Source organism: Micromonospora sp. PRAS1 (assembly GCF_059553435.1).
Genome location: NZ_JCANNB010000016.1, coordinates 57672 through 114120, shown reverse-complemented (window position 1 = coordinate 114120; position 56449 = coordinate 57672). Strand labels below are relative to the sequence as shown.

Annotated in this window: 55 protein-coding genes, 1 pseudogene and 1 riboswitch (2 of these 57 only partly in view); of the genes and pseudogenes, 10 read left to right on the top strand and 46 right to left on the bottom strand. The window is 71.7% G+C overall.

Going from position 1 to position 56449, the window contains the following annotated elements:
* Positions 1 to 797, bottom strand: the 5' portion of a protein-coding gene (locus AC507J_RS17490; RefSeq protein WP_496290210.1) for a hypothetical protein. 28 nt of this gene lie to the left of the window's left edge; only the first 797 of its 825 coding nucleotides appear in the window; its start codon is at positions 795 to 797; its stop codon lies off the left edge, out of view.
* A gap of 169 nt (positions 798 to 966) precedes the next feature.
* On the opposite strand from AC507J_RS17490, the gene AC507J_RS17485 reads away from it, so the two are divergent.
* On the top strand, positions 967 to 1851 hold the full coding sequence (locus tag AC507J_RS17485; RefSeq protein WP_496290209.1) for a Crp/Fnr family transcriptional regulator: 885 nt from the start codon (positions 967 to 969) through the stop codon (positions 1849 to 1851).
* A 52-nt stretch (positions 1852 to 1903) separates the two neighbouring features.
* Here AC507J_RS17485 and pheT read toward each other — a convergent pair whose 3' ends face one another.
* From pheT to AC507J_RS17435, 10 genes are all read right to left on the bottom strand, one after another.
* Entirely contained in the window at positions 1904 to 4483 is a 2580-nt protein-coding gene (gene pheT / locus AC507J_RS17480) for a phenylalanine--tRNA ligase subunit beta (protein WP_496290208.1), read from the bottom strand.
* Between the two features lie 39 nt (positions 4484 to 4522).
* Positions 4523 to 5590 carry a phenylalanine--tRNA ligase subunit alpha gene (gene pheS / locus AC507J_RS17475; protein WP_496290207.1) on the bottom strand — a complete coding sequence of 356 codons (1068 nt, stop codon included), beginning with the start codon at positions 5588 to 5590 and terminating at the stop codon, positions 4523 to 4525.
* 214 nt (positions 5591 to 5804) lie between these two features.
* Entirely contained in the window at positions 5805 to 6602 is a 798-nt protein-coding gene (locus tag AC507J_RS17470; RefSeq protein WP_496290206.1) for a TrmH family RNA methyltransferase, read from the bottom strand.
* 68 nt (positions 6603 to 6670) lie between these two features.
* Positions 6671 to 7063 (bottom strand): 50S ribosomal protein L20, encoded by a 393-nt coding sequence (rplT, locus tag AC507J_RS17465; RefSeq protein ID WP_111244048.1) that lies wholly within the window; start codon positions 7061 to 7063, stop codon positions 6671 to 6673.
* A 32-nt stretch (positions 7064 to 7095) separates the two neighbouring features.
* Positions 7096 to 7290: a 50S ribosomal protein L35 gene (gene rpmI, locus AC507J_RS17460; protein ID WP_496290205.1), complete on the bottom strand. Its 195-nt coding sequence runs from the start codon at positions 7288 to 7290 to the stop codon at positions 7096 to 7098.
* 20 nt (positions 7291 to 7310) lie between these two features.
* Positions 7311 to 7961, bottom strand: coding sequence for a translation initiation factor IF-3 (gene infC / locus AC507J_RS17455; RefSeq protein WP_496290204.1), 651 nt, complete (start codon positions 7959 to 7961; stop codon positions 7311 to 7313).
* A gap of 320 nt (positions 7962 to 8281) precedes the next feature.
* On the bottom strand, positions 8282 to 8797 hold the full coding sequence (locus AC507J_RS17450; protein WP_496290203.1) for a PH domain-containing protein: 516 nt from the start codon (positions 8795 to 8797) through the stop codon (positions 8282 to 8284).
* Positions 8794 to 9774 (bottom strand): DMT family transporter, encoded by a 981-nt coding sequence (locus tag AC507J_RS17445; RefSeq protein ID WP_496290202.1) that lies wholly within the window; start codon positions 9772 to 9774, stop codon positions 8794 to 8796. The genes AC507J_RS17450 and AC507J_RS17445 overlap by 4 nt, the downstream gene beginning before the upstream one ends.
* Positions 9771 to 10616, bottom strand: coding sequence for an ATP phosphoribosyltransferase (gene hisG / locus AC507J_RS17440; protein ID WP_496290201.1), 846 nt, complete (start codon positions 10614 to 10616; stop codon positions 9771 to 9773). Before hisG ends, AC507J_RS17445 begins: the two co-directional genes overlap by 4 nt.
* Positions 10617 to 10661: 45 nt before the next feature.
* The gene (locus AC507J_RS17435) at positions 10662 to 10925 is read right to left on the bottom strand and encodes a phosphoribosyl-ATP diphosphatase (protein ID WP_013732805.1); all 264 of its coding nucleotides are present in this window, start codon (positions 10923 to 10925) and stop codon (positions 10662 to 10664) included.
* A gap of 139 nt (positions 10926 to 11064) precedes the next feature.
* Between AC507J_RS17435 and AC507J_RS17430 the strand changes: the two genes are divergently transcribed.
* The 3 genes from AC507J_RS17430 to AC507J_RS17420 are packed head-to-tail and all read left to right on the top strand — an operon-like array spanning position 11065 to position 13519.
* Positions 11065 to 11925, top strand: a complete 861-nt coding sequence (locus AC507J_RS17430; protein WP_496290200.1) for an ABC transporter substrate-binding protein — start codon at positions 11065 to 11067, stop codon at positions 11923 to 11925.
* A complete protein-coding gene (locus AC507J_RS17425) occupies positions 11922 to 12770 on the top strand; it encodes an amino acid ABC transporter permease (protein WP_496290199.1) in 849 nt (282 codons plus the stop codon). The genes AC507J_RS17430 and AC507J_RS17425 overlap by 4 nt, the downstream gene beginning before the upstream one ends.
* A 2-nt stretch (positions 12771 to 12772) precedes the next feature.
* Complete coding sequence (locus tag AC507J_RS17420; protein ID WP_496290198.1) at positions 12773 to 13519, top strand: amino acid ABC transporter ATP-binding protein; 747 nt, start codon at positions 12773 to 12775, stop codon at positions 13517 to 13519.
* A gap of 125 nt (positions 13520 to 13644) precedes the next feature.
* Here AC507J_RS17420 and ribH read toward each other — a convergent pair whose 3' ends face one another.
* The 7 genes from ribH to rpe form a co-directional block, all read right to left on the bottom strand.
* Positions 13645 to 14145, bottom strand: a complete 501-nt coding sequence (ribH, locus tag AC507J_RS17415) for a 6,7-dimethyl-8-ribityllumazine synthase (RefSeq protein ID WP_496290197.1) — start codon at positions 14143 to 14145, stop codon at positions 13645 to 13647.
* Positions 14146 to 14148: 3 nt separating this feature from the next.
* Complete coding sequence (locus AC507J_RS17410; protein ID WP_496290196.1) at positions 14149 to 15417, bottom strand: bifunctional 3,4-dihydroxy-2-butanone-4-phosphate synthase/GTP cyclohydrolase II; 1269 nt, start codon at positions 15415 to 15417, stop codon at positions 14149 to 14151.
* Entirely contained in the window at positions 15414 to 16106 is a 693-nt protein-coding gene (gene pnuC, locus AC507J_RS17405) for a nicotinamide riboside transporter PnuC (RefSeq protein WP_496290195.1), read from the bottom strand. Before pnuC ends, AC507J_RS17410 begins: the two co-directional genes overlap by 4 nt.
* Positions 16103 to 16798: a riboflavin synthase gene (locus tag AC507J_RS17400; protein WP_496290194.1), complete on the bottom strand. Its 696-nt coding sequence runs from the start codon at positions 16796 to 16798 to the stop codon at positions 16103 to 16105. The genes pnuC and AC507J_RS17400 overlap by 4 nt, the downstream gene beginning before the upstream one ends.
* A 2-nt stretch (positions 16799 to 16800) precedes the next feature.
* Entirely contained in the window at positions 16801 to 17862 is a 1062-nt protein-coding gene (ribD, locus tag AC507J_RS17395) for a bifunctional diaminohydroxyphosphoribosylaminopyrimidine deaminase/5-amino-6-(5-phosphoribosylamino)uracil reductase RibD (protein WP_496290193.1), read from the bottom strand.
* Positions 17863 to 18002: 140 nt separating this feature from the next.
* A riboswitch (FMN riboswitch) is annotated at positions 18003 to 18177 on the bottom strand.
* Between the two features lie 58 nt (positions 18178 to 18235).
* Positions 18236 to 19216, bottom strand: a complete 981-nt coding sequence (locus tag AC507J_RS17390) for a response regulator (protein ID WP_496290192.1) — start codon at positions 19214 to 19216, stop codon at positions 18236 to 18238.
* A 1-nt stretch (position 19217) separates the two neighbouring features.
* Positions 19218 to 19898 carry a ribulose-phosphate 3-epimerase gene (gene rpe / locus AC507J_RS17385; protein ID WP_496290191.1) on the bottom strand — a complete coding sequence of 227 codons (681 nt, stop codon included), beginning with the start codon at positions 19896 to 19898 and terminating at the stop codon, positions 19218 to 19220.
* A 247-nt stretch (positions 19899 to 20145) separates the two neighbouring features.
* Between rpe and AC507J_RS17380 the strand changes: the two genes are divergently transcribed.
* Positions 20146 to 21033 carry a septum formation family protein gene (locus AC507J_RS17380; RefSeq protein WP_496290190.1) on the top strand — a complete coding sequence of 296 codons (888 nt, stop codon included), beginning with the start codon at positions 20146 to 20148 and terminating at the stop codon, positions 21031 to 21033.
* A 191-nt stretch (positions 21034 to 21224) separates the two neighbouring features.
* Here AC507J_RS17380 and AC507J_RS17375 read toward each other — a convergent pair whose 3' ends face one another.
* The 3 genes from AC507J_RS17375 to AC507J_RS17365 all read right to left on the bottom strand — a co-directional run bounded on the left by AC507J_RS17375 (position 21225) and on the right by AC507J_RS17365 (position 23847).
* The gene (locus AC507J_RS17375) at positions 21225 to 21800 is read right to left on the bottom strand and encodes a hypothetical protein (protein ID WP_496290189.1); all 576 of its coding nucleotides are present in this window, start codon (positions 21798 to 21800) and stop codon (positions 21225 to 21227) included.
* Between the two features lie 163 nt (positions 21801 to 21963).
* Positions 21964 to 22878 (bottom strand): DNA-processing protein DprA, encoded by a 915-nt coding sequence (locus AC507J_RS17370; protein ID WP_496290188.1) that lies wholly within the window; start codon positions 22876 to 22878, stop codon positions 21964 to 21966.
* A 240-nt stretch (positions 22879 to 23118) separates the two neighbouring features.
* A complete protein-coding gene (locus AC507J_RS17365; protein ID WP_496290187.1) occupies positions 23119 to 23847 on the bottom strand; it encodes an EcsC family protein in 729 nt (242 codons plus the stop codon).
* 270 nt (positions 23848 to 24117) lie between these two features.
* On the opposite strand from AC507J_RS17365, the gene AC507J_RS17360 reads away from it, so the two are divergent.
* Together AC507J_RS17360 and AC507J_RS17355 are read left to right on the top strand one after the other, a co-directional pair.
* Positions 24118 to 24495, top strand: a complete 378-nt coding sequence (locus AC507J_RS17360; RefSeq protein WP_496290186.1) for a hypothetical protein — start codon at positions 24118 to 24120, stop codon at positions 24493 to 24495.
* Positions 24495 to 28091, top strand: coding sequence for a caspase, EACC1-associated type (locus AC507J_RS17355; RefSeq protein WP_496290185.1), 3597 nt, complete (start codon positions 24495 to 24497; stop codon positions 28089 to 28091). Before AC507J_RS17360 ends, AC507J_RS17355 begins: the two co-directional genes overlap by 1 nt.
* Before the next feature lie 70 nt (positions 28092 to 28161).
* Here the strand turns inward: AC507J_RS17355 and AC507J_RS17350 are convergent, their stop codons facing one another.
* From AC507J_RS17350 to pyrR, 19 genes and pseudogenes are all read right to left on the bottom strand, one after another.
* On the bottom strand, positions 28162 to 29619 hold the full coding sequence (locus AC507J_RS17350; RefSeq protein WP_496290260.1) for an RsmB/NOP family class I SAM-dependent RNA methyltransferase: 1458 nt from the start codon (positions 29617 to 29619) through the stop codon (positions 28162 to 28164).
* Entirely contained in the window at positions 29574 to 30500 is a 927-nt protein-coding gene (gene fmt, locus AC507J_RS17345) for a methionyl-tRNA formyltransferase (protein ID WP_496290184.1), read from the bottom strand. Before fmt ends, AC507J_RS17350 begins: the two co-directional genes overlap by 46 nt.
* A gap of 5 nt (positions 30501 to 30505) precedes the next feature.
* Positions 30506 to 31066: a peptide deformylase gene (gene def, locus AC507J_RS17340; RefSeq protein WP_496290183.1), complete on the bottom strand. Its 561-nt coding sequence runs from the start codon at positions 31064 to 31066 to the stop codon at positions 30506 to 30508.
* A gap of 44 nt (positions 31067 to 31110) precedes the next feature.
* On the bottom strand, positions 31111 to 32379 hold the full coding sequence (locus AC507J_RS17335; protein ID WP_496290182.1) for a cytochrome P450: 1269 nt from the start codon (positions 32377 to 32379) through the stop codon (positions 31111 to 31113).
* Positions 32380 to 32425: 46 nt separating this feature from the next.
* Positions 32426 to 33409: an AAA family ATPase gene (locus tag AC507J_RS17330; RefSeq protein WP_496290181.1), complete on the bottom strand. Its 984-nt coding sequence runs from the start codon at positions 33407 to 33409 to the stop codon at positions 32426 to 32428.
* A 140-nt stretch (positions 33410 to 33549) separates the two neighbouring features.
* Positions 33550 to 35499 (bottom strand): primosomal protein N', encoded by a 1950-nt coding sequence (locus tag AC507J_RS17325; RefSeq protein WP_496290180.1) that lies wholly within the window; start codon positions 35497 to 35499, stop codon positions 33550 to 33552.
* A gap of 65 nt (positions 35500 to 35564) precedes the next feature.
* Positions 35565 to 36758, bottom strand: coding sequence for a methionine adenosyltransferase (gene metK, locus AC507J_RS17320; protein ID WP_496290179.1), 1194 nt, complete (start codon positions 36756 to 36758; stop codon positions 35565 to 35567).
* Between the two features lie 87 nt (positions 36759 to 36845).
* Positions 36846 to 38060: pseudogene (coaBC, locus tag AC507J_RS17315) on the bottom strand (bifunctional phosphopantothenoylcysteine decarboxylase/phosphopantothenate--cysteine ligase CoaBC); the annotation flags it as partial.
* A gap of 10 nt (positions 38061 to 38070) precedes the next feature.
* On the bottom strand, positions 38071 to 38334 hold the full coding sequence (gene rpoZ / locus AC507J_RS17310; RefSeq protein ID WP_007075826.1) for a DNA-directed RNA polymerase subunit omega: 264 nt from the start codon (positions 38332 to 38334) through the stop codon (positions 38071 to 38073).
* 52 nt (positions 38335 to 38386) lie between these two features.
* Entirely contained in the window at positions 38387 to 38920 is a 534-nt protein-coding gene (locus tag AC507J_RS17305) for a nucleoside/nucleotide kinase family protein (protein WP_496290178.1), read from the bottom strand.
* 25 nt (positions 38921 to 38945) lie between these two features.
* Positions 38946 to 39263, bottom strand: a complete 318-nt coding sequence (mihF, locus tag AC507J_RS17300; RefSeq protein ID WP_088962722.1) for an integration host factor, actinobacterial type — start codon at positions 39261 to 39263, stop codon at positions 38946 to 38948.
* A 171-nt stretch (positions 39264 to 39434) separates the two neighbouring features.
* Positions 39435 to 40271: an orotidine-5'-phosphate decarboxylase gene (gene pyrF / locus AC507J_RS17295; RefSeq protein WP_496290177.1), complete on the bottom strand. Its 837-nt coding sequence runs from the start codon at positions 40269 to 40271 to the stop codon at positions 39435 to 39437.
* A gap of 74 nt (positions 40272 to 40345) precedes the next feature.
* Complete coding sequence (locus AC507J_RS17290) at positions 40346 to 41620, bottom strand: adenosylmethionine--8-amino-7-oxononanoate transaminase (protein ID WP_496290176.1); 1275 nt, start codon at positions 41618 to 41620, stop codon at positions 40346 to 40348.
* Between the two features lie 116 nt (positions 41621 to 41736).
* On the bottom strand, positions 41737 to 42762 hold the full coding sequence (locus tag AC507J_RS17285; RefSeq protein ID WP_496290175.1) for a quinone-dependent dihydroorotate dehydrogenase: 1026 nt from the start codon (positions 42760 to 42762) through the stop codon (positions 41737 to 41739).
* A complete protein-coding gene (carB, locus tag AC507J_RS17280) occupies positions 42759 to 46151 on the bottom strand; it encodes a carbamoyl-phosphate synthase large subunit (protein ID WP_496290174.1) in 3393 nt (1130 codons plus the stop codon). Before carB ends, AC507J_RS17285 begins: the two co-directional genes overlap by 4 nt.
* On the bottom strand, positions 46144 to 47322 hold the full coding sequence (gene carA / locus AC507J_RS17275) for a glutamine-hydrolyzing carbamoyl-phosphate synthase small subunit (protein WP_496290173.1): 1179 nt from the start codon (positions 47320 to 47322) through the stop codon (positions 46144 to 46146). Before carA ends, carB begins: the two co-directional genes overlap by 8 nt.
* A 55-nt stretch (positions 47323 to 47377) precedes the next feature.
* On the bottom strand, positions 47378 to 48655 hold the full coding sequence (locus tag AC507J_RS17270) for a dihydroorotase (protein ID WP_496290172.1): 1278 nt from the start codon (positions 48653 to 48655) through the stop codon (positions 47378 to 47380).
* Positions 48652 to 49578 carry an aspartate carbamoyltransferase catalytic subunit gene (locus tag AC507J_RS17265; protein ID WP_496290171.1) on the bottom strand — a complete coding sequence of 309 codons (927 nt, stop codon included), beginning with the start codon at positions 49576 to 49578 and terminating at the stop codon, positions 48652 to 48654. The genes AC507J_RS17270 and AC507J_RS17265 overlap by 4 nt, the downstream gene beginning before the upstream one ends.
* Before the next feature lie 115 nt (positions 49579 to 49693).
* Entirely contained in the window at positions 49694 to 50278 is a 585-nt protein-coding gene (gene pyrR / locus AC507J_RS17260) for a bifunctional pyr operon transcriptional regulator/uracil phosphoribosyltransferase PyrR (RefSeq protein WP_496290170.1), read from the bottom strand.
* Positions 50279 to 50591: 313 nt separating this feature from the next.
* Between pyrR and bldD the strand changes: the two genes are divergently transcribed.
* Positions 50592 to 51080, top strand: coding sequence for a transcriptional regulator BldD (gene bldD, locus AC507J_RS17255; protein ID WP_007458348.1), 489 nt, complete (start codon positions 50592 to 50594; stop codon positions 51078 to 51080).
* A 90-nt stretch (positions 51081 to 51170) separates the two neighbouring features.
* Here the strand turns inward: bldD and nusB are convergent, their stop codons facing one another.
* The 4 genes from nusB to aroB form a co-directional block, all read right to left on the bottom strand.
* Positions 51171 to 51581, bottom strand: coding sequence for a transcription antitermination factor NusB (gene nusB / locus AC507J_RS17250; RefSeq protein ID WP_496290259.1), 411 nt, complete (start codon positions 51579 to 51581; stop codon positions 51171 to 51173).
* A 23-nt stretch (positions 51582 to 51604) separates the two neighbouring features.
* Positions 51605 to 52162, bottom strand: coding sequence for an elongation factor P (efp, locus tag AC507J_RS17245; protein ID WP_341720362.1), 558 nt, complete (start codon positions 52160 to 52162; stop codon positions 51605 to 51607).
* 217 nt (positions 52163 to 52379) lie between these two features.
* Complete coding sequence (aroQ, locus tag AC507J_RS17240) at positions 52380 to 52838, bottom strand: type II 3-dehydroquinate dehydratase (RefSeq protein WP_496290169.1); 459 nt, start codon at positions 52836 to 52838, stop codon at positions 52380 to 52382.
* A gap of 118 nt (positions 52839 to 52956) precedes the next feature.
* Positions 52957 to 54033 carry a 3-dehydroquinate synthase gene (gene aroB, locus AC507J_RS17235; protein ID WP_496290168.1) on the bottom strand — a complete coding sequence of 359 codons (1077 nt, stop codon included), beginning with the start codon at positions 54031 to 54033 and terminating at the stop codon, positions 52957 to 52959.
* A 136-nt stretch (positions 54034 to 54169) separates the two neighbouring features.
* Between aroB and AC507J_RS17230 the strand changes: the two genes are divergently transcribed.
* Positions 54170 to 54718, top strand: coding sequence for a DUF2243 domain-containing protein (locus AC507J_RS17230; RefSeq protein WP_496290167.1), 549 nt, complete (start codon positions 54170 to 54172; stop codon positions 54716 to 54718).
* Entirely contained in the window at positions 54715 to 55515 is an 801-nt protein-coding gene (locus tag AC507J_RS17225) for a cytochrome c oxidase assembly protein (protein WP_496290166.1), read from the top strand. The genes AC507J_RS17230 and AC507J_RS17225 overlap by 4 nt, the downstream gene beginning before the upstream one ends.
* A 45-nt stretch (positions 55516 to 55560) precedes the next feature.
* On the opposite strand, the gene AC507J_RS17220 is transcribed toward AC507J_RS17225, so the two are convergent.
* Together AC507J_RS17220 and aroC are read right to left on the bottom strand one after the other, a co-directional pair.
* Positions 55561 to 56076 (bottom strand): shikimate kinase, encoded by a 516-nt coding sequence (locus tag AC507J_RS17220; RefSeq protein WP_496290165.1) that lies wholly within the window; start codon positions 56074 to 56076, stop codon positions 55561 to 55563.
* Positions 56073 to 56449 carry the final stretch of a chorismate synthase gene (gene aroC / locus AC507J_RS17215; protein ID WP_496290164.1) on the bottom strand. The gene runs 802 nt beyond the window's last position, so 377 of the gene's 1179 nt are visible here — the last part of the coding sequence; the start codon falls outside the window, past its right edge; its stop codon occupies positions 56073 to 56075. Before aroC ends, AC507J_RS17220 begins: the two co-directional genes overlap by 4 nt.

Sequence of the window (56449 nt, the reverse complement as noted above, 5' to 3'; positions counted from 1 at the left end):
GCGTCCCGGCCGATGGAACCGATAGCCATCGCGCCCGGTCCCACGGCATTCTGGCCGTCCACGCGGATGTCACCGGTTCGAATGCCGTCACCGACCGGCGGTTGAGCGCCGCGCCCGGTGCGACGAGGCCCAGCAGCCTCCGTCGGCGGGTCCGTCGCCGGCTGCCGTGGCGAGTCGTGTGGCTCCGGTGCGGAGTCATCCCGCCAGAACGTGGCGTCCTCGTCCAGGACACAGAGCCACGCCGACTCGTGGAAATCCTTGGCCGCGTGAATCACCTCGATCCGCCGGAACCGATCCGGCCGGATCTCCTCCGGATACTCGGTCACCACGTCGCGGTAGATGTCGGCGGAGACCACAAGCGCAACCCCGGCGTCGGGGAAGGCAGCCAGCGCCCGGCGTACGGGTGCCGCGTCGCAGAGCCGGCTGACCACCACGACCGCCTGCCCGGGAAAGCCGTTGGCCCCGTCGAGGTGCACCATGCCCTGATGCACCGCCACCCGCAGCCTGATTCGAGCCTCCGGAAGACGACTGGCGTTGTACCGCCGCAGTCGCCGGTTGAGTTCCGGCAGGAAGCGGCCGATCACCCGGGCCTCGGGCACCTCCCGCGGCAGGACGGCCAGTTCTCCGTCGCCTGCCTGCTGCGTCGTCCAGCCGACACGGTCCATACCGACCTCGTCGGCCGCTTCGCGCAGCAGTCGGTGGAAGTCCTGCTGTGCCTCGTACTGCTGGATGTTGCCACGCCGGCTGTAGCGTTCCATGTCCACGCAGACCAGCAACCGTCGCTCCGGATGCTGCATGTCATCACCCTCCTCACCCCGGTCCTCGATGGCCGGGCACCAGCGAACATCCAACTGGTGGACAGGGGCCGAGACCCCGTAGAAGTACGGCATCCGGGCTGGCTGCCGACAACCCGTCATCCCGTACCGGGCGGGGATCGGGCGGGCCTGTTCGCGATGCACTGCTCCCATGTGGAATGTGCCGATCGACGTGCTGCTGGCGCTGGGCATGGACCCGCACGTGACGCTGAGCCTGGTGATCGCGTACCTGCTCGCGGGACCGCTGCTACGCCGAAAGTGGCGCATCGCAGCCGGGCGGCTACGCTGCGGACGCTGTCGTCGGCGAAGCGGAACGGGAGCCCGGATGCGGTACCACACACCCCAAGAACCGGAATGGCCCTACGGCACGTTCCTGCAACGGCTCCAGCCGACCGTACGGACTGCCCTGTTGGAACTCGGCGTTCGCCGTCACGTACCGGCGGGTCAGATCGTGATCCACGAGGGACAGCGACAGTCGCACCTGGTGCTGATCGAGCAGGGCCTGACGAAGGTGACAGCTGCCCTGCCCGATGGGCGCACCGCGCTGCTGTCCCTGCGCGTCGGCGGCGATCTGGTGGGCGAGATGTCGGCGCTCAACGACCGGCCACGCTCGGCCACGGTCACCGCCTGCGGACCTCTGCGCTACAGCGTCATCGCGCCTGACCGGTTCCGCATGTTCCTCATGGGCAATCCCGACGCCGCACTCGAACTCGCCGCGATGGTCACCGACCGGCTGCGCTGGTCGAATCGGCGCCGGATCGACTTCTCCTCGTACCCGGTCAAGATCAGAATTGCTCGGGTCATCGCGGAGCTGTCCCGCACGCACGGCCGCCGGGCGCCGCACGGGGTCGTCATCGACGTACGGCTCACTCAGCCCGAGTTGGCCTCCATCTGCGGTGCCTCGGAGACCTCGGTGCAGAAGATCCTTCGGGAGCTGCGAAGTGACGGACTTGTCGACACCGACTACCGCCGGATGACCGTCCGAGATCTGCCGCGCCTGCAGAGCCTCGGACAGCTCGAACCCGACGAGTGTTAAGAGGGGGCCCTTCCTATGCACGAGGCGTTAGGAAGGGCCCCCTCCTTACAGCTCAGGCGCCGCGGAGGGTGGCGCCGTAAAGCTCTGCGGCACGGGCCACGGCGGCGTCGCGGGCGGCGACGGCCTCCTCGACGGTGAGGGTGCGGTCCCGGGCGCGGAAGGTGAGCTTGTACGCCAGGGACCGGCGGCCGGCACCCAACTGCTCGGAGGCGTACACGTCGAACAGGCGCACCGATTCGAGCAGCTCGCCGGCGCCCTCGGTGAGGGCCTGCTGGACCGACTGGGCGGGAACGGTGTCGGCCACCACCAGCGCCACGTCGATCAGGGCCGGCGGGAAGCCGGAGACCGTGGGCGCCGGCACCACCGCAAGCTCCGGCAGGGCGTCCAGGTCCAGCTCCATCGCGCTGGTCCGGCGGGGCAGTTCCAGCGCCGCCAGCACCGCCGGGTGCAGCTCACCGGCGTGGCCGACCACCGCACCGTCGACAAGCAGTTCGGCGCAGCGACCGGGGTGCCAGGGGGCGTACTCGGCGGCGCGCACCTCGACCCGCTCGGCCGGCACTCCGGCGGCGGCGAGGACCTCCCGGCCCGCTTCGACGGCGTCCGCCCAGCCGGCCGGCCGGCCGGCGCCCCACCAACCGGCCGGCTCGACATCGCCGGTCAGCACGACGGCGACGTGCCGGGGCTGGTGCGGGACCACCGCGTCGGCGGCGGCGAACTCGGCGTCGGTGGGTCGCCGGTCGACCCCCATCGTCGGCGGACGGCCGGCGCCGGGACGCGGCTGGAAGACCGCGCCGATCTCGTAGAGGGCCAGGTCGCGCAGCCCTCGACCGAGGTTGCGCCGGACGATGCCGAGCAGCGGGCCGAGCAGCGTGGTGCGCAGCAGCGGCTCCTCCTCCGACAGCGGGTTGGCCAGCCGCACCGCCTGCCGGCGTGGGTCGTCGGCCGGCAGCCCGAACTGGTCGGCCAGCTTGGCAGAGACGAACGGGTGCGCCAGGACCTCGACGTAGCCCCGCTCGGCAAGCGACCGGGAGACCGCCCGGTTGCGCCGCTGCCGCCAGGTCAGGCCCCGGCCGGGCGGCGCGGTCGGCAGCAGCGACGGCACCTGGTCGTACCCGTCGAGGCGGGCCACCTCCTCGATCAGGTCGGCCGGCTCGGTCAGGTCGGGACGCCAGGTCGGCGGGGTGACGCTTAGCGTCTCGCCACCGCCAGCGGCCACCGCCACCTCGCCCGGGTCCTCGGTCAGCCGGTCGGTGCCCCGCGCCACGGTGCAGCCGACCCGCTCCAGCAGGGCGACCACCCGGGCCGGCGGGTAGTCGACGCCGACCCGCCGGCTGGGCAGGTCGGCCGGCAGCACGATCGGGGTACGCGGCGCGACGTGGGCGATGTCCAGCACCTCGTCGCCGGGCGTGCCGCCCGCGTACGCGGTGAGCAGCCCGACCGCCCGGTCCAGCGCGAGCAGCGGCAGGGCCGGGTCGACGCCCCGCTCCCAGCGCTTCGCCGCCTCGCTGAACAGCTTGTGTCGACGCGCGGTACGCCCGACCATCGCCGGATCCCAGTGCGCGGCCTCGAAGAGCACGTTGACGGTGCTCGGCAGCACCTCGCTGGTCTCGCCGCCCATCACGGCGGCGAGCGAGATCGGCACACCGTCGCCCTCGCCGGCCAGCGGGTTGGGCAGGCCGGCGTCGCAGATGACCATGTCCTCGGGGGCCAGCGCGCGGGTCACCCCGTCGAGCGTGGTCAGCTTCTCCCCCGGTACCGCCCGCCGCACCACCAGGGCACCGGTGATCCGGTCGGCGTCGAAGGCGTGCATCGGCTGGCCGAGTTCGAGCATCACGTAGTTGGTGATGTCGACCGGCAGCGAGATGCTGCGGATGCCGGCGATGCTGAGCCGCCGCTGCATCCAGTCCGGGGTCTGCGCCGTCGGGTCGACACCGCGCACCATCCGGGCCGCGAACCGGTCGCAGCCGACCGGGTCGCGCACCTCGACCGGGTAGGCCGGCTCAGCGGTGCCGGGCGTCGCGGGCAGCCGGCCCCGGTCGGAGTAGTCGACACCGAAGGCGTGCGCCAGTTCGCGGGCCAGCCCCCGCAGTGACATCTGGTAGCCCCGGTCCGGGGTGATCTCCACCTCGACGATGATGTCGTCGAGGCCGACCACCGGACGCGCGTCGTCGCCGGGCTTGGCGACCACGTGTTCGGGCAGCACCAGGATGCCGGAGTGGTCGTCGCCCAGCCCCAGCTCCTTGACCGAGCAGATCATGCCGTTGGAGTTGCGCCCGTACGTCTTGCGCGCGCCGATGGCGAAGCCGCCCGGCAGCACCCCGCCGGGCAGGATCACCACCACCCGGTCACCGGGGGCGAAGTTACGCGCCCCGCAGACGATCTCCTGCGGCTCGCCGGTGCCGTTGGCGGCACCGACGTCCACCCGGCAGAACCGGATCGGCTTCTTGAAGCCGGTCAGCTCCTCGATCTCCAGGACCTCGCCGACCACCAGCTGCCCGGTGACCGTGCCGGACAGGTCCACGATGGACTCGACCTCGATGCCGAGGTCGACCAGGGCCCGTTCCAACTCGTTGACGGGCAGGTTGGCCGGGATGTCCACGTACTCCCGCAGCCAACTGAGAGAAACTCGCATGACTTTGATCCACCGTCTCCGTGACTCGTACCCGTCGCCCTACAGCCCGGCCCCGAACGCGCGGGTGAACCTCGCGTCCCCCTCGGCCATGTCGCGCATGTCGCTGACCCCGTGCCGGAACATCACCGTCCGGTCGATGCCCATACCGAAGGCGAAGCCGGAGTAGACCTCCGGGTCGATGCCGCAGGCGCGCAGCACCCGCGGGTTCACCATGCCGCAGCCGCCCCACTCCACCCAGCGCGGGCCGTCGCGGTGCTCGGGGAACCAGACGTCGAACTCGGCCGACGGCTCGGTGAACGGGAAGTAGTGCGGCCGGAAGCGGGTCCGGGCGCCCTCGCCGAACATCGCCCGCGCGAAGTGGTCAAGCGTGCCGCGCAGATGCGCCATCGTGATGCCCTTGTCCACCACCAGCCCCTCGACCTGGTGGAAGACCGGCGCGTGGGTGGCGTCCAGTTCGTCGGTGCGGTAGACCCGCCCCGGCACCACCACGTAGATCGGCGGCTTGCGGGCCAGCATGGTGCGTGCCTGCACCGGTGAGGTGTGGGTACGCAGCACCAGCCCCGACTCCTCGGGTGCGATGTGGAAGGTGTCCATCAGCCCGCGCGCCGGGTGGTCCGGCGGGATGTTCAGCGCGTCGAAGTTGGTCCACTCCAGCTCGACCTCGGGCCCCTCGGCCACCTCGTAGCCCATCCCGATGAACAGGTCGCTGATCTGCTCCATCAACACGGTGATGGGGTGCCGGGCACCACGCGGTCGCCGGTCGTAGGGCAGCGTCACGTCGACGCGCTCCTCCACCAGCACCCGCTCGGCCTGCTCGCGCTCCAGCACCTCGGCGCGGGCGGCGTATGCCTGCTCGATGGCGCGACGGGCCTCGTTCACCCGCTTGCCGGCGTCGGCCTTGGCGGCCGGCGGCAGCGCGCCGATCTCCCGGCGGGCCAGCGCGACCGGGGCGCGGTCGCCGAGGTGCGCCGGGCGCGCCGAGGTCAGCGCGTCGGGGTCACCGGCGGCGGCGAACGCCTGCTCGGCCTCGGTCACGGCCTCGGCCAGGGCGGCCGGGTCGAGCAGGGCGACCTGCTTCGGGTCGTACGGATCGTTGCGGTAGCTCATGGCGTACGGGCACTCCCTCACGGCGGCGCCAGCCCTCACGGGCGGCGAAGCGAGTCTACGGACGCGCGGCTGTGCCGCAGCCCGCCGGTGGGAGTTGTGCGGAGAGCAGGTCAGTCCCGCCGCCCGCCGACACCGGCGGGCTGGCTAAACGAACGCCGTACTGCGTTCACCATGGGGGCCGTTTCTCCTCGTGCTCTGCGCCTCTGACCTCGGGTCAGCGCTGCGCTCTCGCTGAAGCGTACAGGCAGACCGCGGCAGCCGCAGCCAGGTTGAGGCTCTCGGCCCGCCCGTGCAGCGGCACCCGGACCCGGTGGTCCGCGACCTTGATCAGCTCGTCGGGGAGGCCGTGCGCCTCCGAACCGAACAACCAGGCGGTGGGCGCGGCGAGCCGCCCGTCGTCGGCCAGGTCGTCGAGGTCGTCCTCGCCGTACCCGGTGGCGGCGAGCACGGCCAAACCCGCCGCGCGGGCGGCGGCGACCACGGCCGCCGGCTCGCGCTCGCGGACCACGTCGACGTGGAACAGGCTGCCGGCCGAGGAGCGTACGCACTTGCCGTTGTACGGGTCGACCGCCTCCCCGGCGAAGACCACCGCCGTGGCGCCGGCCGCGTCCGCGGTACGCAGCACGGTGCCGGCGTTGCCCGGGTCACGGATCCCGGCCAGCACGGCGACCAGCCGTGGGGCGTCGGCCAGCGCGGTGGCCAGGGGCACGTCGAGGTGCCGGCAGACGGCGACCAGGCCCTGCGGGGCGACGGTCTCGGCGAGGGCCGCGAGCGCCTCGTCGGTCACCTCGGAGACGGGTACGTCGGCACCTGCGGCGGCTGCCGCCTGGTCGGCGTACCGGTCGAGGGCCTCGGGGGTGCCGAAGAGCTCGACCACGGTGTCCGGGCGGGTCAGCGCCTCGCGGACGGCCTGCGGCCCCTCGGCCAGGAACCGGCCGGTGCTGTCCCGCTCGCGCCGGCGTTGCAGCCGGCGGGCGGCGACCACCCGGGGCGTACGCGGTGTGAAGGGCATGGTGTCCTCACCACACGACGCGAGGCGCCCCCCGGTCACGAGGGACGCCTCGGCGCGTTGTGCGGGGATCAGGCGGCCTGGGCCGCCGCGCCGCCGGTGCCCTCGGCCTGGACCGCGGCCCGGGCCAGCTCGACGATCGCCGCGAACGCGGCGGCGTCGTTGACGGCCAGGTCGGCCAGGATCTTGCGGTCGACCTCGATGCCGGCCAGGCGCAGGCCCTGGATCAGGCGGTTGTAGGTCATCCCGTTGGCCCGGGCACCCGCGTTGATCCGCTGGATCCACAGCTGCCGGAAGTCGCCCTTGCGGTCACGGCGGTCCCGGTAGGCGTACTGCATCGAGTGCAGCACCTGCTCCTTGGCCTTGCGGTACAGCCGGGAGCGCTGGCCGCGGTAACCGCTCGCGGTCTCCAGCAGGGTACGGCGCTTCTTCTGGGCGTTCACAGCCCGCTTGACGCGTGCCATCTCAACTCCTTCTTGGACTCAGGTGGCGCGCGTCAGCGGCCGAGCAGCTTCTTGATGCGCTTGACGTCGGACTTGGCGACCTCGATCACGCCCGTCAGCCGACGGGTACGGGTGGAGGGCTTCTTCTCCAGGTTGTGGCGCATACCGGCCTGCTGCTTCATGATCTTGCCCTTGCCGGTGACCCGGACCCGCTTGCCCGTGCCCGTGTGGCTCTTCATCTTCGGCATGTGGAACGTCTTCTCCCCTGTTACTGGCCGCTGGTGTCAGCGGTCGTGCCGGACTCGCCGGCTGCTGCGCTCTCACTGGCCGCCGCGGGTTCGGCGGCCGCCGCGGTGGCGGGCTCCTCCGCGGTCCGCTCCCGGGGTCCACCTCGGGACGCCGTGGCGGCGACCGCGGAGGCTTTCACGGCCCGATGCGGAGCGAGAACCATGATCATGTTTCGGCCGTCCTGCTTCGGAGCGGACTCGACGTATCCCAGTTCCGTGATCTCCGACTCGAGCCGGCGCAGGAGCCGGTAACCCAGCTCCGGGCGGCTCTGCTCGCGACCGCGGAACATGATCGTCACCTTGACCTTGTCACCGGCCTTCAGGAACCGCACAACGTGACCCTTCTTGGTCTCGTAGTCGTGCGGATCGATCTTCGGCCGGAGCTTCATCTCCTTGATGACGGTCTGCTGCTGGTTACGCCGCGCTTCGCGCGCCTTGAGTGCGCTCTCGTACTTGAACTTGCCGAAGTCCATGAGCTTGCACACCGGCGGGCGCGCCATGGGCGCAACCTCGACCAGGTCCAGATCGACGTCCGCGGCCAGCTGAAGGGCGCGCTCCAGCGGGACGATGCCCACCTGCTCACCCTCGGGGCCGACCAGTCGGACCTCACGTGCCCGGATCTGCTCGTTCACGCGTGGTTCGACGCTGATGGGGCCTCCTCGAGTCGGTTCTTCATGCGTGGCCGACCCGCGCAGCTCCCGGTGGGAGCCAGCCCGGAAAGCAGAAGGCCCCGGCGCATGCCAGGGCCCGCTCGACCGGTCGGCACGATCACAGGATCGCGCATCCGGGACCGGGACGTGCCCGGAACCGGGGACCGGACCCGGCCACCGAAGGCGGCGACTCGGGTGGGAGCAGGCGCTCCACTTTCATGGCCACCCGCGCATGCGGACAGCCTGGTCGACTCGACAACACTACACCCTCGGCGACCTGGCCCCCAAACCGGGGGCGCGGGTCAGCGGCGCGCGGCGCGCTCGGCGAGCGTGGCCAGGTGCGTCTGGTGCAGCTGGCGCAGGGCCCGCACCCCGTCGACGGCGAGCTGCTTGTCGGCCGCCTGGAGGGCGACCATCGGCAGCAGGTCGTCGTCGTACAGCTCCAGGGCGGCCCACGGGGCGCCCCGGTCGAACCGGACCCCCCGGACGACCTCCCAGGGCAGCTCGTACGAGCCGATGATGTTGCGGACCCGGATGCCCCGCGCATCCGCCTCGACCCGGGGCCGGGTGAAGAGCAGCGCGCCGAGGGCGAAGAGGACGCCCAGCCCGATCATGGCGAACTGGTCGCCGCGCTGGAACGTGCCGTAGCCGTTGCCGGTGGGACCGGTGAGCGTGGTGGCGATCGCGCTGAACAGAACCACCACCACGACCGCCGAACTCCAGCAGACCAGCCGGATGCGTCGGGGTCGGAGCCGGACCACGTCGGCGCCCTCCGCCGGGCCGTCGGTGTGCCGCACTGCCTCCTGCCGCTCGCTCATGGCACAAGTCTCTCATCCCCGGCCGGCGCATCCTCCGACGCCACACGCAGGCCGGCACCCGACCGGGCCGCTCGTGGCCGGCGGCCGGCGACCAGCACCGCGAGCAGGGTCAGCACCGCGCCGACCAGCACCGGCAGCCGGACTCCCGGCCCCTGCGGCAGGAACACGTCCAGCAGCAGGGCCCCGGCGAGCTGCCCGCCGACCAGGGCGAGGCCGGTACGCAGCACACCCGCGGCGCGTACCCCCACCACCAGGCTGGCGACGATGCCGACGCCGAGCGCACCGCCGAGGTAGAGGTGCCAGTCGGTCGGCCAGCTCACCGGCGGGCCGGTGAAGGCGCCGGCCAGCGCCGCGACGAGCAGCACCACCGGCGTGGCGACGGCGAAGTTGACCGCGACCCCGGCGGCGGCCGAGCCGGCGGCGGAGATCCGGCCGTTGAGCGCGGCCTGCACCGCGACGCCGATCCCACCGGCCACCACCAGCAGGAGCACGCCCACGGCCAGGTCCCCGACGGGCTGGCCGAGCTGGGCCAGGGCCACCGCGGCGATGCCGAGCAGCGCCCCGGCCACCCGGGGCGGGCTCAGCGGCAGCCGGCCCACCGGGGCGAGACCCGCGCGGTCCGATGCCAACCCGCCCAGGCCGTTGCCGGCGACCTGGGCGATGGTGAAGACCGCGACCCCGACCACCGGCACCGCGTACGCGGCGAGCACCACGATGGCCGCCCCGCCCAACCCGCCCAGGTACGACCACCACGGCAGCCGGGCCCGGCGCAGGGCGGCCAGGCCGGTCCGCATCGACGGCAACACCAGCAGCCCCACCAGGACCAGCAGGGTGCCGCCGAGATTGTTGACGACCGCGCCCAGGGTGGCGTGGCCGACCCGCTGCCCGAGTTCGGCGTTGACCGCACCCTGCGCGGCCGAGGCGGCGCCGCCCAGGGTGACCAGGGCGAGTGCGACCGCCGTCGGCGGCGGTCTCACAACCGGCAGGCGTGGATGTTGGTGACCAGGATCGCCCGGGCGCCCAGCTCGTAGAGCTCGTCCATGATCCGGTGTACGTCGTCGCGGAGCACCATGGCCTGCACCGCCACCCAGCCCTCGCGGTGCAGCGGCGAGACCGTCGGCGACTCGATGCCGGGGGTCAGTGAGCTGGCCCGGTCCAGCAGACCGGCCGGCACGTCGTAGGCGAGCATCACGTACCGGCGGGCCACCAGCACCCCGTGCAGCCGGCGCAGCAGCTGCTCCGCCTGCGGGTGCGCCTCCGCGCCGGTGCGGCGGATCAGCACCGCCGAGGAGCGCAGCAGCGGCTCGCCGAAGACCACCAGACCGGCCTGGCGCAGAGTGGCGCCGGTCTCGACCACGTCGGCGACCACGTCGGCCACGCCCAGGCGGATGGCGTTCTCCACCGCGCCGTCGAGCCGGATCACGTCCGCCTTGACACCCAGCTCGGCCAGGTACCGCTCGACCAGCCCCGGGTACGCGGTGGCGATCCGGTGCCCGCCCAGCTCCCGTACGTCGTCGACGTCGTCGGGCCGGGCGGCGAAGCGGAAGGTGGCCCGACCGAAGTTGAGGTCGACCACCTCCTCGGCCGGCGCGCCGGAGTCGATCAGCAGGTCGCGGCCGGTGATGCCGATGTCCAGGTCACCGGAGCCGACGTAGGTGGCGATGTCCTTCGGCCGCAGGTAGAAGAATTCGAGGTCGTTGGGCTCGTCCCGGCAGACCAGGTCCTTCGGGTCGGTGCGCTGGCGGTAGCCCGCCTCGCGCAGCATCTGGGCGGCCGACTCGGCGAGGGTGCCCTTGTTGGGTACGGCGACACGCAGCATGACGGAGTGCTCCTTCGATCGGTGTGAGGTCGACGGTGGGGGCACTCAGAGATGTCGGTAGACGTCCTTCAGCTCGAGACCGCTGGCGAGCATCAGCACCTGGACCTGGTAGAGCAGCTGGGAGATCTCCTCGGCGGTGCGCTCGGGCCCCTCGTGCTCGGCGGCCATCCACGACTCGGCCGCCTCCTCGACGACCTTCTTGCCGATGAAGTGCACCCCCTTCTCCAGCGCGGCGACCGTGCCCGAGCCGGGGGTGCCGGCGGCGGCCTTGGCCTGCAGCTCGGCGAACAACTCCTCGAACGTCTTCACGGAGACGCATTCTCGCAGTCGCCCTCGGTTGCGGCACGCACCGGGTCCGGCGGTGACCGGTGGCCGGGACCGGCATTCCCTACCGACATGGTGGGACACCTCTTCGACGTCCGCCGATGCGGGCCGTACGCTGTCCGCCATGGTCAGCACCGCACGAATCCGCATCCTCGCCACCGCCGGCATGGTCCTGCTCGCCGTCGCCGCCTGCGCCCCGCAGGCCACCCCCACACCCGCGCCCATCGCCTCGGCGTCCTGCACGAAGGAAAGCCTGCCCACCCGGACACCCGGCAAGCTCACCATCGGCACCGACGAGCCGGCCTACCAGCCGTGGTTCGTCGACGACAAACCCGAAAACGGCGAGGGCTTCGAGTCCGCGGTCGCCTATGCGGTGGCCGAGAAGCTCGGCTACACCCGCGACGAGGTGGTCTGGAACCGGGTCAGGTTCGACTCCGCCATCGCGCCCGGGCCGAAGGAGTTCGACTTCGACATCAACCAGTTCTCCATCACCGAGGAGCGTAAGCAGGCGGTCGACTTCTCCGCCCCGTACTACCTGGTGCGGCAGACGGTCATCGCGCTGAAGTCTTCCAAGATCGCCGGCAGGACGTCCCTGGCCGACCTGAAGAAGGCCAAGCTCGGCGCCCAGGTCGGCACGACCAGCTATCAGGCGATCACCGACGTGATCAAGCCGACGGTCGAGCCGCAGGTCTACAACAGCAACGACGACGCCAAGAAGGCCCTCCAGAACGGCCAACTCGACGGTCTGGTGGTGGACCTGCCGACCGCCTTCTACATCACCTCGGCCGAAATCGAGGACGCGGTGATCGTCGGGCAGCTTCCCCAGGTGGGCGCGCCGGAGGCGTTCGGCCTGCTGCTGGAGAAGGACTCGCCGCTCACCGGCTGCGTCAGCGGCGCGGTGGGACAGCTCTTCGCCGACGGGGCACTGAAGCAACTGGAGCAGCAGTGGCTCGCCCAGGCCGCCGGAGCGCCCGAACTCACGTGAGCAACTCCCTGCACCAGGTTCCCTCGCCCGCCCAGCGGGCGAGGGACGCGTACCGCCGCCGGCAGAGCGTGCTGAGCGTGCTGGTCGCGGCTGCCTCCACGGCGGCGGTCGGCACGCTGCTGGCGGTCGCGGTGACCGGGGCACCCGGCTGGGAGCGGGTACGCCAGACCTTCCTCGATCCGGAGATCGCCCGGGAGGCGCTGCCCCGGGTGCTGACCGGGCTCTGGCTCAACGTCCGGCTGCTGGTCTGCTGTGCCATCGCCGCGCTGCTGCTCGGGCTGCTGATCGCGATCCTGCGCACCCTGCGCGGGCCGGTCTTCTTCCCGATCCGGGCGCTCGCCGCCAGCTACACGTACGTCTTCCGGGGCCTGCCGCTGATCATCGTGCTCTACGTGCTCACCCTCGGCGTCCCCGGCCTGCGGTTGCAGGGCATGCCGTCGGTGCTGGTGCTGGGCGGGGCGGCGCTGGTGCTCACCTACAGCGGCTACCTCGCCGAGGTGTTCCGCGCCGGCATCGAGTCGGTGCACCCCAGCCAGCTCGCGGCGGCGCGGTCGCTGGGGCTGACCTACCGGCAGACCATGCGGCACGTGGTGCTGCCCCAGGCCGTCCGCCGGGTGGCTCCGCCGTTGCTCAACGACGTCGTGGCGTTGCAGAAGGACGTCGGCCTGGTCGCCCTGGCCGGGCCGATCGACGCGGTCCGGGCCGCGCAGATCACCACCGCCCAGACGTTCAACTACACGCCGTACATCGTGGCCGGGGTGCTTTTCGTCCTGCTCGCCCTCCCGCTGATCGCGGTCACCGACCGGGTCACGCTGCGGGCGGCCCGACGCCAGTCCGGAGGCTGACGATGAACGTTGTGCTGCGGTGTCGCGGGCTGCGCAAGGAGTTCGGCGGTCAGGTCGTGCTCGACGGGCTCGACCTGACCGTGGCCGAACACCAGGTGGTGGCGCTGATCGGGGCCTCCGGGTCGGGCAAGTCGACGCTGCTGCGCTGCGTCAACCTGCTGGAGGAGCTGCACGACGGGACCATCGAGCTGGACGGCGAGGAGATCTCCGCGCCGGGCGTCGATCCCGATCAGGTACGTCGCCGCATCGGGTTGGTCTTCCAGTCGTACAACCTCTTCCCGCACCTGAGCGTGCTGGACAACGTCACCCTGGCCCCGCGCCGGGTGCACGGCAGATCGCGGGCCGAGGCCGAGGCGAAGGCGCGGGAACTGCTCGACCGGGTCGGGCTGGCAGACAAGGCGGACGCGTATCCGGACCGGCTCTCCGGCGGCCAGCAGCAACGGGTGGCGATCGTCCGGGCGCTGGCCAACTCGCCCCGGCTGCTCCTGCTCGACGAGGTCACCTCGGCGCTGGACCCGGAACTGGTCGGCGAGGTGCTCACCCTGATCCGCGACCTCAAGGCCGAGGGCATGACCATGCTCCTGGCCACCCACGAGATGGCCTTCGCCCGCGACGTGGCCGACCAGATCTACTTCCTCGACGCCGGGCGGGTGGTCGAGGCGGGGCCGCCGGAGCAGGTGTTCGCTGCGCCGACCCAGCCGCGTACCCGCCAGTTCCTGGCCCGGATCATCGAGGCCGGCCGCCTCTAACACCCCACCAACCACCCCTCCCCCACCCTCCCCCGTTGATCATGAAGTTATTGCCCGGGAAAGCGCTTGCCGATGGCAATAACTTCATGATCAACGGGGCGAGAACGGGGTGGGGTGGGGTGGGGTTAGGTGGCGAAGCCGAGGCGGGGGGTGGCGGCGGTGGTGGCCTGGCGGATGGCGAGGGCGGCGTCCAGGGCGGCGACTGTGGCGGCCCAGCCCTTGTCCTCGGTGGAGTCGGGCAGGCCGGCCCGGTCGCGGGCCTGTTCGATGGTGTCGACGGTGAGCACCCCGTGGGCCACCGGCTTGCCCTCGTCGAGGGCGATGCGGGTCAGGCCGTCGGTCACCGAGCGGCAGACGTAGTCGAAGTGCGCGGTGGCGCCGCGTACCACCACGCCGAGCGCGACCACCACGTCGCAGCGGCGGGCCAGGGCCTGCGCCACCACGGGTAGTTCGACCGAGCCGGCCACCCGGGCCACCACGGTCCGCGCGCCGCACGCCTGGGCGGCGGCCACCGCCCGGTCCAGCATGTGGTCGGTCAGCTCGCCGTGCCAGCGCGCGGCGACCACACCCACGGTCATCCCGGCCGCGTCGACCGGGGCCGTGCCCGGCTCACCGAAACCCGCCATCGCCTATGCTCCGATCTCGTTACCGGGGACCGGACGGCCCATCGGGGCCTCGGTCGCCTCGTCCAGTTGGTCCAACAGGTGCCCCATCCGGTCCCGCTTGGTACGCAGATAACGCACGTTCTCCGGGTGCGGGCGTACCGGCAGGCCCTCCCGGCCGATGATGGTGAGCCCGTAGCCCTCCAAACCGGCCCGCTTGGCCGGGTTGTTTGTCAGCAGCCGCATCGAGCGCACCCCCAGGTCGTAGAGGATCTGCGCGCCGGTGCCGTAGTCGCGCGCGTCGGCCGGCAGCCCGAGGTCGAGGTTCGCGTCGACCGTGTCGCGGCCCTGGTCCTGCAACTGGTACGCGCGCAGCTTGTGCAGCAGCCCGATGCCCCGCCCCTCGTGGCCGCGTACGTAGAGCACCACGCCCCGGCCCTCCCGGGCTACCCGCTCCAGCGCCGCGTTGAGCTGGGGGCCGCAGTCGCACCGCACCGAGGCGAAAACGTCGCCGGTCAGGCACTCCGAGTGCACCCGTACCAGCACGTCCCGGCCGTCACCGAGTTCGCCCATCACAAGCGCGACGTGCTCGGCCGAGTCGAACTCGCTGCGGTAGCCCAACGCCCGGAACACCCCGTGCTCGGTGGGCATCCGGGCGTCCGCGACCTGCTCGACCTGCTTCTCGGTACGCCGCCGGTAAGCGATCAGGTCGGCGATGGTGATCAGGGTCAGCGAATGCTCCGCGCGGAACTTCTCCAGGTCCGGCAGGCGCATCATGGTGCCGTCGTCGTTCACCAGCTCGCAGAGCACGCCGGCCGGACGCAGCCCGGCCAGCCGGGTCAGGTCGACGGCCGCCTCGGTGTGCCCGGGCCGGCGCAGCACCCCGCCCGGACGGGCGCGCAGCGGCACCACGTGCCCGGGGCGGGCCAGGTCGGCCGGGCCGGTACCCGGATCGGCGAGCAGCCGGATGGTGTGCGCCCGGTCGGCCGCGGAGATGCCGGTGCTCACCCCCTCCCGCGCGTCCACGGTCACCGTGTACGCGGTCTGCCGGCGGTCCTGGTTGGTGTGGTGCATGGGCGGCAGATCGAGCCGGTCGCACTCGGCCTCGGGCAGCGGCACGCAGATGAAGCCCGAGGTGTGCCGCACGGTGAAGGCCAGCAGCTCCGGCGTGGCCAGCTCGGCGGCGAAGATCAGATCGCCCTCGTTCTCCCGGTCGGCGTCGTCGACCACGACGACGGGCCGGCCGGCGGCGATCTCCGCCACCGCCTGTTCGATGCTGTCGAAGGAACCTGTCATGCCACGGCCTCCGCGTAGCTCGGGGTGGGTGCCGGGCGGGTCGCCCGCGAGGTCCGCCACCAGCTGACCAGGCCCCAGACGCAGAACGCGCCGTAACCGAGGTACATCGCCGCCGACGGGTAGAAGCCGCCCCGCAGCAGCAGCGGTACGCCGACCGCGTCCACCGCGATCCAGATCAGCCAGAAGTCCACCCAGCCCCGGGCCATCCCGTACGTGGCGAGCAGGCTGCCGGTGAGGATCCAGGCGTCGGGCAGCGGGCCCCAGGAGCCGAGCGCGGCCAGCACCGGATACGCCACCGCGGTGCCGACCACCGCGGCGGCGAGCAGCCCCAGCCGCTCGGTGCCGGTGGCCCAGCGGGGGGTGACCGCCGCACCGTCGGCGGCGGTGCCGAGCCGGCGGGTACGCGACCAGCGCCACCAGCCGTAGAGGCTGACGGCGAAGAAGAAGACCTGCCGACCGGCCTGCCCGTACAGGTCGTGGGCCTGCGGGGTGGCGAAGGCACCGCCGAGGAAGACGGTGAACAGCAGCGCGTTGCCGATCATGCCCAGCGGCCAGGCCCAGACCAGCCGACGCAGGCCGAGCAGGGCCGAGCCGAGCCCGAAGACGTTGCCGACGATCTCCCGCACCAGCACCGGTGAGCCGGCCAGGTGCACCTCCGCGGTGAGCAGCCAGCCGAGCGCGCCGGTCATGACGCCACCGGCCCGGGTCCGCCGCCGCCGGCCGGGCCGACCGGGGGCACGGCGTCGGCTTCGCTGCCGAGGGTGGCGGCCGGGGCGGTGCCAGCCTCTGCGCGGGTGCCGAGCAGTCGCTCGACGTACTTGGCCAGCACGTCGGCCTCCAGGTTGACCGGGTCGCCCACCGCCCGGCTGCCCAGCGTGGTGAGCGAGAGCGTGGTGGGGATCAGACCGACCGTGAACCAGTCGGTGCCGACCTCGGCCACGGTCAACGAGACCCCGTCCACGGTGATCGAGCCCTTCTCCACCACGTACCGGGCCAGGGCGGCGGGCAACCGGAACCGGACGGTCTCCCAGCGCGGCGCCGGCTCGCGCGAGAGCACCTCGCCGACCCCGTCGACGTGCCCCTGCACCAGGTGACCGCCGAGGCGGCTGCCGAGCGCGGCGGCCCGTTCCAGGTTGACCGGCTCCCCGGCGCGCAGCGCACCCAGCGCCGACCGGCGCAGCGTCTCGCCCATCACGTCGGCGGTGAACACCCCGCCGTCGACGTCGACCACGGTCAGACAGACGCCGTTGACCGCGATCGAGTCGCCGTGCCGGGCGTCGGAGGCGACCAGCGGGCCACGGACCGCCACCCGGGCCGAGTCCTCCGCCGTCGGGGTGACCCCGACGACCTCACCCAGTTCCTCGACGATGCCGGTGAACATGCCTAGCCCTCCCTCTTGCGGGGAAACGCGGTGATCCGCAGATCCGGACCGATCTGCGTAACGTCGGTGATCTCCAGGTCGATGGCCTCCGCGATGGTGCTCACGCCCGCGTCGACAAGCGCGGCGGGCCCGGCGCCGAGCAGCCGGGGCGCGAGATAGCCGACGACCCGGTCGACCAGGCCGGCGGCGAGGAACGCCCCGGCCAGCCGGGGGCCGCCCTCCAGCAGCACGGCCCGTACCCCCCGGCCGTGCAGGGCCGCCAGCAGCGCGGGCAGGTCGACCCCGCCGTCCGCTCCGGCGCCCACCTCCGCCGTGGTGGCGATCCAGGTGCGGGCAGCACCGTCGCGGACCTGGGCGTCGAGGGGGGTACGCCCGGCCGAGTCGACCACCACCCGCAGCGGCTGCCGGATGGCCAGGCTGCCGTCGCGCAGGTTGCGCACGGTGAGCCGGGGATCGTCGGCGAGCACCGTGCCGACGCCGACCACCACCGCGTCCACTGTCGCGCGCAACGCGTGCACGTCCATCCGGGCCGCCTCGGAGGTGATCCACATGCTGGTGCCGTCGGCCGCCGCCGAACGCCCGTCCAGCGTCGCCGCGTACTTCCAGATCACGTACGGCCAGCCACGGCGCATCGCGGTCAGCCAGGCCACATTGCCGTTCTCCGCCTCGGTGCCGCGTACCCCCACGTCGACCCGGACCCCGGCGGCGCGCAGGGTCGCGGCGCCACCGGTGGCGACCGGGTTGGGGTCGGGTACGGCGATCACGACGCGGGCCACGCCCGCCTGCACCAGGGCGAGGCTGCAGGGGCCGGTGCGGCCGGTGTGGTCACAGGGTTCCAGGGTGACCACGGCGGTGCCGCCCTTGGCGCGGTGACCGGCCTGGGCAAGCGCGACGATCTCGGCGTGTGGCCCCCCGGCGTACGCGTGGAAACCCTCGCCGACCACCTCGCCGTCGGCGTCGAGCAGCACACAGCCGACGACGGGGTTGGGACTGGTCGTGCCGAGCCCGCGCGCCGCGAGTTCGATCGCGCGCCGCATCGCCTCGTCGACGGAGACGCTCGCCATCGCCTGGCCCTGCCCTCTCGCTCGGCTCGCGCAGGCGGGGCGGGAGGTGGACGGCAGGCGGAGTCCAGGTACGGCAGAGCCGACCCGGTGAGCGGTGCAAACACGCCGAAACCCGGCGAGCCGCACGACCCTTCCGTCCCGCGCGCTGTCTCCCATCCGGACTGTCTGGGCGCGGTCTGGGGCCGCACCCAACCGTCGGCCCCGGATTCTCACCAGGTCCACCGGGCGGACGAACCGCTCCCGGGTCGCGGGCTTACCACGGTCGGGCCGTGGATCACCGCCGGTTCGGAATTACACCGAGTCCCGCCAGCGCGTGGTGGGTACTGAGGGAAAGTTTTACACGCCGACCGGGGGGTTGGGCCACCCGGGCGAGCTACTTCACATGACGGTGGTTCGGGTCACCGACGCCGCGACGCCGGTCCACCGCCACGTACGAGCCGGGTTGGCTCTTGGCCACCGTCTTCATCTCGGAGGCGATCGTCATCGCCTCCAGCGGGCTGGCGATGCGTTTGTCGGCGTCGGAGACGGAGACCCCGATGGAGAGGGTGACCAGCGCGGCCCGGCGGATGTTGCCGCGCCGGTCCTTCAGCTCGACGTAACCACGCTCCCGGTCAGTGGGATCGTAGAGCGCGTCCGCGGCCTTCTCGAAGTCGGCCGACACCCGGGAGGTGAGCGGTAGGACCTGCTCCGGGGTGCAGACGAAGACGAAGTCGTCGCCACCCACATGGCCGAGGAAAGCCGGCGGCAGCGCCACCGAGACCACCGCCCGGTGCAGGGTGCGCGCCAACGCGGAGATGAAGTCGTCGCCCCGGACGAAGCCGTACCGGTCGTTGACGCTCTTGAACCGGTCGATGTCGATGTAGCCGACCGCGTAGTCGGTCCCGCTGCGGACCCGGTCGGCGATCTCCCGGCGGATGCGGCTGTTGCCCGGCAGGCCGGTAAGCGGGGAGACCTCGCGGAACTCCTTGTTGCGCCGCAGGGTGGAGGTCACCCGGGCCAGCAACTCCAGGGTGTCGAAGGGCTTGACCAGGTAGTCGTCGGCACCGGCGCTGAGCCCGTTGACCTTGTCCTGGGTCATCCCCTTCGCGGTCAACATGATCACCGGTAGCGCGGCGGTCATCGGGTCGGCCCGCAGCCGCCGGGTCAGCTCCAGCCCGTCGATCCGGGGCATCATCAGGTCGACCACGGCCAGGTCGGGCCGCTGCCGCTCGATCACCTCGAGCGCCTCCTGGCCGTCGGAGGCGATGACCACTTCGAAGCCGTGCAGCCGCAGGTTGAACTCGACGAAGCGGGCGATGTCCTCGTCGTCGTCGACGACGAGGATCACGTCCTTGCGGTCGCCTGCGGGCTCCACGTCAGGCCCCGGCAGCCGCGCGCTCCGCCAGCCCGCGCAGCCGGCGTACCGCCTCGGCCGGGTCGTCGGCGCCGTAGACGGCGGTGCCGGCGACGAAGGCGTCGGCACCGGCCGCGGCCGCCTGCTCGATGGTGTCGGCGGCGATCCCGCCGTCGACCTCGATGCGAAGTTCGAGGTGGCCGCTATCGACGTGCCGACGCGCGGTGCGGACCTTCTCCAGCAGCTCCGGGATGAACCGCTGCCCGCCGAAGCCGGCCTTGATCGTCATGATCAGCAGCGTGTCGAAGCTCGGCAGCAGGTCGAGGTACGGCTCGATCGGAGTGTCCCGGTCGATCGCCAGCCCCGCCTTGGCGCCCGCCGCGCGCAGGTCCTTGGCAAGCGACACCGGGTCGTCGCAGGCCTCGGCGTGGAAGGTCACGTTGTACGCACCGGCGTCCGCGTACCCGGGCGCCCAGCGGCGCGGATCGTTGATCATCAGGTGCACGTCGAAGGGCAGCTCGGTGGCGGCCCGCAGGCTCTGCACCACCGGCAGCCCGATGGTCAGGTTCGGCACGAAGTGGTTGTCCATCACATCGACGTGCAACCAGTCCGCGGCGGCCTCGACGGCACGGACCTCTTCGGCGAGGCGGGCGAAATCGGCGGCGAGGATGCTTGGCGCGACGATCGGCGGCGGTACGGTCACAGGGCCAGTGTACGAACGCGGCCAGCAGCCGTCGGCGGCACGGCACCAATCGAGACACCCCGTAACCCGAAGGTGACCGGTGGTACAGAATAGGCCCCTTCGGTCTTTCGGAACGGCACGGCCCGCCATCCCGACTGGCCGGACGGCCGGATGGCGGCAACACTCCATCGGGGACGGTGGCGGTATCGTGCACGCCGTTGGGCGCGGGAGCCGACATCCGGGCGGCGGCTCTCGGAAAGGGCGAACGATGCGACGGTGGCTCGCGGCGCTGGCGCTGGCCGGCGTGACGGTGCTCCTGCTGGGCGGCTGCGTACGGCCGAGCGGAACGGACGGTGATCTCACAAACGACTGGCCTGCGCTACGCGCGCCTACGATGTTCGTACCGGCCACCGACGCCTGCCTGCCCCGGGTCACCGCGATCGTGCAGGCGAGCACCTACGAGACCGTGGACTGCGCCCGCAACCATCTGGCCGAGACGGTGCACGTCGGCACGTTCGCCGGGTCGGCGGCGGAGGGTCCGCGACCCGAGCCGGGTTCGGCCGCGCTGCGTACGGCCCGCGCCGAGTGCGACCAGCGGGCCCGGTTGGTGCTCGGCGGGGACTGGCACACCGCCCGGCTGACGCTCAACATCGCCCTACCCTCGGTATCGGCGTGGAACGGCGGTGCCCGCTGGTTCCGCTGCGACCTGAGCGAGACCGACAGCATCGACAACACCCGACCGGTGAACCGCACCGGCAGCCTACGCGGGGCGCTGATCGGCGACTCGCCACTTGTGCACCGCTGCTTCGACCCGAAGCTCATCGGCAACAGCCTGAACTACATGGCCCCGGTGCTCTGCACCGAGCCACACGGCGCCGAGTTCGTCGGCGTGTACGTCGAAGAGGACATGACCTGGGAGGAGTTCACCAACTCCGCCGGCCAGGCGCACAAGCGCTGCATGGAACTGATCGCCGCCTACGCCGACGTACCAAACAACGCCGACCTGCCCTACCGCGCCGGCTCCATCTTCTACCCGCCGTCGCAGCGGGAATGGGAGGAGGGCGACCGTGGGGTGCGCTGCATCCTGTGGAGCGACGACCGCAAGCTCACCGGTTCGATGCGCGGCGTCGGCCCGCAGGGACTACCCGTGGCCTGACCGGCGTGTCGCATGCTGCCGCTGCCTGACAACCCGATCGGCGATCAGCACCGTGTGGCGCGGGCGAGCCGCCGCCTACTCGCCCGGTTAGTGAGGTCGGCGCTGCTGGTCAGCGCGACCTTGCTGTCGGCAGGCCGCTCCGGCGCATCTGCTTCAGCAGCTCTCCGTCGGCCACGTCGGAGCCCAGCTCGTCAGCCGGCGTCAACTGCGCATCGAGTGGTGTCGAACAGTGGGCTGGCAATGGCGTTCATCAGCCGCTTGGCCGGCGGGTATGTCGAATCCACATGACGGCCGAGAGTGATCGCGGCCACGGTGGTGGCGCCTGCGACCTTGAGAGCGAAGGCGAGTGACTGCACGCGGGCGCCCGTTGTCCAGGTGTCCTCAAGGATGAGTGCGTGGATCGGGGCGCTCGCCGGAGGCAGGGCTGGAGTGAACCAGTCGGCGTGAAAGTCGTGGTCGTCTGGCCCATAGCTCGGATTGACCGCGCTGGCGATCCAGGGCAGGCCGAGCCGATCGCCGACAAGCTCGGTGAGTGGATGCGTGCTGGTGCTGTTTCGGGTGCTGGGGACGGTGATCACATGCGTTGGCCGTGCGCCGGTGCGGGCCGCCACGCAGGCAAGGTGGTCGCGCAGGAAGAACAGGAGGAGGGCGAGCAGGTTTCGCCGAGCCTGCTCGGAGCGGGCTGCGCCCTTGTAGGTCCGGAGGTTGTGATGGTGCTGCCAGGTGCGCGGCGAGTAAGAGATCGGCAGTACGAGGTCCGCGAGCACCCCGCCCGATCGACTCAGGTGGGACTGGCAGCGGAAACAGAGCGCGTAGCCCTCGCCTCGAACCCCACGGCAGGTGGGGCAGACCCAGGAGTACGCCGGTAGCGGGTTGCGGAGATAGCCGCGCTGGACCTCGATGTACCGGCGGATGATGGTCCAGCGCTGGTCAGCGGAGGGCGAAGTCAGGGAAGTTCTCCAGGCCGGCTTCAGTGGGCTGGTAGCTGAGGATGTCGTCGATGGCCTCCACCAGCTCCGCAGTGCCGTTGACGACATAGACGCCGGGATTCTCAGCGAACGCCCTGGCCCAGCCGCACCGCATGACCTGGCTGGTCAGAACCACGGGGCGGCCGTGTTGAAGGGCGAGCCTGGCCTGAATCCGCGCTCCGCTCGTTTCACCAGCTTCGATGACGACGGTCGCGACTGCGTACCCGCTCATGACGGCATTGCGCATGGGAAAGCTCTGCCGGCTCGGCGGAGCATCCGGCCAAAACTGAGAGATCAGCAGACCGACATCGGAGATATGGTCCTGCAGACGTCGGTTTTCTGCCGGGTAGTACCGGCGGATCCCGGTGCCGATGACCGCGACCGTGCGTCCGCCCGCCTCCAGGGCTGCGGTGTGTGCGGCGGTGTCGATGCCGCTGGCGAGCCCGCTGACCACGGTCACCCCACGCCTCGCCAGGGTGGTGGCAACCGCCTGGGCGATCCGTAGGCCGTCGGTGCTCGCCTTACGGCTGCCGACAACCGCCACTGCTCGGTCATGCACCTGGAGGCTGCCGCGGCTGAACAGGAGTGGAGGCATCTCCCGGATACCGAGGAGCTGAGCCGGATAGGTGGCGTCGAAGAAGGCGTGAACGCCGATCCCCTCCGCTTGCCAGCCGGCTATCTCGTCGGTGGCACTGTCGATCAGGTCGGCGGTCGATTCCAGGTCCGGGAAAAGCGTGTCGGAGTGGCCAACTGCGCGTTCGAGGACGTCCTTCGCGCTGCCGTTCTCCTGGATCTCCAGGGCCATCTCCGACCAACTCGTCTGCGGGCGGCGAAGCAGGGCGACCAGGGCAGCCCGTTCGATCGTCGCCGTGTCCATGCGCACGATCGTACGCCCTGGCCTGCCATCCCGGCTCGGCCATCCCGGCCGGTGTCGCTGATCAGGTTGCTCGAAGGGCAGCACGATTCGAACATATGTTCGGATCATGGGAAGGTCAAGCTTGACTTCCTGACCGGCCTCAAGGACGAGTCGGCACGTTAGTTGTCGTCCCCGATGCATATGCGGCCAGGCCGCATGCACTCGCTCTGCCAGTCCGACGCACCGGCGTTGGAGTCAGCATCAGATGGATGCCGGAAAGTTGGCCTTGGCCGCGCGACCAACCAGAGCGGTGAGAGCGGCATCCACTCCGGCTCCGACGATGCCCCCCGCAAGCGGGATGCCCTTGGCCAGGGTGACGGCGGACCGCTGCGTCCCGTACTTGGCGAGAAGCATGAAGCCGACCCGCGCGTTGATCTTCCGAATGACGGCGATCGGGATCGCCTTGATCATTTGCGCAGTCAACTTCGTCCCGATCTTGACGCCAACCCCGTGGAGGGTGCTCGCCAGCGTCCCGCCTGCCGTGGTGAGAGTGACGAAGGTTTGGACGTGCGGGTCCGAGATGTCGTAGCCCCGAAGATAGGCGATCGCCCCGACGAGTCGCGCGTTGATCACTAGTGACCCTGCGATGTTCGCGGGAATCGTGATGGGCATGGTCAGGAAACCACCCAGACCGGTGACGAACCCATTGGTCGAAGACGCCGCCACCGCCTCCATGATCAATCGGTCGATCACCCGTTCGATCGCCGCTTCGCTCGCGTGGTCACGCAGCAGCACGCCGTCGGAATCGATGATCGGGCCACCCACGTCCGTGGTGGCCTTGCCGAGGCGGTCCACCGCGTAGGGAATCGACCCGGTTATCGGACCCACGCCATCTCTGATGACCCGCACGGTCAGGTCCTGGAAGTAGCGAACCACCGCATTGGCCGGACCCTCGCTGCTCTCGCCTGCGTCGGTCTCGGTCGTGTCCATGACTCTCCCATTCCTGGCTCTACAGATCACCTGATCAGGTCGCCGAGGCAAGATATCGCCCAGCAAACCGCACCGCGTTCGTCTGATCGGTCAGTCAGCATGAAAAACTTCCGACACCGCCCCGGGATCGGACAGTTCGGAACACCCACGATCCACACAGGAGCGAGGGGACCTGTCAGCAAACGGACTTTCGATCGGCAAGCTGACAGAAGTGGATGTCGATGGCGCCTTTTCCGTAGGTTGGTTCGCGCCGCACAGTCAGGAGGTTGGATGTCCCGCGTCCGCATCCGGATCGCCTTCACGCCGCTCGCCGATGATGACGAGTTCGTCCTCGGCGAGCTGACCGACGAGCTGGCGGATGACCTCCGCGAGGTCGGCGAGGTGCAGCGCATCGAACGCGCTGCCGACCCGGATGCCAAGGGTGTCGCAGAGCTGGCGCTCGGCGTCGTCACCGTGCTGGCGGGCACCGAGCCCGGCTACGTACAGGCGTTTGTCGACGTTGTCCTGGCCTTCCTGCAACGCCACACCGGCCGCCGGGTGCAGCTGCGGGTCGGTGACATCGAGCTGACCATCGACCAGCCCACCCACACACAGACCGACGAACTGATCAGGACGGTGCAGGCCGCGATCGAACGGTCCCGTCCCTGATGGGCCGGCACGCCCTGCTGCTCGGCACAGCCACCTGCCACGTCGACCCAGCGCTTGCGCCGCTGCCCTCGGTACGGCAGGACGTTGCGCAGCTCAAGGCGCTGCTGGACAGCGCTGGCGAGTTCGACAGCGTACGTGCCGAACTTGATCTGCCGTCGGCGCGCCTACGGCAGATCGTCGAAGAGTTCTACGGGGTACGGCGCACCGGCGACCTGGCCCTGCTCTACTACTCGGGTCACGGGGTGCTGCACGGTGACGGTCAGTCGTTGTTCCTCGCGGCGACCGACACGGTCAGCGGGCAGTTGCACGCGACCGCCTTCGACACCGACGGCATGCTGCGTCACCTGCTCAACGACTCCAAGGCCAGCCAGAAGGTCGTCCTCCTCGATTGCTGTTTCTCCGGTGCGTTCACGGCCCGGCACCGGTTCCGGGGCGGTGTACGGGAAGAGCCACGCCGCCTCAAACGGCAGCGTGGCACCTTCATCCTGACCTCCAGCACGCACCAGAAGGCGTCGAAGGCGCAGGGATCGGAGCGTCCCTCGGTCTTCACCGAGGTGCTGCTTGATGGTCTGCGCGGTGCGGCCGAGGGGTCTTCCGACGATGGGTGGATCACCACAAACGACCTTTCCCGGTACGCGCCGACCGAGATGGCCCGGCGTCGCCAGCACACGCCGGTGGAGTCGAGCGAGGGCGTCACCGAGCCGATCCGGCTGGTGACGGCCCCGGGTTCCGTCGCTGCGGCACAACAGGTCACGGTCGTCACGGCGAGTCCGGCGGACGAGGCGCCGTTCGATGCGGACCAGTGGCGTCGGCTGGTGACCTACTACATCAACTGCATGCAGCGGTCGACAGTGCTCCAGTCGTTCATCGACCCGCAGGCAAGCGGGACATACGTCGCGGCACCACCGGGGCCCGAGGCCGTCTTCACCTCGGAAACGCCCGTCCAGCTCGGCGGTGGGGCGGCGAAACTCGCCGCGCGGGCACGCGCCGACGGCAGGGAGATCCAGTACGGCTATCCCGTCGTCGCGGTTCGACCGGCTCGACAGAAGCAACCCCGGCTTGCGCCGCTGCTGGTCTGTGATGTCACCGTCGGCGAGGACGCCGTCCTGCACGCCTCCTTTCCGCCCCGGCCCAGCGCCGCGCTCGTTGACCTGTTCCAGCTCTCCGAGGTGGAAGCCGACGAACTGCTGCTCCGCGTCGAACAGGCATTCGCGCCGGGTGATCCCGCCTCCCTCGCCGCCACCGTCGACGTGCTCGTCAAGACGTTCGGGTTGAGCCCGGTGACGGAGTTGGACCCGGCCAGGCTCGGCGGCACCATCCGGCCGGGGCCGGTGAACGGGGTGCAGAACGCCGCGATCCTGTACGCCGTCGACGCCGCCGAGTCGCCGCAGCGGCAGCTCGTCGACGACCTACGAGGCATGATCAAAAACCCTCGGCTCATCGAGCGGACCGCGCTGGCCGCGCTGGCGGCCCGCCCGGACGAGGCAGCTGCGGCAAAGGTCACCACGGTGGCGATGAGCGCGACGAACGAGGCGCAGGAAGAGATCATCCAAGCGGCGATGTCACAGCCGTTGACCGTGGCCCAGGGGCCGCCGGGCACTGGAAAGAGTCAACTCGTCACTGCCCTGCTGGCCACCGCCACCGCCGCAGGCCAGAGCGTGCTGATCGGCTCCACCAGCAACCAGGCCGTCGACTCGGTGCTCGACCGGGTGACCGACCTGATCGGCCCGGGCCTGCTGCTGCGTACGGGCAACAAGGACCACCGTATGCAGGAACCGAAGCACCTCGCCGACATCCTGGCGGCGTATCCACCGGCGGAACGGCCCACCACGCCGGAGGACCGGACACCCCTGCATGAGCTGCGACTCCTGGGTGAAGAGGCCGCTGGCCTCCGTACGGCACTGGACAAGCGGCGACTACTCGAACGTGACCTCGCAGACCTGGCCGTCGAGCGGGCAGTCGACTCCGGCATCAGCGCGGCACCGCTGCCCACCGACGACACGGCGCTGGCGCGCCTCGTCCAGCTGACCGATCGAGCCCTCGCCAGCAGATGGTTCGGTTGGTGGTACCGGTGGCGGCTGCGGTCGTATCAGGTTGCGGACCGGGATGCCGTCAAGGAGCTCGCCGAACGGGCGGTGTTCGAACTGCGGTGGCGGGAGTGCCAGCGGAGCCTCGCTGGACTGCCCGACGCTGAGGTTTCCTGGCGGCGACTGGTCGACCTGATCGGCACCGAACGGCCCGCGCTCAGCATCGATCTGCTGCGGGCCCAGATCGCCCGGCGGGTGGCTACGGGAGCGCGACTGCTCCAGGACCGGGCCGATGAGATGGCCAAGCCGCAGTCGGACAGCTGGGCCTACTTCCCGGAGTTGCTCCGAGTGCTGCCGGGCTGGGCCGTGACCGCGCTGTCCGCCCGGCGATTGAAGAGAAGCCCTGCGATGTACGACCTCGTGGTGATCGACGAGGCGGCACAGTGCACGATTCCCGCGATCCTGCCCATGCTCTACCGCGCCAAGCGTGCCCTGCTCATCGGCGACCCTCGTCAGCTCGCTCCCGTCGTGGACCTGCCGGAGAGCGACGACGTCGCCGAACGCGCCCGTGCGGAACTGAGTACCGGATGGCTCACCAGCCGCCGGCTGACCTATACGGCCCATTCCGCGTACGACGCGTTCGCCACCGCCGCAGGCACGGCGCATCTCCTCGACGAGCACTACCGGTGCCACCCGGAGATCGTGGAAGTGCCGAACCGGGAGGTCTATCAGGGTCGACTCACCGTACTGACAGATCCAAACCGGTTGGCGGCTGCGGCCGAGCCCGCAGTGCGTTGGCGCGACGTGCCCGGACAGTTCAGCCGTGGCGCAACCGGGTCCGGCTTCAACCAGATCGAGATCGACGCGGTCGTCGCCGAGGTGGCAGACCTGCGGGCCGCGTACCCCGATGCCTCGATCGGGGTAGTCACGCCGCTTGCCGCGCACCAGCGTCGCCTGGCCGCGGCCCTGGCCAACGCGGGCCTCACTGACAACCTGCTCTGCGCGACGATCCACAAGTTTCAGGGCAGCGAACGAGACATTATGGTCGTCTCTCCGGTCGGGGCGCACGGCATTCCGGACCGCACCCGGGGCTGGCTGGTACACCAGACCAACCTGTGGAATGTCGCCATCACCCGGGCAAAATCCCAGCTCGTCGTGGTCGGCGATCGGTCGTGGTGGTCCGGTCAACGCGGCCTGCTGACCGCCTTGGCGTTGGTCAAAGATGTCGCCGACGCCCCACCGGATGCCGTGACCGCGCCAGCGGATCGATTGCACCTTGCCCTGCGGAGCACCGATCTCACCGTGCGACGCGACGTCGTGGTCGCCGGGCAGGCTGTCGACTTTGTGGTGGGGCACGGGAACGTCGAACTGGCCGTCGTCGTCGACGATCCGATGGGCGACCCCGACGGCCGAAAACTGCGTCGCGTGCTCGCCCGACTCGACGTCACACCTGGTTCCACACCTGTCCGCCGGGTGCCCGCCTGGCGCTGCCTGTCCGAACCGGAGCAGGTGGCGGCAGAGTTGATCGACCTCCTGCACCGCTCCGGGCAGGAGCAGAACGACAGGTAGATGGCGTCGCGCTGCGACCGCACCAGATCCACCACGAGCCGGATCGAAGCCGTCCTGCCCGACCGATGGCTCAGGTGCGGCGCAGCAGGGCGAGGAACATGGCGTCGGTGCCGTGCCGGTGCGGCCAGAGTTGCACCGTCGGACCGTCACCGAGCCCGGGCATGCCCGCCGGCAGCAACGGCCGGGCGTCCACGAAGTCCACCGACGTGCCGCTGCGGCGGGCCGCCTCGGTCACCGACACGTGGGTCTCCACGGTGTGCGGCGAACAGGTCACATAGGCCACCACACCGCCGGGCCGGACCGCACGCAGACCGGCCGCGAGCAACTCGCGCTGCAACCGGGTCAGGGCCGGCAGGTCCGACGGCTGACGCCGCCAACGCGACTCGGGCCGGCGGCGCAGCGAGCCCAGCCCGGTGCAGGGCGCGTCGACAAGCACCCGGTCGAAGTGCTCCTCCGGCAGCTTCGCCTCGCTGCCGACCAGCCGGCCGTCGGTGTGCAGCACGGTGACCGGCAGGCCCTGGGTCGCCTTCTCGACCAGCCGGGCCCGATGTTCGGCCACCTCCACCGCGGTCAACCGGGCACCGCGCTGCGCGGCGATGGCACCGAGCAACCCCGACTTGCCACCGGGCCCGGCACAGAGGTCGAGCCAGCGACCGTCCGGGCCGTCCACCGGCGCCTCGGCCAGGGCGGTCGCGACCAGTTGGGAGCCCTCGTCCTGGACGTGGGCCCGCCCGTCGGCCACCGCCGCCAGCTCACCCGGGGCACCACCGTCGAGATAGACGGCGTACGGCGAGAAGGCACCCGGCGCGCCACCGGCCTGCTCGGCCAACTCGACCGGATCGGCGAGGCCGGGCCGGGCGCACAGGTGCACCGGCGGACGTTCGTTGTCCTCGATCAGCAGCCGGGTGGTCTCACCGAGGTCGCCGCCGAGCGCCTCGGAGAACGCCCGGACGATCCACTGTGGATGGCTGTAGGCCAGGGCGAGGTGACCGATCGGGTCGGTCTCCAGCGGCGGTGCCAGCCGCGACACCCACTCGTCGGCGTCGCGCTCGGCGACCTCACGCAGCACCGCGTTGGCGAACCCGGTGGCTCCCGGGCCGACCGTCCGGACCAGGTCGACGGTCGAGGAGACCGCCGCGTGCGCCGGCACCCGGGTGTGCAGCAGCTGGTACGCGCCGAGCCGCAGCGCATCGCGTACCGGCGGGTCGATCCGTTGCACGTCCCGGCCGGCGGCCGAGGTGAGGATCGCGTCCAGGGTGCCGAGGCGACGCAGGGTGCCGTAGGTCAGCTCGGTGGCGAAGGCGGCGTCCCGGCCGGTCAGCCCCGCATCGCGCAGGATCGCCGGCAACACCAGGTTGGCGTACGCGTCATCGCGGTTGACCGCCGCGACCGCCTCGTACGCGGCATGCCGTGGCCGGTCCACCGCCGGCCGCGCGACGCGCGGTCCCCGTCGGTCCGTCCCCCGGCGCGGAGCGGTGTCCCTCACGCGAACTCCTCCCCAGCGCTGACCCGGGCACCGCGCGCCCAGTCGGTCGCCGGCATGGCCCGCTTGCCCGCCGCCCGCACCTCGCCGAGCCGGACCGGCACGGTGGCCGTGCCGGCCAGCACCCGCGCCTTCTCCACAAGCAGCTCACCGGGCTTCAGGTCGGGGCCGTCGGGGGCCGGGGTGACCGTACCCAGCTTCACCCGCTCGCCCCGGAAGGTGGTCCACGGGCCGGGCGCCGGGGTGCAGGCGCGGATCCGCCGGTCCACCGCGAAGGCAGGGTCGGACCAGCGGACCCGGGCGTCCTCCACGGTCAGCTTCGGTGCCAGCGAGACCCCGTCGGCGGGCTGCGGCTCGGCCCGGGCGGTGCCGTCGGCAAGCGCGTCCAGCACCGCCACCAGCAGCCCGGCGCCGCTGTGCGCCAACCGCTCCAGCAGGTCACCGGAGGTGTCGCCAGGCCGGATCTCGTCGGTGAGCGTGCCGTAGACCGGCCCGGTGTCCAGCCCCTCCTCCAGTTGGAAGACGCTGGCCCCGGTCAGCTCGTCGCCGTGCAGCACGGCGTGCTGCACGGGTGCCGCGCCACGCCAGGCGGGCAGCAGCGAGAAGTGCAGGTTCACCCAGCCGTGCCGGGGAATCGCCAGCGCCACCGGCGGCACCAGCGCGCCGTAGGCCACCACCGGGACACAGTCCGGTGCCAGCTCACGCAGCCGGTCCAGGAACTCGGGCTCGCGCGGGCGGGCCGGGGTCAGCACTTCGATGCCGCGCTCGTCGGCCCAGGCGCCGACCGGCGAGCGGACCAGGCCACGGCCGCGCCCGGCGGGGGCGTCCGGCCGGGTGACCACGGCCACCAGCTCGTGCCGGGAGGCGGCCACGGCGGCGAGTGCGGGAACGGCGACGGCAGGCGTGCCGGCGAAGATCACACGCATCCGGGTCACCGCCCCAGGCCGAAGGGACTGCCGGCACCGTGCGGACTCAGCTTGACCGTGGGCGGTGCGGCGACGTCGTACCACTCGGCCTGGCGGATCGCCTTCATCGCCTCCTTGCGGCCGGCCGGGTCCAGCCGGTCGATGAAGAGCACCCCGTCGAGGTGGTCGGTCTCGTGCTGCACGCAGCGCGCCAGCAACCCGGTGCCGACGATCTGCACCGGGTCGCCGTGGCCGGTGAAGCCCTTGGCCACCACGTTCTGCCGGCGCTTGGTGTCGAAGTACAGCCCAGGAATGGAGAGGCAGCCCTCCGGGCCGTCCTGCTCCTCCTCGTCGGGGAACTCCAGGACCGGATTCACCAGGTGACCGAGCACGTCGTCGACGTGGAACGTGAACACCCGCAGGCCCACGCCGAGCTGCGGAGCGGCGAGGCCGGCGCCGTTCTGCTCACGCATGGTGTCGGTCAGGTCGGTGATGAGCTTGCGTAGCTCGGCGTCGAAGTCGACCACCGGATCAGCCGGCGTGCGCAGCACCGGATCCCCGAACAGACGGATGGGCTGGACGGTCACGCGGGTTGGCTCCTTAACGGCGGGACGACGAGTGCCGTACCAGTCTACGGAGTGCCCGGGACCGTCCCGGCCGGCGCACCATGATCGGCGGCCGGCGCCGGCTCACCCACGGTTACCGGCAGGTTGTCGTAGCCACGCAGGGTCAACCGGATCCGGCGGCGGGACGCACCGGCCGGGGCCAGCTCGGGCAGCCGGCGCAGCAGCAGCGGGAAGGCGACCTGCGCCTCCAGTCGGGCCAGCCCGGCGCCGAGGCAGTAGTGCGGCCCCGCGCCGAAGGAGAGCGGGCTCAGCACGGCCCGCCACGGGTCGAAGCGATCGGGCTCCGGATAGCGCCGGGGGTCCCGGTTGGCCGCGCCGAGCAGCAGCAGGAGCCAGCTGTCCGCGGGCAGCTCGACGCCGCCTATCCGGACCGCCTCGCCGCTGGTACGGGTGGTCAGCTGCACCGGCGAGTCGTAGCGCAGCAGCTCGTCGACGTAGGCCGGGGCGTGCTCCGGGTGCCGGCGCAGCCCTTCGGCGGCCCCGGGATGTGCCAGCAGCACCGCCAGGCCGTTGCCGAGCAGATTGGTGGTGGTCTCGAAGCCCGCCACGAGCAGGATCACCAGGTTGGCCAGCAGCTCCTCACCGGAGAGCCGGTCCTCGGCGTCGTGCGCCTGCACCAGCGCGCTGGTCAGGTCGTCGGCCGGACGCCGTCGGCGGGCCGCCACCAGTTCGGTGAAGTAGTCGCGCAGTTGCGTGGCGCCCGCGTCCGCCACCGCCAGCTCGGCCGGTGTGATCTCCGGCTCCAGGACGCCGGTGAGGTCGGCCGCCCAACGGCGGAACAGCGGGCGGTCGGTAGCCGGCACGCCGAGCAGCGCGCAGATCACCCCGACCGGCAGCGGGTAGGCGAACTCGGCCATGAAGTCGATGGGCGTCCCGTCCCGGCCGGCCGCCGCCATCTCCTCGATCAGCTCGCCGGCCTGCGCCGCCACCACCTCACGCATGGCCCCGATCCGGCGCGGGGTGAAGGCGCCGGCGGCCAACCGCCGCATCCGGCTGTGGTCGGGCGGGTTGGTACGCAGCATCGACCGGGCGATCGACGACAAGGCGGGGCTGTTCCGCCACTCCGGCAGCAGGTCGTCGCGGAGATGGTCGTCGAGCACCCGGATCCGGGTGTCCCGGAGAAGTTCGTCGATCTCCGCATAACCGGTGACCGCGTAGAGGTCCGGACCGGCCTGGACCACCGGGCCGTGGGCGCGCAGCCGCTCGTACGTCGGGTACGGGTCGACGCGCCCCTCGGGCGACATGAGCGATGCGAATGCCTCGGCGGCGTCCATGATGGCCTCTCCGTCGTACCGAAGGCTCCATCATGCCCGCGAGCGCTCAGCCGGCGCTGCCCGACTCCCCGGCCAGCACCGCGTCGCCGCCGAGCAGGGCGTGCTCCGGCAGCGGCAGGCGGATGTCGTGGGCCGCCTCCCAGTCGTGGATCAGGCTGGGCCGCGCCTGCGCGGCGAAGTAGTCGATGGCGCTCGTGTCGCCGACCACCGGCTCGTCGACCTCGGCGACCAGCCGGCCGGGCACCAGCCGGAACCCGTTACGCAGGGCGGCGCTGAGCCGGCGGTGCCCGTTGACCACGAAGAAGTACTCACCGGTGTAGCCGATCTCCAGCGGCTCCAGGCCCGTCTCACCGGCCGCCGCGACCTCTTCGGCGACTGTCGACTCCCAGAGCCCGCGCAGCCCCGCGACGTCCTCGGTCGGGTAGACCCGGGCCGGGTCGAGCAGCAGCAGCGGCGGCGCGCCATGCAGCACCTCGGGAGCGAGGCGCCCTTCGTACGCGTCGATGATCCGCTCGATCACCTCGTCGGCCGGGGCCCGGGTGGTGTCGCAGATCAGGTCGTAGTTGCGCAGTAGCGCCTTGTCCACGCCGTAGCGGACCAGGAACCGGCCGCGCTCGCTCTCGCTGCGCTCCCGGAGCCTGGCCTTCGCCTCCTCCAGCGAGGTGTAGCTCTCGGCCGGTCCCGAGGGACGCAGCAGCACCCGCCGGGCCGCCTCAGCCGGCTCGGTGATCATGTGCACCTTGAGCGCGTCGGTGAAGAAGTGCCAGGCCAGCCGGGAATCCATGACCAGGCTCTCGCCGGAGGCGGCGATGTCCCGCTGGAGCTGGTCGACGTAGCCGTCGACGGCCTGGTCCAGCTCGGCGTGCAGGTTCAGCTGGAGCGCGGTCATCTGCCGCTCCTGAGCCATCTGCCGGTAGAGATCGCCGACGCTTACCCGGCGCAGCCCGAGCCGCTCGGCGATCACCACCGAGACGGTGCTCTTGCCGCTGCCGAGGTCACCGTTGAAGACGATGGACTGACGAACGGTCACGACTGGTACACCCCTGATCGCCGGCTGATTAAGATCGTTATCGCGCCGGACCGACGTGGTCCCGCCGTCGTCGGCATGACGGGCGATGCTACCACCCTCACCCGTGGCCGCCCCGAGCGCCACCCGGGGTGACCTGCCGGTCAGAAGAGCGCGAGCGGGTCGATCTGGAGGCGGACCGGGTCCGCCGCCTTGCGGGCGCTGCGCACCCCGGCCGCCGCGTGCAACGCCTCGGCCAGCACCGCCGCCCGGGCCCGGGGCACCCGGACCAGCATCCGCTCCCGCTCACCGTCGGCCGGTACCGGGCCGAGCACCTCCGCCCCGTCGGGCAGCCGCGCCTGGGCCAGCAGGTCCGCAACGGCCGCGGGCAGGCCGGTGACGCTTGCCATCCGCACCGCCGGCGGGAAGCCCAACTCCCGCCGCTCGGCCAACTCCCGGGCCGCGAACCAGGGCGCGTCCCAGCGCAGCAGCGCCTGCACCGGCGCGAGTGCGCCGTCGGCCACCACCACCACCCGGCCACCGGCGGCGGCCGGTCGGGCCAGCGCGGCGGCGGCCGTCCACCGGCGCAGCGCCTCCTCGCCGGCACGCAGGTCGGCCCGGGTGAGCAGGGCCCAGGTGTCCAGCAGCAGCACGGCGCCGTAGCCACCGGCGGCGACCGGTTCGGCACCCGGGGTCGCGATCACCAGGCCGGCGCCGCCGGGCACCGCCGCCAGCACCTCCTCCCGCCCGGAGGTGCGTACCGGCACATCGGGAAAGGCCCGGCCCAACTCCTCGGCGGTCCGCCGGGCACCGACGACCGAGGCCCGCAGCCGCCGCCCGCCGCAGTGCGGGCACGCGTACGCGGCGGCGACCCGGCCACACCAGCGGCAGGCCGGCGCCCCGCCGGCCGAGGGCAACGCCAGTGGACCGGCGCAGTGCGGGCAGCGGGCCGGGGCGCGGCACTCGGCGCAGGCCACCGAGGGCAGGTAGCCGCGCCGGGGCACCTGGACCAGGACCGGCAGCTCTGCCCGCAACGCCTCGCGGGCGGCGGTCCAGGCCAGGCTGGGCAGTCGGGCGGTGGCCGCCGCCGGGTCGCGGGCCAGCTGCGGGTCGTCGCCGGTCGGCGCGACAGCGGGCGTACGCGAGCGCAGCACCGTGCGGTCCGCGACCACCTCGCGGGCCCAGCCGGTCTCCACCAGCAGCTGTGCCTCGGCGGTCCGGGTGTAGCCGCCGACCAGCGCCGCGGCCTCTGCCAGCCGGGCCCGGGTGAGCAGCACCTCCCGGGCGTGCGGATACGGGGCCCGGGGCTCGGCGTGCAGGTCGTCGCCGTCATCCCAGATGGCCACCAGGCCGAGCCGGGCCACCGGAGCGAACATGGCCGCCCGGGTGCCGATCACCACCGGCGCGGCGGACTGGCGGGCGGTGAGGAAGGCACGGTAGCGCCGCGCCGGCCCGAGCGCGGCGGAGAGGCAGACGTGCCGGTCCGGTCCGAGCGTCGCGGTCAGCGCCGCGTCGAGCCGGTCCAGGTCCCGCCCGTCGGCGACCACCACCAGGGCGCCCCGGCCGGCGGCCACGGTGGCGGCGACCGCAGTGGCGTAGCGGGCCGCCCAGTCCTCCCCCGGCAACGCCGACCAGACGGCCCGGGGTGCGCGGCCCTCGGCGAGCGCGCGCAGCAGCGCCGGCCCGGCCGGATAGTCCCGCCAGCCGCCCGGCTCCGGCGCTGCGCCGGGCTGCGCTGCGCCGGGCTGCGCTACGTCGCCGGCTTCCGGCGCTTCGGCCGGGGTGGCGGCGCCCTGGGCGGTCATCTCCTTCTCGACCCGGGCGTGCCGGGGCGGGACGGCGAGGCGCAGGACGTCGGCCAACTTGCCGGCGTAACGGTCGGCGACGGCCCGGGCCAGCCGGGCCACCTCGGGCGCCAGCACCGGCACCGGCGAGACCAGCTTCTCCAGGTACGCCAGCCGGGGGTGGTCGGAGTGCTCGGCGCGGTCCAGCAGCCAGCCGTCGACGAGTTGACCGGCGAAGCGCACCTTCACCCGCACGCCGGGCAGCGCGTCGGCCGCCAGCGTCTGCGGGACCAGATAGTCGAACGGGCGATCCAGGTGAGCCAGCGGCACATCGACGCAGACACGAGCGACCGGCGACCCGTCCGCGGGCCGCCGGTCGTCTCGCCTGCTGCCGGTCAGGCTCCTGCGGCCGACTTGAGGTCGGCGGCCCGGTCGGTGTTCTCCCAGCTCAGATCCGCCAGTTCCCGGCCGAAGTGGCCGTACGCGGCGGTCTGCGCGTAGATCGGACGCAGCAGGTGCAGGTCCCGGATGATGGCGGCCGGACGCAGATCGAAGATCTCGTTGACCGCCTTCTCGATCGAGGCGACCGGCACGGTCTCGGTGCCGAACGTCTCGATGAAGAGGCTGACCGGGTGCGCCTTGCCGATCGCGTACGCGACCTGCACCTCGCAGCGCTCGGCCAGGCCGGCGGCGACCACGTTCTTGGCCACCCAGCGCATGGCGTACGCGGCGGAGCGGTCGACCTTGGACGGGTCCTTGCCGGAGAAGGCGCCGCCACCGTGCCGGGCGTAGCCCCCGTAGGTGTCCACAATGATCTTGCGCCCGGTCAGGCCGGCGTCACCCATCGGGCCGCCGATCTCGAACCGGCCGGTCGGGTTGACCAGCAGCCGGTACCCCTCGGTGTCCAGGCCGAGGCTCTCCAGCTCGGGCGCGATGACGTGGTCGCGCACGTCCGGCGTGAGCAGCGACTCCAGCGAGATGTCCGCGGCGTGCTGGCTGGAGACGACGACCGTGTTGAGTCGCACCGGCCGCAGCCCGTCGTATTCGATGGTGACCTGGGTCTTGCCGTCGGGTCGCAGGTACGGCACAGTGCCGTCCTTGCGGACCGCCGCCAGCCGGCGGGCCAACCGGTGCGCGAGCGCGATCGGCAGCGGCATCAGTTCGGGCGTCTCCGAGCAGGCGAAGCCGAACATCATGCCCTGGTCACCGGCGCCCTGCGCGTCCAGGGCGCTCTCGGACGCGCCGGTACGCAGCTCGAAGGCGTTGTCGACGCCCTGGGCGATGTCCGGCGACTGGGAGCCGATGGAGACGCTGACGCCACACGATGCGCCGTCGAAGCCCTTCTTCGACGAGTCGTAACCGATGCCGAGGATGGTCTCCCGGACGATCGTCGGGATGTCGGCGTACGCCTTGGTGGTCACCTCGCCGGCAACGTGAACCTGACCGGTGGTGATCAGGGTCTCGACGGCCACCCGGCTGTGCGGGTCCTGGCTGAGCAGGGCGTCGAGGATGCCGTCACTGATCTGGTCGGCGATCTTGTCCGGGTGGCCTTCCGTGACCGATTCGGACGTGAAGAGGCGGCGTGTCACGGCACTCCTAAGGATTTGGATATCGTTCTGCGGCAGTGTAGTCACCCGCCGTCAGTAGCGGTTGACGGTTGTCCACCAGTCCAGCGGTCAGGAAGCGGCATCCGCCAATCGGGCGACCACCAGGTCCCACACGCCGTCGGCCAGCTCCTCCTTGGCTCGTTCGGACATCCGGGTGACCGAACCGTCGGCACCGATGACGGTGGCCGCGTTGGTCTCGGCGCCGAAAACCTTGTTCAGGCCGACCTCGTTGATCACGATGAGGTCGGCCCGTTTGCGGCTGAGTTTGGCCCGCCCGTTGGCCTCCGCGTCGCCGGTCTCGGCGGCGAACACCACGAGCACCTGCTCCGGCCGTCGGCGCTGGCCCAACTCGGCGGCGATGTCCGGGTTGGTCACGAGGTCGATCCGGGGTGCTGCGTCGTCGTCCGACTTCTTGATTTTGCCAGGTGAGTAGGTCGCCGGGCGGAAATCGGCCGGAGCCGCCGCCATCACCACCGCGTCGGCGTCGACCGCCGCCTTAAGCGTCGCCTCGCGCAGCTCGGCGGTGCTGCCCACCCGGATCAGATCCACCCCGGCCGGATCCGGCAACGCCACGTTCGCCGAGATCAACGTGACCCGGGCACCACGAGCCACGGCGGACCGGGCGAACGCGTAGCCCTGCTTGCCCGAGGAACGGTTACCGAGGAACCGCACCGGATCCAGCGGCTCCCGGGTGCCCCCCGCGGTGACCACCACGTGCCGGCCGGTCAGGTCGGCCGGCGCATCGGCACCGCGGACCAGCGTCCGCCGGGCCACCGCGAAGATCTCCGTCGGGTCGGGCAGCCGGCCCTTACCGGTGTCGGCGCCGGTGAGCCGGCCCACCGCGGGCTCGATCACCCGGACGCCCCGGGCCCGCAGCGTCGCGACGTTGGCGACGGTGGCCGGGTGCTCCCACATCTCGGTGTGCATGGCCGGTGCCAGCAGCACCGGACAGCGGGCGGTGAGCAGCGTGTTGGTGAGCAGGTCGTCGGCTAGGCCCTGGGCGGCCCTGGCCAGCAGGTCGGCGGTGGCGGGCGCGACCACCACCAGGTCGGCCTGCTGGCCGAGGCGTACGTGCGGCACCTCGTGCACGTCGGACCAGACGTCCTCGGCGACCGGCTGGCCGGAGAGCGCCGCCCAGGTCGGCGCGCCGACGAACCGCAGCGCGGCAGCGGTCGGCACGACCCGCACCGAATGACCTGACTCGGTGAACAGGCGCAGCAGCTCGCACGCCTTGTAGGCGGCGATCCCGCCACCGACGCCGAGGATGATCCGGGCGCTCATCGAGGCGCGGAGGTTACGGCTGGTCGGTCGGCTCGGCGGTGAGCAGTCCCGCGTTGATCTCGCGCATCGCGATGGAGAGCGGCTTCTCCTGGGGGGTGGTCTCGACCAGGGGGCCGACGTATTCGAGCAGACCCTCGCCGAGCTGGCTGTAGTAGGCGTTGACCTGACGCGCGCGCTTGGCGGCGAAGATGACCAGCGCGTACTTCGACGTGGTCTTCTCCAGGAGCTCGTCGATCGGCGGGTTGGTGATGCCTTCGGGGTTGGCGATGGATCCCACGGATAAAACCTCTGCGTCTCTCGCACGGACCGCGTTACCGCGGTGCCGGCGCTCAACCGCGCGGACGCGGCCGGGCCGGAGCCAGGAAGGAAGAACCGATAAATCCTACCAGCTCATCCACAACGCGCTCGGTTCGGTCGTGTGGCAGGCGACGGTCGAAGGCCACCGACGCAGCCACGCCCGGAAGCGACCCGGGCGGATGGAGTAGCACGAGCTGCGCCTCGGGCCAGGCGGCCCGGACCAGCAGCGCCCCGTCGAGGTCCGACGGGAGCAGCACCGGCTGCCCGGCGGCGATCCGACGGCGCAGCGGGGCGAACTCGACGCCCCGGCGGTACGCCCCGAACCGACTCCACTCGAGCAGTTCACCGGCGGCCATCCGGCGGTCGAACTCCGCAGGCGCGACGAAGTGTCGCTGGACGCCGTCCAGCTCGCCCTCCCGGCGCGGCCGGGTGGTGAGCGTGACCGGCGTCCACACTGACGGAGAACGCGCCCGGACCAACTCGACGACACTCTCCCTGCCGGCACCGGATGGGCTGGCCAGGACAGTGAGCCGAGTCGCCGGGCGCGCCTCGTCATCCAAGCTCACTGCTTGTTTCTACACGCAGCCGTGCTCAGTTGGCGGCGAACTCCCCAAGCAGGGCCTTGCGCTGCTGCTCGCCGAGGCCACGCAGGCGACGGCTGTCGGCGATCTTGAGCTTCTCCATGATCTGGGTGGCCCGGATCTTGCCGATGCCCGGCATCGCCTGGAGCACGGCCGACACCTTGAGCTTGCCGACGACATCGTCGGACTCGGCCCGCTCAAGTACGGCAGCGAGGGTGGTCTTGCCCTGCTTGAGCTGCTCCTTCAGCTCGGCACGGGCTTTGCGGATCTCCGCGGCCTTCTCCAGCGCGGCTGCGCGCTGCTCAGGGGTCAGTGACGGGAGCGGCACCAGTTCTCCTCAGGTCCCTATCGCGACGGGCGGGACGCTCCGCCGCATCTGTGAAACGTGGTGTCGCTGTGAACCAATGGGTTCCCAGCGCGGGGAAAACTAGCGGTCAACGGAGCTTTCGGCAACGTGGGCGCGCGACCATCACCACAAAGTGACCGACCCGTCAGTCAGTCATGACATCGCCAGGGCGGCCCGACAGTCGGCCACCGCGCGGTCCGCAGCGGCCCGCAGGGCCGCCGGGTCCGGCCCCGCGCCGAGCACCTCGCGGGAGTACGACGGCAGCACCGAGGGCAGTGCCGGACCGAACACCACCCGCAGATCCGCCGCCGTGCCACCCTGCGCTCCGAGGCCCGGCGCGAGCAGCGGACCGTTCACCGCCGAGAGGTCGCAGCCGGTCTCGCCGACCGTCGCACCGATCACCAACCCGATGCTTCCGAGGGGCTCCGCACCCGCGTTGAGCTGGGAAACCTCGTCGATCACCAGCTGCGCGACGCTGCGCCCGTCGGCGGCTCGGGCCCGCTGGACCGAGGCGCCCTCGGGGTTGGAGGTGAGCGCCAGGACGAAGACTCCGCCCCCGTGTTCGGCGGCCAGTTCGAACATCGGAGCGAGCGAGCCGACCCCCAGGAAAGGGCTTGCGGTGATCGCGTCGACATACATGGGACTGGATGGCTCAAGGTATGCCGAGGCGTACGCGCGGACCGTCGATCCGATGTCGCCGCGCTTGACGTCGAGGAGAACGAGCGAGCCGCGTTCCCGTAACTGTCGGATAGTTGACTCAAGAACCGCCAGCCCTTGGGACCCGAATCGCTCGAAGAACGCCGACTGGGGCTTGACCACCGCAACCCGGTCACCGAGGGCGTCCACGACGGTCCGGGCGAACCGGCTCAGCCCGTCGACATCGTCGGCGAGGCCCCAGCGGCCCAGCAGTCCGGGATGCGGATCGATCCCGACGCAGAGCGGTCCCCGCTCACTGACGGCCCGATGCAGTCGGGCGCCGAAGCTCTCCATTCGGCCAGTGCCTCCTCATTACTCAACTTGCGCTGTTCGCCTACTCAATCCAGACCGAAATGCTGTCTGATTACTCAGCCCGTCTTGACCGCCGCCGCGATTCCCGCCGCGATCAGCGCCAGGTCGGCGTCGTCGGTGACGTACGGCGGCATCGTGTAGACCAGATCCCGGAACGGGCGCAGCCACACCCCCTGGGCCACCGCAGCTGCCGTGGCCGCCGCGATGTCCACCTGATGATCGAGCTGCACCACGCCGATCCCGCCGAGGACCCGCACGTCCACCACGCCCGGCAACGGCCGCAGCGGCTCCAGGCCGGCCCGCAGACCCCGCTGGAGCCTCGACACCTGGGCGGCCCACTCCCCGTCCCGCAACAGGCCCAGGGAGGCGTTGGCGACCGCGCAGGCGAGCGGGTTGCCCATGAACGTCGGCCCGTGCGCCAGCACCCCTCCCGACCGGATGCCCCGCGCGATCTCCGCTGTGGCGAGGGTGGCGGCGAGGGTCAGGTAGCCACCGGTGAGTGCCTTGCCGACGCACATCACGTCCGGGGCGACCCCGGCGTGCTCGGCGGCGAACATCGTCCCGGTGCGGCCGAAGCCGGTGGCGATCTCGTCGAAGATCAGCAGCACGCCGTGGGCGCTGGTCACCTCGCGCAGCACCCGCAGGTAGTGCGGGTGGTGGAAGCGCATCCCACCGGTCCCCTGCACCACCGGCTCGACGATCACCGCCGCCAGTTCGTCGGCGTGCCGCTCGACCGCCTCGACCAGCGCCGCCTCGTACGCCGGATCCGGTGTGGACCCGTGGTCGGCCGGTGGCATCGGGGCGAAGATCTGCCGGGGCAGCACGTCCCGCCAGAGGTGGTGCATCCCGCCCTCGGGATCACAGACGCTCATCGGGTGGAAGGTGTCGCCGTGGTAGCCGCCCCGCCAGGTGCCCAGCCGGCGACGCTGCGGCCGGCCGACGGCCCGCTGGTACTGGAGGCACATCTTGACCGCGACCTCGACGCTCACCGAGCCGGAGTCGGCCAGGAACACGTGCTCCAACCCGTCCGGCGCCAACTCGACAAGGGTGCGGGCCAACTCCACGGCGGGCGCGTGGGTCAGCCCGCCGAACATCACGTGGCTCATCCGGCCGAGCTGGTCGGTCACCGCCGCGTCCAGCACCGGATGCCGGTAACCGTGGATCGCCGCCCACCAGGACGACATCCCGTCCACCAGCTCACGCCCGTCGGCCAGCCGCAGCCGTACCCCCTCGGCGCTCTCCACCAGATAGGGCGGCACAGCCGGTGGCAGCGCGGCGTACGGATGCCAGACGTGCGCGGCGTCAGCCGCCAGAATCTCCTCAGCCCGCACCCCGCCGCCCCCTTCCCGCGATCTTGCACATTTGGTCGCCGTTATGCCCCATATGCCCTTTTCATCCCGACATAAAGTCCATGATCGCGGAGAGGGTCGCGGTGTGGGTGGGGCGGTCAGGGGGGAGAGGTGTGGCGGATCGCGCGGGCGACCGCGCGGGGCAGGGCGGGGCCGCGGTAGATGAAGCCGGTGTAGAGCTGCACCAGGCTGGCACCGGCGTCGAACATCCGGGCGGCGCCGTCCGGGTCGACGATGCCGCCCACCCCGACGATCGGCAGCCGCCCGCCGGTCTCGGCGTGCACGAAGGAGACCACCTGCCGGGCCCGATCGGCAAGCGGACGGCCGGACAGGCCACCGGCCTCACCGGCGCGTGGCCGGTCGGCCGGGGCGAGCCCGTCCCGACCCAGGGTGGTGTTCGTGGCGATCACCCCGGCCGCGCCCCGGGCCAGGCACACCTCCAACAGCTCGGCGATCGCCGGTTCGGTGAGGTCCGGGGCGATCTTCACAAGCACCGGCTTCTCCCCCACCAACGCGGCCAGCAACGCGTCCAGGTGCTCGCGGTCCTGGAGGGCGCGCAGCCCCGGTGTGTTCGGCGAGGAGACGTTCACCGCGAAGTAGTCGCCGTGCCCGCGCAGCGCCCGGTACGACGCGCGGTAGTCCTCCACCGCGTCCTCCAGCGCCGTCACCTTGGACTTACCGAGCGAGATCCCGAGCGGTACGCCGAGCGGGCGGCGCAACCCCGCCAGCCGCGCCGCCAGCGCCGCGGCACCGGCGTTGTTGAAGCCCATCCGGTTGATCACTGCCTCGCTGTCCGGCAGCCGGAACAGCCGCGGCCGGGGGTTACCCGGCTGCGGATGCGCGGTGACCGTGCCGACCTCCACGAAGCCGAAGCCCAACGCGGGCCAGGCCGGCAGCGCCACCCCGTCCTTGTCCATCCCGGCGGCCAGCCCGACCGGGTTGGGAAACCGCACCCCGAACACCGTGCGGGGCGCCGCCACCGCGTAGCGGGCCCGCACCGCCGCCAACGCGACCGGCCGGCCGGCGAGCGCCGACAACCGCCGCAGCGTCCACTCGTGCGCCGCCTCGGCGTCGCCGCCGCCGATCCGGAACAGCCCGCGCCGTACCGTCCGCTCGAACATCACACCCGCGCCCGCAGCGTGGCGTGCAGATCCTGGAGCGGGCGTACCTGCATGTCGCCCCGGATGCGGGCCTCGATGCCCATCACCGCGGCGGCGGCACCGGGCACGGTGGTGATGCACGGAATGTCCGCAGTCACCGCGGCGCTGCGGATCTCGTAGCCGTCGGAGCGGGCGCTGGCCCCGGAGCCCTGCGGAGTGTTGATCACCAGGGCGACGTGGCCGCCGAGAATCAGCGAGACCGCGTCGTCGTCGGAGCCGGCCTCGTAGTGCTTGGGCACCTGCTCGCAGGCGATGCCGTGCCGGCGCAGCACCTCGGCGGTGCCGCTGGTCGCGACGATCTCGAAGCCCAGGTCGGCCAGGCGCTTCACCGGGAAGATCATCCCGCGCTTGTCCCGGTTCGCCACCGAGACGAAGATCCGACCCGAGGTCGGCAGCGAACCGTACGCCGCCGACTGCGACTTGGCGAAGGCGTGCCCGAAGGCGGTGTCGATGCCCATCACCTCCCCGGTCGACTTCATCTCCGGGCCGAGCAGCGAATCCACCCCCTTGCCGGCGGGCGTGCGGAACCGCTTGAACGGCAGCACCGCCTCCTTGACCGCGATCGGCGCGTCCGGCGGCAGCGTGCCGCCGTCCCCGGTGGCCGGCAGCAGCCCCTCGTCGCGCAGTTCGGCGACGGTCGCGCCGAGCGCGATCCGGGCCGCCGCCTTGGCCAGCGGCACCGCCGTGGCCTTGGAGACGAACGGCACGGTACGCGAGGCGCGCGGATTGGCCTCCAGCACGTACAGCGTGTCGTCCTTCAGCGCGTACTGCACGTTGAGCAGGCCGCGTACGCCGATGCCGCGGGCGATCGCCTCGGTGTACCGGCGGACCTGGGCCACGTGCGAACTGGCCAGGGTGATCGGCGGCAACGCGCAGGAGGAGTCGCCGGAGTGGATGCCGGCCTCCTCGATGTGCTCCATGATCCCGCCGAGGTAGACCTCACCGTCGGCGTCGCAGAGCGCGTCCACGTCGATCTCGATGGCGTCATCGAGGAACCGGTCCACCAGCACGGGGTGGTCCGGCGAGATGTCGGTGGCCCGGCCGATGTAGTCACGCAGTGTGACGTCGTCGTAGACGATCTCCATGCCCCGTCCGCCCAGCACGTACGAGGGGCGGACCAGCACCGGATAGCCGATCTCCTCGGCGATCCCCTTCGCCTCCTCGTAGGAGGTGGCGGTGCCGTGGGCCGGGGCACGCAGACCGGCCCGGGCCAGCAGCGACCCGAACGCGCCGCGCTCCTCGGCCAGGTGGATCGACTCCGGTGAGGTGCCGACCACCGGCACCCCGGCGTCCTTGAGCCGCTGCGCCAGCCCGAGCGGGGTCTGCCCACCGAGCTGCACGATCACCCCGACCACACCAGGACCACCGGCGGCGCGGCCGGAGGAGTCCTCGGCGTGCCAGACCTCCAGCACGTCCTCGAAGGTCAGCGGCTCGAAGTAGAGCCGGTCGGCGGTGTCGTAGTCGGTGGAGACCGTCTCCGGATTGCAGTTGACCATGACGGTCTCGAAGCCGGCGCGGACGCCTGCCGCGCCGGACGCGGCGGCCGAGCCGAGCGGCGCGCTGCGCAGCGCCTGGACCGCGTGCACGCAGGAGTAGTCGAACTCGATGCCCTGCCCGATCCGGTTCGGCCCGGAACCGAGGATCAGCACCTTGGGCCGAGCCGAGCCGACCACCTCGGTCTCCGCGTCGTAGGACGAGTAGTGGTACGGCGTGGCGGCCTCGAACTCGGCCGCGCAGGTGTCCACGGTCTTGTAGACCGGCCGGATGCCGAGCCGGTGCCGCAGCGTCCGTACGCCGTCCTCGGCGGCCAGTTCCGGACGCAGCGCGGCCAGTTGGCCGTCGGAGAGACCGGCCCGCTTGGCCCGGCGCAGCAGGTCGGCGTCGAGCACCGGGGCGGCCGCGATCTCGGCGCGCAGCTCGACCAGGGCGGCGATCTGGTCCAGGAACCACGGGTCGATCCCGCCCGAGGCCGTGGCGACCTCGCCGATCGAGGCACCCAGCCGCAGCGCCCGCTCCACCGTGTAGAGCCGCCCGTCGTGCGGCGTACCCAGCGCGGCGAGGGTGTTCTCCTTCGTCGCGCCCGGCGGGTCCGCGACGGTCCAGAACCCGGCGGCCTTGGTCTCCATCGAGCGCATCGCCTTGTTCAGCGCCTCGGTGAAGTTGCGTCCCAGGCTCATCGCCTCGCCGACGGACTTCATCGTGGTGGTCAGCTCCGGGTCCGCGCCGGGGAACTTCTCGAACGCGAACCGGGGGATCTTCACCACCACGTAGTCAAGCGTCGGCTCGAACGCGGCAGGCGTCTTGAGCGTGATGTCGTTGGGGATCTCGTCGAGGGTGTAGCCGATGGCCAGCTTCGCGGCGATCTTCGCGATCGGGAAGCCGGTCGCCTTGGAGGCCAGCGCCGAGGAGCGCGACACCCGGGGGTTCATCTCGATGACCACGATCCGCCCGTCGGCCGGGTTGACCGCGAACTGGATGTTGCAGCCACCGGTGTCCACCCCGACCTCGCGCAGTACCGCGATGCCCAGGTCACGCAGGCGCTGGTACTCCCGGTCGGTGAGCGTCATGGCCGGCGCCACGGTCACGCTGTCGCCGGTGTGCACGCCCATCGGGTCGAGGTTCTCGATCGAGCAGACCACCACCACGTTGTCGTGGCGGTCCCGCATGAGTTCGAGTTCGTACTCCTTCCAGCCGAGCACGCTCTCCTCGATCAGCACCTCGTGCACCGGGCTCGCGGCCAGCCCGGCACCGGCGATGCGCTCCAGGTCGGCGTCGGTGTGCGCCATGCCCGAACCGAGGCCACCCATGGTGAACGACGGCCGGATCACCACCGGCAGGCCCAGCTCGGCTACGGTCTCCCGGACCTCGTCCATCGAGTGGCACACCCGCGAACGAGGCACCAGGCTCGCCGGGTCCTCGATCCCGATCCGTACCCCGGCCTTGGCGACGATCTCCTTGAACAGCTGCCGGTCCTCGCCGCGGCGGATCGCGTCGATGTCGGCGCCGATCAGCTCGACGCCGTACTTGTCCAGCACGCCGGCCTCGTGCAGCGCGACCGCGGTGTTCAGCGCGGTCTGCCCGCCGAGGGTGGGCAGTACGGCGTCCGGCCGTTCCTTGGCGATGACCAGCTCGACGAACTCCGGGGTGATCGGCTCGACGTAGGTGGCGTCGGCGTACTCCGGATCGGTCATGATCGTGGCCGGGTTCGAGTTGACCAGGCTGACCCGGATCCCCTCGTTACGCAGCACCCGGCACGCCTGGGTGCCGGAATAGTCGAACTCGCACGCCTGCCCGATGACGATCGGCCCGGAGCCGATCACCAGGATGTGCTTCAGATCGCTCCGCTTAGGCATTCGCGCGCCCCTCGCTGTGGGTCCGGTCGCGCTGCGCCCGGCCCTCGATCAACTCCGCGAAGCGGTCGAAGAGGTAGTCCGCGTCGTGCGGACCGGCCGCCGCCTCCGGGTGGTACTGGACGGTGAAGGCGGGCACGTCCCGGGCCCGCAACCCCTCGACCACGTTGTCGTTGAGGCAGAGATGGCTTACCTGTACGCCGCCGAACTCGGTCTCGATCACCTGGTCCGGGACCAGCGCGCCCGGCCGCACTCCCGGCACCTCGACGGCGAAGCCGTGGTTGTGGCTGGTCACCTCCACCTTGCCGGTGACCCGGTCGAGCACCGGCTGGTTGATCCCCCGGTGGCCGTAGCCGAGCTTGTAGGTGCCGAAGCCGAGCGCCCGACCGAGGATCTGGCTGCCGAAGCAGATGCCGAAGAGCGGCACCTGCCGGCGCAGCACCTCACGGGCCAGCTTGACCGGCGCGTCGGCGGTGGCCGGGTCGCCCGGCCCGGGCGAGAAGAAGACCGCGTCCGCGCCGGTGGCCAGCAGATCCTCGATGGTCGAGCCGGCCGGCAGGACGTGGGTGGTCACGCCACGGGCGGCGAGCCGACGCGGCACGTTGCGCTTGATGCCCAGGTCGAGGGCGGCGACGGTGAACCGGTGCTCCCCCTCGGCGGCCACCACGTACGGCGCCGCGGTGGTCACCTCGGCGGAGAGGTCCGCGCCGACCATCTGCGGCGACTGGCGTACCCGGGCCAGCAGCGCGCGCGGGTCGTCGTCGACGCTGGAGATGCCGACCCGCATCGCGCCGCGCTCACGCAGGTGCCGGGTCAGCGCCCGGGTGTCCACCCCGCTGATGCCGACGATGCCCTCGGTGGCGAGCCGGTCCTCCAGCCCGCCGGTGGCCCGCCAGTTCGAACTCCGCCGGGCCGGGTCACGCACCACGTAACCGGCCACCCAGATCCGCCGCGACTCGTCGTCCTCGCCGTTCACCCCGGTGTTGCCGATGTGCGGGGCGGTCTGCACCACCACCTGGCGGTGGTACGACGGGTCGGTGAGCGTCTCCTGGTAGCCGGTCATCCCGGTGTTGAAGACCGCCTCGCCGAAGGTCTCGCCGACGCTGCCGTACGCCTCGCCCTGGAACGTACGCCCGTCCTCGAGGACGAGAATCGCTTGACGCCTACGGCTCATGCCCTGCCTCCGATCCGGACTGCGACGCTCCGCTGGGCTGCGCTCCTCGTTCGGATCACTTCACTGCCTTTCCGTCGAGCACCGTCGCCTCGCCACGCAGGAAGGTCGCCACGATGCGACCGGGCAGCGTCATCCGGGCGTACGGGGTGTTGCGGCTGCGACTGGCCGACTCCGCCGGGTCGATCACCCGGCGGGCCGCCGGGTCGACCAGGGTCAGGTTGGCCGGCGCGCCGGGGGCGGGATCCTGGCCGTGCTCGGTCAGCCCGGCGATCCGGGCCGGGGTGCGGGACATCCGCTCGGCGATCAGGTCCCACTCGGGACCGAGCACGTCGAGCGCGATCGACAGCGCCGTCTCCAGCCCGAGCATGCCCGGCCGGGCGTACGCCCACTCACACTCCTTGTCCTCCACGGCGTGCGGGGCGTGATCGGTGGCGATGATGTCGATCACCCCGTCGACAAGCGCGCCACGCAGCGCGGCGATGTCGGTGGCGGTACGCAGCGGCGGGTTGACCTTGAACACCGGGTCGTAGCTCTCGGCCCGGGTGTCGGTGAGCAGCAGGTGGTGCGGGGTCACCTCGGCGGTGACCCGGATCCCCCGCGCCTTGGCCTGGCGCAACAGATCGACGCTGCCGGCCGTGGAGACGTGGCAGACGTGCAGCCGGCTACCGACGTGCTCGGTCAGCAGCACGTCCCGGGCGATGATCGCTTCCTCGGCCACCGCCGGCCAGCCGGTCAGGCCCAGCCGCGTCGAGACCTCGCCCTCGTGCATCTGCGCACCCTCGGTGAGCCGGGGCTCCTCGGCGTGCTGGGCGATGATCCCGTCGAACGCCTTGACGTACTCCAGGGCCCGGCGCATCAGCTTCGGGTCGGCGACGCAGTGCCCGTCATCGGAGAAGATCCGCACCCGTGCGGCGGAGTCGGCCATCGCGCCCAGTTCGGCGAGGCGCTCGCCGGCCAGGCCGACGGTGACCGCGCCGATCGGCTGCACGTCGACCAGGCCGGCCTCCCGGCCGAGCCGCCAGACCTGCTCCACCACGCCGGCGGTGTCCGCCACCGGCGAGGTGTTCGCCATCGCGCACACCGCGGTGTAGCCGCCCAACGCCGCCGCCCGGGAGCCGGTCTCCACGGTCTCGGCGTCCTCCCGGCCCGGCTCGCGCAGGTGCGTGTGCAGGTCCACCAGGCCGGGCAGGGCGACCAGCCCGTCGGCGTCGACCACCGTCGCGCCCGGCGCGGAGAGCCCCGCACCGGCCTCGGCGACGACGCCGTCGCGCAGCAGCAGGTCGGTCGGTGCGGCGCCGAGCACGCTGACGTTCCTGATCAGGTACGAGTTCACCGGTTGTTCCCCCCGAGCAGCAGGTAAAGGACGGCCATCCGGACGGAGACCCCGTTGGCGACCTGTTCAACGATGGTGGAGCGGGGCGAGTCGGCCACCTCCGGGGTGATCTCCATGCCCCGGTTCATCGGGCCGGGATGCATCACGATCGCGTGGCCCGGCATCCGGCGCATCCGCGCGCCGTCCAGGCCGTACCGGCGGGCGTACTCGCGGGCGGACGGGAAGTACGAGTCGGTCATCCGCTCCCGCTGCACCCGCAGCATCATCACCACGTCCGCCGAGGGCAGCACCGCGTCCAGGTCGTAGCAGACGTCGGTGCCGGGCGCGAGCGCCGCGGCGATGTCGACCGGAATCAGGGTGGGCGGCCCGACCAGGGTGACCTTGGCACCGAGCGTGGAGAGCAGCAACACGTTTGAGCGGGCCACCCGGGAGTGCAGCACGTCACCGACCACCACGACCGAGAGGCCGGCCAGCCGGCCCAGCCGGGACCGCATCGTGTACGCGTCCAGCAGCGCCTGGGTGGGATGCTCGTGGGTGCCGTCACCGGCGTTGACCACCGAGCCGTCGACCCAGTCGGCGAGCCGGTGTGGTGCGCCCGACGCGGAGTGCCGCACGACGACCGCGTCGGCACCCATCGCCTGGAGGGTCAACGCGGTGTCCTTCAGGCTCTCGCCCTTCGCGACACTCGACCCCTTGGCGGAAAAGTTGATCACATCGGCGGAGAGCCGCTTGGCCGCCGCCTCGAAGGAGATACGGGTGCGGGTGGAATCCTCGTAGAAGAGGTTCACCACCGTCCGGCCGCGCAGTGCCGGCAGCTTCTTGACCTCGCGGCCGGCCACCGCGGCCATCTCCGCGGCGGTGTCCAGGATCTGGGTGGCGGTGTCGGCGTCGAGGTCGGCGCCGGAGAGCAGGTGCCTGATCACGGTTCCCGCCTTTCGTTCGCGACTGCGGGGCTCCGCTGCGCTGCACTCCTCGCGCTCACCGGTTCCCGCCTTTCGTTCGCGACTGCGGGGCTCCGCTGCGCTGCACTCCTCGCGCTCACAGCGCGGTCCCCCCGTGGAGCCGGACCTCGTCCGTACCGTCGGTCTCGGCCAGCGTCACCTTCACGTTCTCGGCGAGCGCGGTCGGAATGTTCTTGCCCACGTAGTCGGCCCGGATCGGCAACTGCCGGTGCCCCCGGTCGACCAGGACGGCGAGCTGCACGCAGGCCGGCCGGCCGAGGTCACCCAGCGCGTCCAGGGCGGCCCGCACCGTACGGCCGGAAAAGAGCACGTCGTCGACCAGGACCACCCGCATGCCGTCGATCCCGCCGGGCGGCAGTTGGGTGGGGCCGACCGCGCGGGTGGCGTGCCGGCGCAGGTCGTCGCGGTAGAGGGTGATGTCGAGCACACCGACCGGCACCGCGACGTCTTCGAAGGCGCTGATCCGGGCGGCGAGCCGGTGAGCCAGGGGGGCACCGCGGGTCGGGATGCCGAGCAACACGGTGTCGGCCGCGCCCTGGGTCTTCTCGAGAATCTGGTGCGCGATCCGGTCCACGACGCGCTGAACGTCAGCGCTGGTCAGGATCACCTTCACCGAGGGTTGTCGCGGCGGCGACGGACGGGCAGCCGATGGGTTGGCCACGGCAGACCTCCTTTCCCGCCTCACGGGACGGGTCGTTAAAGGACGTCGGATAGCTCCGGGCCGGTCGCGGGGCGGCCGGCAGAGGCTGCGGCCACGTTACCAGTGGTCGGCGTCGTGACCGGGGCCGGGCATGAGTGGCCCGGACCACGCCGGAGCGTCACCTGGACCGGGATCGATTCAGCAGGCGAAACGGGACAAGTCGCCCGCGGCGTCAACGGTAAGGTCACGACCACTTGACCAGGTGTGCGAATCCCCGTACCGTCACGCTCCGTAGCGATCGCTGGGAGAACCCCGAGCAGCACTGGGAGTGTCAATGCCCTCTGAATACGCCAAGTCTCTGGGCGCCCGCCTGCGCTCCATCCGCCAGCAGCAGGGCCTGTCCCTGCAGGGTGTGGAGGAGAAGTCGAACGGGCGCTGGAAGGCGGTGGTGGTCGGCTCGTACGAGCGCGGTGACCGGGCCGTCACGGTGTCCCGCCTGGCCGAGCTGGCCGAGTTCTACCGCGTACCGGTCTCGGAGCTGCTGCCCGACGGCAGCGGGGTGCGGCACGAGCCCACCAGCAAGATCGTGCTGGACCTGGAACGGCTCTACGACGAGGCCAGCGAGGACCTCGCCTACGTGGCTCGCTACGCCCGTGCCATCCAGCAGCAGCGCGGTGACTACAACGGGCGGGTGCTCTCGATCCGCGCCGACGACCTGCGCGCCCTCGCGATCGTCTACGACGCCTCGCCCTCCGGCCTGATCGAGCGGCTGACCGAGCACGGCGTGCTGGTCGCCGACCCCCGGGCGTTCTTCGCCAGCTGAGCAACGCAGCGAAAGGGCCCGTGCCGTTCCGGCACGGGCCCTTTATCTCGCTCGCGGGTGCCGGCCGACGGGAGCAGCCCCGCCGACGGCTCAGCGGGTGGCGTACTCGGCGATCCGGCCGAGCAACCCGTTGAGGAAACGGGGCGAATCGTCGGTCGACATCTGCCGAGCCAACTCGACGGCCTCGCTGATCGCCACCCCGTCGTCGATCTCGTCCAGGTAGAGCAACTCGTAGACGGCGATCCGGGCAAGGTTGCGGTCGACCACAGGCATCCGGTCCAGCGTCCAGCCCTCGGCGTAGCTGGCGATCAACTCGTCGATCCGGTCCAGGTGGCCGGCCACACCCTCGACCAGACCGACCGCGTAGCCCAGATGCTCGGGGCGTGGCGTGGCGATCCGCTCGACGTAGCCGGCGAGCACCTCGGCCGGTGGACGATCCCGCAGGTCGGCCTCGAAGAGCACGTCCAGCGCCCGCTTGCGCGCCTTGCGGCGCGCCGGCATCGGCTGCTTCGGACCCTCGGCCATCAGGCGCGGCCGAGGTAACGGCCGTCGCGGGTGTCGACCTTGATCTTCTCGCCGGTGGTGATGAAGAGCGGCACCTGCACGGTCGCGCCGGTCTCCACGGTCGCCGGCTTGTTGCCGCCGGTCGAGCGGTCGCCCTGCAGCCCCGGCTCGGTGTAGGTGACCTCCAGCACGACGGAGGTCGGCAGCTCGACGTAGAGCGGCACGCCCTCGTGCGTGGCCACGATCGCCTCGGCCTCGGGCAGCAGGTAGTTGGCCGCCTCGCCGACCGTCCCGCCCAGGACCGTGATCTGGTCGAACGTCTCCAGATCCATGAAGACGTAGTCCTCGCCGTCGGCGTAGAGGTACTGCATGGTGCGCTTGTCCACGGTCGCGGTCTCGACCTTGGTGCCCGCGTTGAAGGTCTTGTCGACCACCTTGCCGGAGAGCACGTTCTTCAGCGTGGTACGCACGAACGCACCACCCTTACCAGGCTTGACGTGCTGGAACTCGACGACGGACCAGAGCTCTCCGTCGAGGTTGAGTACCAGGCCGTTCTTCAGGTCATTGGTGGTGGCCATTTCCTGCCTTGATCATGATTTGGCGGACAGACCTGGCAAGTCTACTAGCCGCCGCCCGGCCCGCTTTCCGCCGCCGTCCGCCGGGCTCACCCGGCCCGCTTTCCGCCACCCTCCGCCGGGCTCACCCGGCCCGCTTTCCGCCACCCTCCGCCGGGCTCACCCCGCCGCGATCGGCTTCCGGCCGGCGCCCGCCATCACGGAGAGTCGCCGTAACGGATCATCCTGGCTGATCGGCGGGACCGGCGCGGCGCGCCAGGGCGGCGACGTGGTGCAGGGCGAGGCGGTAGCCGTCGACACCGAGGCCGCAGATCACTCCGGTGGCCACCGCCGAGATCACCGAGTGGTGCCGGAACTCCTCACGCGCGTGGATGTTGGAGAGGTGCACCTCCACCAGAGGCGCGCGCAGCAGCGCGCAAGCATCCCGTACGGCGATCGAATAGTGCGACCAGGCCGCCGGGTTGAGCACCACCGCGGCCCGCTCGTCCGCCGCGCCGTGCAGCCAGCCAATCAGCTCGTGCTCGGCGTCGGTCTGCCGGACGGTCACCTCCAGGCCGAGGTCACGTCCGGTCGACTCGCAGAGTTCAACCAGGTCGGCGTAGCTGGTGGCACCGTAGACATCGACCTGGCGGGTACCCAGCCGACCCAGATTCGGCCCGTTGAGCACGTACACCCTCACGCTGGGCCTACCTTCGTTCGCGACTGCGGGGCTCGCAAACCCGGCTCACTCCTCGCGCTCACTGGGCCTGCTTTCGTTCGCGACTGCGGGACTCGCAAACCCGGCTCACTCCTCGCGCTCACTGGGCCACCGCGCGGTAGGCCGCGTGCAGGAGCTCGTCGTCGGGGCCCGTCAGGATCGCCGGCCGGGCCAGCCCGTCGAGCACCACGAAGCGCAGGGTGCTGCCCCGGGCCTTCTTGTCGACCCGCATCGCGGCCAGCAACCGGGGCCAGGCCTCGGCCGGGTAGCCGGTCGGCAGGCCGAGCGCGGCGACCGCCTCGCGGTGCCGGCGCGCGGTGTCGGCGTCCAGCCGGCCGGCCAGCCGGGCCAGTTCAGCGGCGTACACCAGGCCGACCGCGACGGCGTGACCGTGCCGCCAGCGGTAGTCCTCCACCTTCTCGATCGCGTGCGCGAGGGTGTGCCCGTAGTTCAGCACCTCCCGTACCCCCGATTCGCGGAGGTCACCACCGACCACATCGGCCTTGACCCGGACCGCCCGCTCGATCAGCTCCCGGACCACCGGCCCGGACGGGTCGGTGGCCGCCGCCGGGTCCCGCTCGAAAAGTTCGAGGATGACGGGGTCGGCGATGAACCCGCACTTGACCACCTCGGCCAGGCCGGCGGCCAGGTCCGCCGGGGGCAGGGTGTCCAGGGTGGCAAGGTCGGCCAGCACGCCGACCGGCGGGTGGAAGGCGCCGACGAGGTTCTTGCCGGCCGAGGTGTTGATCCCGGTCTTGCCGCCCACCGCCGCGTCCACCATGCCGAGCAGCGAGGTGGCCACCGGCACCCAGCGCACCCCACGCAACCAGCAGGCGGCCACGAACCCGGCCAGGTCGGTCACCGCGCCGCCGCCCAGCCCGACCACCGCGTCGGTACGGGTGAACCCGGCCGCCCCCAGCCGGTCCCAGCACTGCGCCGCCACCTCGACGTGCTTACCGGCCTCGGCGTCCGGCACCTCGATCGACAGCGGTGTCATCCCGGCCCCGGCCAGCCGGGCACCGATGGCGTCGGCCAGTCCCTTCAGCGGCGGGGCGTGCAGCACCGCCACCCGGGTCGCATCGGGCAACAGGCCGGGCAGTGTGTCGAGCAGATCGCGTCCGACCAGCACGTCGTACGGCCGTTCGCCGCCGACCGGGATCCGGGTCACCTCGTCCATCGCCGGGAGCCTAGCCCACCGACCGCCGTCCGGGGCGGCACCACCCACCGCGCGCCCGAGGGCTGGAACGCAGGTTTACCGCCTCGTGGAACGGGCACGGGCAGCCAGGATCACCGTACGGAGCAAGGGGACGCCCATGGGGCAGCGGACAATCGACGGCGCAGACATCCGGCTGCCGGCCACCATCCTCGGCGTCGGTCTCGGCGGCTTCGTCGACGGCATCCTGCTGCACCAGGTCTTCCAGTGGCACCACATGCTCAGCAGCACCGGCAACGACAACATCGGGGTACGCGAGTACCCGGTGGACACCGTCGCGGGACTTCAGATGAACACCCTCTGGGACGGCCTGTTCCACGTGGTGACCTGGGTGGCGGTGCTGACCGGCCTGGCGATGTTGTACGCCCGGGTGACCCGATCCCGGGGCCAACTCTGGCGCTCGCCGATGCTGTGGGGCTGGGTCCTGGTCGGCTGGGGACTGTTCAACCTGGTCGAAGGCATCATCGACCACCACATCCTGGGCATCCACCACGTTCGTCCCGGGGAGCACCAGCTCTGGTGGGATCTCGGCTTCCTCGCGCTGGGCGTCCTGCTGATCATCGTCGGCTGGCTTGTGCAGCGCCGCGCCACCGCCGTGGACGTCTGCGCCGACAAGGAGCCGACGCCGACCCGGGGGCGACCCGGGTGAATCTCGCCCTGGTCTCGGCGCACGGCACCGAGCACGGCACGACCGTCGGTCCGGCACTGCTGGTACCCCTGCTGGCCGGCTGGCTCTACCTGGCCGCCGCGCTGCGGCAGCGCGCCCCGGACCGGGCCGGCTGGAGCCACTGGCGAACGGCGGCCTTCGCCGTCGGATGCGCCCTGCTCGCCGTCGCCCTGCTGCTGCCGGTGGACGGGTTCGCCGCGCACATGTGGCAGCACCTGCTGCTCGGCATGCTGGCCCCGCTGGGGCTGGTGCTCGGCGCGCCAGGCATCCTGGCGTTGCGTACCGTCGACCGGCGGGCCGGTCGGGCGGCGCTGCGGGTGCTGCGCCATCCGGCGGTGCGGGTGCTCACCCACCCGGCCACCGGGCTGCTGCTCACCGCCGGCGGGCTCTGGCTGCTCTACCTCACGCCGCTGTACCGCGCCACCCTCGCCAGCCCGGCACTGCACGACCTGGTCAACCTGCACTTCCTGCTCAGCGGCTTGCTGTTCACCTGGTCGATCGCCGGGCCGGAACCCGCCGCGCACCGACCCCGGGTCCCGGTCCGGCTGGTGGTGCTCGGGATCGCGGTGGCCGCCCACGCCGGCCTGGCCCAACTCCTGTACGCGGGGCTGCTCGTCGATGTGCCGGCCCCGCCGGACCAGCTCCGCGCCGGCGCCACGGTCATGTATTACGGCGGCGATCTCGCCGAGCTCCTGCTCGCGCTCGCGCTCTTGATCAGCTGGCGCCCGCAGCCGCGGCAACGCCCCGCGCCGGCTGCCGCGCTCACCGCCAACTGTTAACAAGGGGCCCCTGCTATACCGGAGGCGTTAACAAGGGGCCCTTCCTTACACCGCAACCAGGGTGGCGATCTCTGCGGCGATGTCTTCGGGGGTGCGGCCGTCGGTCTGCACGGTGACGGTGGCGACCTCGGCGTAGAGCGGGCGGCGCTGGTCCATCAGGTGCTTGAGGGTAGCGCGGGGGTTGATCGCCAGCAGTGGCCGGCCGACCCCGAGCCCGACCCGCCTCACCGCGTCGGGCAACTCGACCGAGAGGTGCACCACCCGGTGGCCGATCAGGGCGGCGCGATTCTCCTCGGCCAGCACCGCGCCGCCGCCGAGGGCGAGCACCCCGGTGCAGGAGGCCAGCGCCGCGGCGACCGCCGCCCGTTCGAGGGCGCGGAAGTGCTCCTCCCCCTCGTCGATGAAAATCTCCGGGATCGGCTTGCCGGCGAGGAGTTCGATGTCGGTGTCGGTGTCCCGGAACTCGACGCCGAGCGCCACCGCCAGGGCATGCCCGACGGTGGTCTTGCCCGAGCCGGGCGCGCCGACCAGCACGCAGACCGGGCGGGTGGCACCGGTCACCGGATCACCAGCGCGTCGAGGTAGCCGGTCAGGTTGCGGCGGATCTCGGTGACCGAGTCGCCGCCGAACTTCTCCACCGCCGCCTCGGCCAGCACCAGCGCCACCATCGCCTCGGCGACGACGGCGGCCGCGGGCACCGCGCAGACGTCGGAACGCTGGTTGATCGCGGTGGCCGGCTCGCCGGTGGTGATGTCCACCGTGGCCAGGGCCCGGTTCAGCGAGGAGATCGGCTTCATCGCGGCCTTGACCCGCAGCGGCTCGCCGGTGGTGATGCCGCCCTCCAGGCCACCGGCCCGGTCGGTGACCCGGCGGACCCCGGTGGCGGTGGGGATGATCTCGTCGTGCGCCTCGGAACCCCGGGACCGGGCCTGCT

What these genes read in the sequence shown, in the direction of transcription:
- carB (WP_496290174.1), bottom strand. Translation starts at nt 46,151, where the DNA reads ATGCCTAAGCGGAGCGATCTGAAGCACATCCTGGTGATCGGCTCCGGG.
- fmt (WP_496290184.1), bottom strand. Translation starts at nt 30,500, where the DNA reads ATGCGTGTGATCTTCGCCGGCACGCCTGCCGTCGCCGTTCCCGCACTC.
- pheS (WP_496290207.1), bottom strand. Translation starts at nt 5,590, where the DNA reads ATGAGCTACCGCAACGATCCGTACGACCCGAAGCAGGTCGCCCTGCTC.
- AC507J_RS17380 (WP_496290190.1), top strand. Translation starts at nt 20,146, where the DNA reads ATGCGACGGTGGCTCGCGGCGCTGGCGCTGGCCGGCGTGACGGTGCTC.
- rpmI (WP_496290205.1), bottom strand. Translation starts at nt 7,290, where the DNA reads ATGCCGAAGATGAAGAGCCACACGGGCACGGGCAAGCGGGTCCGGGTC.
- carA (WP_496290173.1), bottom strand. Translation starts at nt 47,322, where the DNA reads ATGAGCCGTAGGCGTCAAGCGATTCTCGTCCTCGAGGACGGGCGTACG.
- bldD (WP_007458348.1), top strand. Translation starts at nt 50,592, where the DNA reads ATGCCCTCTGAATACGCCAAGTCTCTGGGCGCCCGCCTGCGCTCCATC.
- pheT (WP_496290208.1), bottom strand. Translation starts at nt 4,483, where the DNA reads ATGCGAGTTTCTCTCAGTTGGCTGCGGGAGTACGTGGACATCCCGGCC.
- pyrF (WP_496290177.1), bottom strand. Translation starts at nt 40,271, where the DNA reads ATGGAGAGCTTCGGCGCCCGACTGCATCGGGCCGTCAGTGAGCGGGGA.
- AC507J_RS17230 (WP_496290167.1), top strand. Translation starts at nt 54,170, where the DNA reads ATGGGGCAGCGGACAATCGACGGCGCAGACATCCGGCTGCCGGCCACC.
- aroB (WP_496290168.1), bottom strand. Translation starts at nt 54,033, where the DNA reads ATGGACGAGGTGACCCGGATCCCGGTCGGCGGCGAACGGCCGTACGAC.
- AC507J_RS17450 (WP_496290203.1), bottom strand. Translation starts at nt 8,797, where the DNA reads ATGAGCGAGCGGCAGGAGGCAGTGCGGCACACCGACGGCCCGGCGGAG.
- AC507J_RS17355 (WP_496290185.1), top strand. Translation starts at nt 24,495, where the DNA reads ATGGGCCGGCACGCCCTGCTGCTCGGCACAGCCACCTGCCACGTCGAC.
- AC507J_RS17400 (WP_496290194.1), bottom strand. Translation starts at nt 16,798, where the DNA reads ATGTTCACCGGCATCGTCGAGGAACTGGGTGAGGTCGTCGGGGTCACC.
- ribH (WP_496290197.1), bottom strand. Translation starts at nt 14,145, where the DNA reads ATGGCGGGTTTCGGTGAGCCGGGCACGGCCCCGGTCGACGCGGCCGGG.
- nusB (WP_496290259.1), bottom strand. Translation starts at nt 51,581, where the DNA reads ATGCCGGCGCGCCGCAAGGCGCGCAAGCGGGCGCTGGACGTGCTCTTC.
- AC507J_RS17470 (WP_496290206.1), bottom strand. Translation starts at nt 6,602, where the DNA reads ATGCCCTTCACACCGCGTACGCCCCGGGTGGTCGCCGCCCGCCGGCTG.
- AC507J_RS17335 (WP_496290182.1), bottom strand. Translation starts at nt 32,379, where the DNA reads ATGGACGCCGCCGAGGCATTCGCATCGCTCATGTCGCCCGAGGGGCGC.
- hisG (WP_496290201.1), bottom strand. Translation starts at nt 10,616, where the DNA reads ATGCTGCGTGTCGCCGTACCCAACAAGGGCACCCTCGCCGAGTCGGCC.
- AC507J_RS17430 (WP_496290200.1), top strand. Translation starts at nt 11,065, where the DNA reads ATGGTCAGCACCGCACGAATCCGCATCCTCGCCACCGCCGGCATGGTC.
- AC507J_RS17485 (WP_496290209.1), top strand. Translation starts at nt 967, where the DNA reads ATGTGGAATGTGCCGATCGACGTGCTGCTGGCGCTGGGCATGGACCCG.
- AC507J_RS17370 (WP_496290188.1), bottom strand. Translation starts at nt 22,878, where the DNA reads ATGGACACGGCGACGATCGAACGGGCTGCCCTGGTCGCCCTGCTTCGC.
- AC507J_RS17365 (WP_496290187.1), bottom strand. Translation starts at nt 23,847, where the DNA reads ATGGACACGACCGAGACCGACGCAGGCGAGAGCAGCGAGGGTCCGGCC.
- AC507J_RS17360 (WP_496290186.1), top strand. Translation starts at nt 24,118, where the DNA reads ATGTCCCGCGTCCGCATCCGGATCGCCTTCACGCCGCTCGCCGATGAT.
- rplT (WP_111244048.1), bottom strand. Translation starts at nt 7,063, where the DNA reads ATGGCACGCGTCAAGCGGGCTGTGAACGCCCAGAAGAAGCGCCGTACC.
- ribD (WP_496290193.1), bottom strand. Translation starts at nt 17,862, where the DNA reads ATGGCGAGCGTCTCCGTCGACGAGGCGATGCGGCGCGCGATCGAACTC.
- AC507J_RS17410 (WP_496290196.1), bottom strand. Translation starts at nt 15,417, where the DNA reads ATGACAGGTTCCTTCGACAGCATCGAACAGGCGGTGGCGGAGATCGCC.
- AC507J_RS17420 (WP_496290198.1), top strand. Translation starts at nt 12,773, where the DNA reads ATGAACGTTGTGCTGCGGTGTCGCGGGCTGCGCAAGGAGTTCGGCGGT.
- efp (WP_341720362.1), bottom strand. Translation starts at nt 52,162, where the DNA reads ATGGCCACCACCAATGACCTGAAGAACGGCCTGGTACTCAACCTCGAC.
- pnuC (WP_496290195.1), bottom strand. Translation starts at nt 16,106, where the DNA reads ATGACCGGCGCGCTCGGCTGGCTGCTCACCGCGGAGGTGCACCTGGCC.